The 56750-nt window shown below is 41.8% G+C and carries 64 protein-coding genes, 1 tRNA gene and 3 pseudogenes (1 of these 68 running past the window's edge); 18 read left to right on the top strand and 50 right to left on the bottom strand.

All coding sequences use genetic code 11. The features are described from left to right. Positions 1 to 847: the 5' portion of a helix-turn-helix transcriptional regulator gene (locus L3V32_RS22150; RefSeq protein ID WP_006741517.1), read on the bottom strand. The gene continues 14 nt to the left of window position 1, outside the view; the window shows 847 of its 861 coding nt (coding positions 1-847); it begins with the start codon at positions 845 to 847; its stop codon lies beyond the left edge, outside the window. 615 nt (positions 848 to 1462) lie between these two features. Next, positions 1463 to 1870: a YscW family type III secretion system pilotin gene (locus tag L3V32_RS22145; RefSeq protein ID WP_182019331.1), complete on the bottom strand. Its 408-nt coding sequence runs from the start codon at positions 1868 to 1870 to the stop codon at positions 1463 to 1465. Between the two features lie 387 nt (positions 1871 to 2257). Here L3V32_RS22145 and exsC point away from each other — a divergent pair, with 387 nt between their 5' ends. Both exsC and exsE2 read left to right on the top strand, forming a co-directional pair. After that, on the top strand, positions 2258 to 2704 hold the full coding sequence (gene exsC / locus L3V32_RS22140) for a type III secretion system regulatory chaperone ExsC (protein WP_005397386.1): 447 nt from the start codon (positions 2258 to 2260) through the stop codon (positions 2702 to 2704). Between the two features lie 8 nt (positions 2705 to 2712). After that, positions 2713 to 3018, top strand: coding sequence for a T3SS regulon translocated regulator ExsE2 (gene exsE2 / locus L3V32_RS22135; RefSeq protein WP_005397379.1), 306 nt, complete (start codon positions 2713 to 2715; stop codon positions 3016 to 3018). A gap of 133 nt (positions 3019 to 3151) precedes the next feature. On the opposite strand, the gene L3V32_RS22130 is transcribed toward exsE2, so the two are convergent. Then, the gene (locus L3V32_RS22130; protein WP_005397377.1) at positions 3152 to 4672 is read right to left on the bottom strand and encodes an aldehyde dehydrogenase family protein; all 1521 of its coding nucleotides are present in this window, start codon (positions 4670 to 4672) and stop codon (positions 3152 to 3154) included. A 239-nt stretch (positions 4673 to 4911) separates the two neighbouring features. Here L3V32_RS22130 and L3V32_RS22125 point away from each other — a divergent pair, with 239 nt between their 5' ends. Then, positions 4912 to 6672 carry a sigma-54-dependent Fis family transcriptional regulator gene (locus tag L3V32_RS22125; protein WP_114322280.1) on the top strand — a complete coding sequence of 587 codons (1761 nt, stop codon included), beginning with the start codon at positions 4912 to 4914 and terminating at the stop codon, positions 6670 to 6672. A gap of 60 nt (positions 6673 to 6732) precedes the next feature. Here L3V32_RS22125 and L3V32_RS22120 read toward each other — a convergent pair whose 3' ends face one another. After that, positions 6733 to 6870, bottom strand: a complete 138-nt coding sequence (locus L3V32_RS22120; RefSeq protein ID WP_005464410.1) for a hypothetical protein — start codon at positions 6868 to 6870, stop codon at positions 6733 to 6735. Between the two features lie 575 nt (positions 6871 to 7445). Here L3V32_RS22120 and L3V32_RS22115 point away from each other — a divergent pair. Further along, positions 7446 to 7649: a hypothetical protein gene (locus L3V32_RS22115; RefSeq protein WP_005464314.1), complete on the top strand. Its 204-nt coding sequence runs from the start codon at positions 7446 to 7448 to the stop codon at positions 7647 to 7649. Between the two features lie 82 nt (positions 7650 to 7731). Here the strand turns inward: L3V32_RS22115 and gnd are convergent, their stop codons facing one another. From gnd to zwf, 3 genes are read right to left on the bottom strand one after another with little or no spacing between them, the layout of a single operon-like run. Next, complete coding sequence (gene gnd / locus L3V32_RS22110) at positions 7732 to 9180, bottom strand: decarboxylating NADP(+)-dependent phosphogluconate dehydrogenase (protein WP_237285237.1); 1449 nt, start codon at positions 9178 to 9180, stop codon at positions 7732 to 7734. A gap of 37 nt (positions 9181 to 9217) precedes the next feature. Next, entirely contained in the window at positions 9218 to 9934 is a 717-nt protein-coding gene (gene pgl / locus L3V32_RS22105) for a 6-phosphogluconolactonase (protein ID WP_237285235.1), read from the bottom strand. Beyond that, a complete protein-coding gene (gene zwf / locus L3V32_RS22100) occupies positions 9931 to 11433 on the bottom strand; it encodes a glucose-6-phosphate dehydrogenase (RefSeq protein ID WP_005397367.1) in 1503 nt (500 codons plus the stop codon). The genes pgl and zwf overlap by 4 nt, the downstream gene beginning before the upstream one ends. Before the next feature lie 539 nt (positions 11434 to 11972). Here zwf and L3V32_RS22095 point away from each other — a divergent pair. Further along, entirely contained in the window at positions 11973 to 12905 is a 933-nt protein-coding gene (locus tag L3V32_RS22095) for an AraC family transcriptional regulator (RefSeq protein ID WP_203347176.1), read from the top strand. A 117-nt stretch (positions 12906 to 13022) separates the two neighbouring features. Then, on the top strand, positions 13023 to 15158 hold the full coding sequence (locus L3V32_RS22090; protein WP_237285234.1) for a TonB-dependent siderophore receptor: 2136 nt from the start codon (positions 13023 to 13025) through the stop codon (positions 15156 to 15158). A gap of 91 nt (positions 15159 to 15249) precedes the next feature. On the opposite strand, the gene L3V32_RS22085 is transcribed toward L3V32_RS22090, so the two are convergent. Together L3V32_RS22085 and L3V32_RS22080 are read right to left on the bottom strand one after the other, a co-directional pair. Next, positions 15250 to 15936: a response regulator gene (locus L3V32_RS22085; RefSeq protein ID WP_237285232.1), complete on the bottom strand. Its 687-nt coding sequence runs from the start codon at positions 15934 to 15936 to the stop codon at positions 15250 to 15252. Next, a complete protein-coding gene (locus tag L3V32_RS22080) occupies positions 15933 to 17552 on the bottom strand; it encodes a sensor histidine kinase (protein WP_237285230.1) in 1620 nt (539 codons plus the stop codon). The genes L3V32_RS22085 and L3V32_RS22080 overlap by 4 nt, the downstream gene beginning before the upstream one ends. 476 nt (positions 17553 to 18028) lie before the next feature. Between L3V32_RS22080 and L3V32_RS22075 the strand changes: the two genes are divergently transcribed. The 7 genes from L3V32_RS22075 to L3V32_RS22045 all read left to right on the top strand — a co-directional run bounded on the left by L3V32_RS22075 (position 18029) and on the right by L3V32_RS22045 (position 25428). Further along, a complete protein-coding gene (locus tag L3V32_RS22075; RefSeq protein ID WP_005377125.1) occupies positions 18029 to 18256 on the top strand; it encodes a hypothetical protein in 228 nt (75 codons plus the stop codon). Positions 18257 to 18386: 130 nt separating this feature from the next. After that, positions 18387 to 19802 (top strand): TolC family protein, encoded by a 1416-nt coding sequence (locus L3V32_RS22070; RefSeq protein ID WP_046874906.1) that lies wholly within the window; start codon positions 18387 to 18389, stop codon positions 19800 to 19802. Between the two features lie 3 nt (positions 19803 to 19805). Further along, a complete protein-coding gene (locus tag L3V32_RS22065) occupies positions 19806 to 20786 on the top strand; it encodes an HlyD family secretion protein (RefSeq protein WP_237285228.1) in 981 nt (326 codons plus the stop codon). A gap of 22 nt (positions 20787 to 20808) precedes the next feature. Beyond that, on the top strand, positions 20809 to 21975 hold the full coding sequence (locus L3V32_RS22060; RefSeq protein WP_237285226.1) for an ABC transporter permease: 1167 nt from the start codon (positions 20809 to 20811) through the stop codon (positions 21973 to 21975). After that, positions 21972 to 23123, top strand: coding sequence for an ABC transporter permease (locus tag L3V32_RS22055; RefSeq protein WP_237285224.1), 1152 nt, complete (start codon positions 21972 to 21974; stop codon positions 23121 to 23123). Before L3V32_RS22060 ends, L3V32_RS22055 begins: the two co-directional genes overlap by 4 nt. 258 nt (positions 23124 to 23381) lie before the next feature. After that, a complete protein-coding gene (locus L3V32_RS22050) occupies positions 23382 to 24446 on the top strand; it encodes an HlyD family secretion protein (protein ID WP_237285222.1) in 1065 nt (354 codons plus the stop codon). Then, on the top strand, positions 24436 to 25428 hold the full coding sequence (locus tag L3V32_RS22045) for a DUF2955 domain-containing protein (protein ID WP_237285221.1): 993 nt from the start codon (positions 24436 to 24438) through the stop codon (positions 25426 to 25428). Before L3V32_RS22050 ends, L3V32_RS22045 begins: the two co-directional genes overlap by 11 nt. Before the next feature lie 221 nt (positions 25429 to 25649). Here the strand turns inward: L3V32_RS22045 and L3V32_RS22040 are convergent, their stop codons facing one another. Then, a complete protein-coding gene (locus L3V32_RS22040; RefSeq protein ID WP_237285219.1) occupies positions 25650 to 26567 on the bottom strand; it encodes a LysR family transcriptional regulator in 918 nt (305 codons plus the stop codon). A gap of 301 nt (positions 26568 to 26868) precedes the next feature. Between L3V32_RS22040 and L3V32_RS22035 the strand changes: the two genes are divergently transcribed. From L3V32_RS22035 to L3V32_RS22025, 3 genes are read left to right on the top strand one after another with little or no spacing between them, the layout of a single operon-like run. Beyond that, positions 26869 to 27081 (top strand): DUF1656 domain-containing protein, encoded by a 213-nt coding sequence (locus L3V32_RS22035; protein WP_005397347.1) that lies wholly within the window; start codon positions 26869 to 26871, stop codon positions 27079 to 27081. A gap of 10 nt (positions 27082 to 27091) precedes the next feature. Next, the gene (locus L3V32_RS22030) at positions 27092 to 27955 is read left to right on the top strand and encodes an HlyD family secretion protein (RefSeq protein ID WP_046875199.1); all 864 of its coding nucleotides are present in this window, start codon (positions 27092 to 27094) and stop codon (positions 27953 to 27955) included. A gap of 14 nt (positions 27956 to 27969) precedes the next feature. Next, on the top strand, positions 27970 to 29325 hold the full coding sequence (locus L3V32_RS22025; protein WP_237285217.1) for an FUSC family protein: 1356 nt from the start codon (positions 27970 to 27972) through the stop codon (positions 29323 to 29325). Positions 29326 to 29371: 46 nt separating this feature from the next. Here the strand turns inward: L3V32_RS22025 and L3V32_RS22020 are convergent, their stop codons facing one another. The 33 genes and pseudogenes from L3V32_RS22020 to L3V32_RS21805 form a co-directional block, all read right to left on the bottom strand. Then, the gene (locus tag L3V32_RS22020) at positions 29372 to 29713 is read right to left on the bottom strand and encodes a hypothetical protein (RefSeq protein WP_237285216.1); all 342 of its coding nucleotides are present in this window, start codon (positions 29711 to 29713) and stop codon (positions 29372 to 29374) included. Between the two features lie 157 nt (positions 29714 to 29870). After that, positions 29871 to 30335 (bottom strand): DUF2846 domain-containing protein, encoded by a 465-nt coding sequence (locus tag L3V32_RS22015; protein WP_005397344.1) that lies wholly within the window; start codon positions 30333 to 30335, stop codon positions 29871 to 29873. Between the two features lie 169 nt (positions 30336 to 30504). Further along, entirely contained in the window at positions 30505 to 31131 is a 627-nt protein-coding gene (locus tag L3V32_RS22010) for a LysE family translocator (protein ID WP_237285214.1), read from the bottom strand. A gap of 316 nt (positions 31132 to 31447) precedes the next feature. After that, complete coding sequence (locus L3V32_RS22005) at positions 31448 to 31801, bottom strand: DUF1428 domain-containing protein (protein WP_237285212.1); 354 nt, start codon at positions 31799 to 31801, stop codon at positions 31448 to 31450. 228 nt (positions 31802 to 32029) lie between these two features. After that, the gene (locus L3V32_RS22000; protein ID WP_237285211.1) at positions 32030 to 32503 is read right to left on the bottom strand and encodes a hypothetical protein; all 474 of its coding nucleotides are present in this window, start codon (positions 32501 to 32503) and stop codon (positions 32030 to 32032) included. A gap of 81 nt (positions 32504 to 32584) precedes the next feature. Next, positions 32585 to 32881, bottom strand: a complete 297-nt coding sequence (locus L3V32_RS21995) for an antibiotic biosynthesis monooxygenase (protein ID WP_237285210.1) — start codon at positions 32879 to 32881, stop codon at positions 32585 to 32587. Between the two features lie 136 nt (positions 32882 to 33017). Next, positions 33018 to 33305: a putative quinol monooxygenase gene (locus L3V32_RS21990; protein ID WP_237285209.1), complete on the bottom strand. Its 288-nt coding sequence runs from the start codon at positions 33303 to 33305 to the stop codon at positions 33018 to 33020. A 143-nt stretch (positions 33306 to 33448) separates the two neighbouring features. Then, positions 33449 to 34090, bottom strand: a complete 642-nt coding sequence (locus L3V32_RS21985) for an alanyl-tRNA editing protein (RefSeq protein ID WP_237285208.1) — start codon at positions 34088 to 34090, stop codon at positions 33449 to 33451. 443 nt (positions 34091 to 34533) lie between these two features. After that, the gene (locus tag L3V32_RS21980; RefSeq protein ID WP_257890109.1) at positions 34534 to 34956 is read right to left on the bottom strand and encodes an RDD family protein; all 423 of its coding nucleotides are present in this window, start codon (positions 34954 to 34956) and stop codon (positions 34534 to 34536) included. A 151-nt stretch (positions 34957 to 35107) separates the two neighbouring features. Beyond that, positions 35108 to 35716, bottom strand: a complete 609-nt coding sequence (locus tag L3V32_RS21975) for a pyridoxamine 5'-phosphate oxidase family protein (protein WP_085344804.1) — start codon at positions 35714 to 35716, stop codon at positions 35108 to 35110. Between the two features lie 144 nt (positions 35717 to 35860). Next, positions 35861 to 36262: a DUF2007 domain-containing protein gene (locus L3V32_RS21970; RefSeq protein WP_085344803.1), complete on the bottom strand. Its 402-nt coding sequence runs from the start codon at positions 36260 to 36262 to the stop codon at positions 35861 to 35863. Between the two features lie 104 nt (positions 36263 to 36366). Further along, positions 36367 to 36888, bottom strand: coding sequence for a GNAT family N-acetyltransferase (locus tag L3V32_RS21965; RefSeq protein ID WP_053809024.1), 522 nt, complete (start codon positions 36886 to 36888; stop codon positions 36367 to 36369). A 146-nt stretch (positions 36889 to 37034) separates the two neighbouring features. Next, positions 37035 to 37631, bottom strand: coding sequence for a glutathione S-transferase family protein (locus L3V32_RS21955; RefSeq protein WP_170903679.1), 597 nt, complete (start codon positions 37629 to 37631; stop codon positions 37035 to 37037). Positions 37632 to 37790: 159 nt separating this feature from the next. After that, positions 37791 to 38258: an Sbal_3080 family lipoprotein gene (locus tag L3V32_RS21950; RefSeq protein ID WP_237285207.1), complete on the bottom strand. Its 468-nt coding sequence runs from the start codon at positions 38256 to 38258 to the stop codon at positions 37791 to 37793. Positions 38259 to 38971: 713 nt separating this feature from the next. After that, the gene (locus L3V32_RS21940; protein WP_237285205.1) at positions 38972 to 39454 is read right to left on the bottom strand and encodes a hypothetical protein; all 483 of its coding nucleotides are present in this window, start codon (positions 39452 to 39454) and stop codon (positions 38972 to 38974) included. An 11-nt stretch (positions 39455 to 39465) separates the two neighbouring features. Next, positions 39466 to 39903, bottom strand: coding sequence for a DUF5675 family protein (locus L3V32_RS21935; RefSeq protein WP_041852942.1), 438 nt, complete (start codon positions 39901 to 39903; stop codon positions 39466 to 39468). A 388-nt stretch (positions 39904 to 40291) separates the two neighbouring features. Continuing rightward, positions 40292 to 40519, bottom strand: a pseudogene (locus L3V32_RS26345) (DUF4241 domain-containing protein); the annotation flags it as partial. Positions 40520 to 40521: 2 nt separating this feature from the next. Beyond that, on the bottom strand, positions 40522 to 40803 hold the full coding sequence (locus tag L3V32_RS26340; protein ID WP_374270317.1) for a DUF4241 domain-containing protein: 282 nt from the start codon (positions 40801 to 40803) through the stop codon (positions 40522 to 40524). 236 nt (positions 40804 to 41039) lie between these two features. Next, positions 41040 to 41183, bottom strand: a complete 144-nt coding sequence (locus tag L3V32_RS21925) for a hypothetical protein (RefSeq protein ID WP_237285203.1) — start codon at positions 41181 to 41183, stop codon at positions 41040 to 41042. Positions 41184 to 41806: 623 nt separating this feature from the next. Further along, entirely contained in the window at positions 41807 to 42202 is a 396-nt protein-coding gene (locus L3V32_RS21920; protein ID WP_237285201.1) for a hypothetical protein, read from the bottom strand. 532 nt (positions 42203 to 42734) lie between these two features. Beyond that, positions 42735 to 43563 (bottom strand): annotated as a pseudogene (locus tag L3V32_RS21915) (IS30 family transposase); the annotation flags it as partial. A gap of 211 nt (positions 43564 to 43774) precedes the next feature. Next, positions 43775 to 44125, bottom strand: coding sequence for a DUF1643 domain-containing protein (locus L3V32_RS21910; RefSeq protein ID WP_237285199.1), 351 nt, complete (start codon positions 44123 to 44125; stop codon positions 43775 to 43777). Positions 44126 to 44324: 199 nt separating this feature from the next. Next, complete coding sequence (locus L3V32_RS21900; RefSeq protein WP_237285197.1) at positions 44325 to 44603, bottom strand: hypothetical protein; 279 nt, start codon at positions 44601 to 44603, stop codon at positions 44325 to 44327. Positions 44604 to 44765: 162 nt separating this feature from the next. Further along, positions 44766 to 45167, bottom strand: coding sequence for a hypothetical protein (locus L3V32_RS21890; protein WP_237285195.1), 402 nt, complete (start codon positions 45165 to 45167; stop codon positions 44766 to 44768). A gap of 737 nt (positions 45168 to 45904) precedes the next feature. Next, positions 45905 to 46585, bottom strand: a complete 681-nt coding sequence (locus tag L3V32_RS21875) for a hypothetical protein (RefSeq protein WP_237285194.1) — start codon at positions 46583 to 46585, stop codon at positions 45905 to 45907. Between the two features lie 545 nt (positions 46586 to 47130). After that, the gene (locus L3V32_RS21860) at positions 47131 to 47445 is read right to left on the bottom strand and encodes a hypothetical protein (RefSeq protein WP_237285279.1); all 315 of its coding nucleotides are present in this window, start codon (positions 47443 to 47445) and stop codon (positions 47131 to 47133) included. A 134-nt stretch (positions 47446 to 47579) separates the two neighbouring features. Then, complete coding sequence (locus L3V32_RS21855) at positions 47580 to 48098, bottom strand: hypothetical protein (protein WP_237285193.1); 519 nt, start codon at positions 48096 to 48098, stop codon at positions 47580 to 47582. After that, positions 48070 to 48381, bottom strand: coding sequence for a hypothetical protein (locus L3V32_RS21850; RefSeq protein ID WP_237285192.1), 312 nt, complete (start codon positions 48379 to 48381; stop codon positions 48070 to 48072). Before L3V32_RS21850 ends, L3V32_RS21855 begins: the two co-directional genes overlap by 29 nt. A gap of 16 nt (positions 48382 to 48397) precedes the next feature. Next, a tRNA-OTHER gene (locus L3V32_RS21845) sits at positions 48398 to 48486 on the bottom strand. Positions 48487 to 48626: 140 nt separating this feature from the next. Beyond that, positions 48627 to 48983 (bottom strand): cell envelope integrity protein TolA, encoded by a 357-nt coding sequence (locus L3V32_RS21835; protein WP_237285189.1) that lies wholly within the window; start codon positions 48981 to 48983, stop codon positions 48627 to 48629. Between the two features lie 781 nt (positions 48984 to 49764). After that, positions 49765 to 49965, bottom strand: coding sequence for a hypothetical protein (locus tag L3V32_RS21820; RefSeq protein WP_237285187.1), 201 nt, complete (start codon positions 49963 to 49965; stop codon positions 49765 to 49767). Next, positions 49958 to 50158: a hypothetical protein gene (locus L3V32_RS21815; RefSeq protein WP_237285185.1), complete on the bottom strand. Its 201-nt coding sequence runs from the start codon at positions 50156 to 50158 to the stop codon at positions 49958 to 49960. Before L3V32_RS21815 ends, L3V32_RS21820 begins: the two co-directional genes overlap by 8 nt. Positions 50159 to 50800: 642 nt before the next feature. Beyond that, positions 50801 to 51148, bottom strand: coding sequence for a hypothetical protein (locus L3V32_RS21805; RefSeq protein WP_145531947.1), 348 nt, complete (start codon positions 51146 to 51148; stop codon positions 50801 to 50803). Between the two features lie 206 nt (positions 51149 to 51354). On the opposite strand from L3V32_RS21805, the gene L3V32_RS21795 reads away from it, so the two are divergent. Both L3V32_RS21795 and L3V32_RS21790 read left to right on the top strand, forming a co-directional pair. Beyond that, a complete protein-coding gene (locus L3V32_RS21795; protein ID WP_005377003.1) occupies positions 51355 to 51603 on the top strand; it encodes a type II toxin-antitoxin system Phd/YefM family antitoxin in 249 nt (82 codons plus the stop codon). Beyond that, positions 51593 to 51883, top strand: coding sequence for a type II toxin-antitoxin system RelE/ParE family toxin (locus L3V32_RS21790; RefSeq protein WP_237285181.1), 291 nt, complete (start codon positions 51593 to 51595; stop codon positions 51881 to 51883). Before L3V32_RS21795 ends, L3V32_RS21790 begins: the two co-directional genes overlap by 11 nt. Positions 51884 to 52257: 374 nt before the next feature. On the opposite strand, the gene L3V32_RS21780 is transcribed toward L3V32_RS21790, so the two are convergent. The 7 genes and pseudogenes from L3V32_RS21780 to L3V32_RS21735 all read right to left on the bottom strand — a co-directional run bounded on the left by L3V32_RS21780 (position 52258) and on the right by L3V32_RS21735 (position 56447). After that, on the bottom strand, positions 52258 to 52710 hold the full coding sequence (locus L3V32_RS21780) for a hypothetical protein (RefSeq protein WP_237285179.1): 453 nt from the start codon (positions 52708 to 52710) through the stop codon (positions 52258 to 52260). A 146-nt stretch (positions 52711 to 52856) separates the two neighbouring features. Further along, positions 52857 to 53249 (bottom strand): nuclear transport factor 2 family protein, encoded by a 393-nt coding sequence (locus tag L3V32_RS21775; protein WP_237285178.1) that lies wholly within the window; start codon positions 53247 to 53249, stop codon positions 52857 to 52859. 143 nt (positions 53250 to 53392) lie between these two features. Beyond that, a pseudogene (locus tag L3V32_RS26255) lies at positions 53393 to 53860 on the bottom strand (NUDIX domain-containing protein). Positions 53861 to 53964: 104 nt separating this feature from the next. After that, a complete protein-coding gene (locus tag L3V32_RS21760) occupies positions 53965 to 54363 on the bottom strand; it encodes an SMI1/KNR4 family protein (protein WP_046875492.1) in 399 nt (132 codons plus the stop codon). Between the two features lie 142 nt (positions 54364 to 54505). Beyond that, positions 54506 to 54850: a hypothetical protein gene (locus L3V32_RS21755; RefSeq protein ID WP_225474323.1), complete on the bottom strand. Its 345-nt coding sequence runs from the start codon at positions 54848 to 54850 to the stop codon at positions 54506 to 54508. A 149-nt stretch (positions 54851 to 54999) separates the two neighbouring features. After that, complete coding sequence (locus tag L3V32_RS21745) at positions 55000 to 55821, bottom strand: DUF2002 family protein (RefSeq protein WP_237285176.1); 822 nt, start codon at positions 55819 to 55821, stop codon at positions 55000 to 55002. A 152-nt stretch (positions 55822 to 55973) separates the two neighbouring features. Continuing rightward, positions 55974 to 56447, bottom strand: coding sequence for a hypothetical protein (locus tag L3V32_RS21735; protein ID WP_237285175.1), 474 nt, complete (start codon positions 56445 to 56447; stop codon positions 55974 to 55976). Positions 56448 to 56750 lie beyond the last annotated feature (303 nt).

Here is a 56750-nt window from a genome sequence, read left to right as displayed (position 1 = left end):
CTACTTGATCGTCTCCCGAACGTACACGGCTTGGCGTCGTTCCAAAACGACGGCGGTAACTCTGCGTAAAGTAAGACTGACTAGAAAACCCAGCCTCCATCGCCACATCCACGATGCTCATCTTGCTCGTCAACAGGAGTTTATGAGCGTGCAACAATCGGCGCTCACTGATCCAAGCTCTTGGAGAAATGCCATAGTGCTCATTAAATAGCTCTTTAAAAGTCGTTAAGCTAGCACCAAACTCTTGCGCATAGTCCGTCAACTTCCACTCTTTGAGATAGTGTTGTTCCATAAATCGACGTAACCGTTCCGATGTTCGGTTAGTTTGTTGTGACAGCAACGCATAGAGTGATTCTCCCCCTTTGCCGTGCAGCAAAAGAATGAGTAACTCTTCATATTTTAGGCACATGATCGCATCTGGATACGCCTGTTGCTCAAGCGTCTGCATGCTGGAAAGCACTTGCTCTACGAGTATGTTCAAACCAAAAGTAAACAAGCCAGAACAAACTTTATCTACCTTGGGCAGCATCATCAAAAGATCACTGTGCTTCTGTAATAGCTGACTAACGAGTTCGTTGTCGTAGGTTATAATCGACGCTTTGTACGCCCCGTCTAAGGGCGAGTACTCGAATAAGTAATCCCCTTGGGATAGAAACACCCCGTTTTCTGCCGCAACATCGATTGTGCAATCACCTGTTTGAACTCGAAGCTGACCATTGTGAACGACAACAATGTGAGATTGGTCTGAGTGAAATACTTCGTCAGATTTTTCATAGCGGGAAAAACTACGAATTTTTCGCGAGCTCGAGCCGACCTTTTCTGTGTTTAGTTGGCCTGACACATCCATTTTCTACCCTTCATTATTTTGAGTTTCTCAGTACGAGTGTTGAGAAACTTTCAAAGCAATACTTTGGTTGTTGTTATTTCTAAGTACTGCTATATCAATTAAAGAAGCAAAGAAAAGAGCATAGAAGTTCATATCACTTACCATACCCCCCGAATAATTAGCGAATATTCTAAGCATTACCCTTACCTAAAGGTAAAAGTTTATCTTAGTAAACTCTGCTGTCCGTCTTTATTATTTTTATCAGATAGCGTTTATTATTAGCCAAAACTTAAATATCATTTCGTTATTAAAGTTTAGGATTTTTGTTATACATTAGAATAAAATTAAATAGATTATGGTATCGTTTATCGAACAAACTGAAATTTCCAAAATCTTAAAATTGTATGTTTTATAGCCTAAAACGCCAAGCCAACGTGTTCAAGGAGCGAGATATAATCATAAAGAATGCTATTTTTGCAACAAGTATAAGTCTAAAAAACAACTGACCCGATGACTTAAACCATGTGATTAATGTTTGTAAAAAACAACAAAACTTTCACAACAGGAAAGAGCAAATCTTTATTTTTAATAATTTAGTAAGGTCTAATAAAATGTAACCGATTACTTTTCATCTGGTTATTTTTTTGGCACGAGCATCAAATTTTCCTGCTTTCCCTCCACTGAAAATAAATAGTTCTTTTCTTTTTCCGCTACAAGTTCCCCATTCGAGTATAGCTTTCCAATTATCTTCATGTTTCCGTCACCAGCTTGAATCGGTGCAATTAAAAATGAATACTGTACGGGTAATTGAACGCCTTGGTAGTGCTGAAATGCAGACTTAAAGCACTGATTTTCAATTACTTTACATATCTCCACATCAAGAGACGTAATCGAAGGTGGAAAGTATCCATCGACAGAAACCCAACCATAGAGTGCCGCCTGACTCTTTGTGTCAAAGCTACCTTCCCTTACAATCGGCACAGACTGACTACACCCACTTAGTAGGAATAGTCCGACAAAACCAGCCCACATAGAATTGTTCATTATGACACCATAAACTTATTTTATAGACTTAGTTCATTTTAATTTCACACAATTCTTTATGTAAAAATATAAAAGATCAACTTATATTTATACTACAAGCGGACAATAAATCGCATTCTTCAACAACACATATTTAACATTAGATTTAATTTAACTCATCGTGACTGCACCTTAATACACTTTCAATTAGACGGGTATATTAGAGAACAAAGATATTTAAATATCTAAGAAGCACCACAATATGCATCAGAGCACATTTGTTATCGCTGTTCTATTTAGCTCACCGAAATTAAAAACCAAAATATAATAACAACCGACCAATATTGATAAACACGAAGAGATACATCTAATATTTTCCTTGATAAAATTTCAAAAGGGACTATTCCTATGTCAGCACGCCAAACTATCGATGAGATTTTGCTAAAGTTTGCTCATCAAATAGGCTTGCCTGCACTGCATCTAACGGAAAATGAAGTAAGCTTAGCGTTTGATGATAATCTAAGAGTGCATATCATCTTTCATCCTGAATCGACAACCCTCCAGCTCGAAGCTGAGATTGTTGGTCTTCAAATCGTTAATTCCGATCTCTATCGTTCTTTCCTAGCCTTTAATTATCACTGGCCTGAGCATCAATTATTCTTTAGTTTAGATAATCATCGACATGTACTCTGTTTAAACCGACTCATTAACATTAAGCGACTGGATTATGAGTATTTTGAAACTGCTTTGGCGGAATTGTTGACGCAAAGTGAGTCGTGGGAGTCGTTATTGTCTGCTCATGTCGCCACTGCTGAGGTAGCTCCGATGCCACAAACTTTAGACTTAAGAGTTTAGGTGTCTCTATGTCCAACGACATCCAATCTAAATACACTAACTTACCGGTTCATGAAGTAAAGCAAGCACAGCAAAGTGATGCTCTGCCACAAGGAACATTTCATGGCCGCAAAGTGACCCTACTCTCTTCATCAGAAAGCAGTTTGGCTCGAATGAGCTCTAAAAGAGAACTTAGCGAATGTTTAAACCAGTTTGCGAGTCTTGAGTCTTGTAATCGCGTCTTGGATTTTGATCAGCAGTTTAGTCTTGAAAAGCAAAACACCGCGGTCGAAAAACTACTTGAACGAAAAGTGACCGTAATTCAACGTTCCTGAGCACGCAATATAGATGGGTTCAAAATATAAATTTCACGTATATACACCCTCCCACCCGCAAGCCCATGCAATAAAAAACCCCGAAGGCTCGGGGTTTTGTTTAGTACTGCTTTTTCTTTGTTAACTACTTCATTTAGAAGAAGCCTAGTGGATCAACACTGTAGCTAATCAATAGGTTTTTCGTATTTTGGTAGTGATCCAGCATCATCTTATGTGTTTCGCGGCCGATACCCGACTTTTTATAGCCACCGAACGCAGCGTGTGCAGGGTAAGCGTGGTAACAGTTAATCCAGATTCGACCAGCTTCGATATTACGGCCCATACGATATGCGACGTTCGCATCACGCGTCCAAACGCCTGCGCCTAAGCCATATTCGGTGTCGTTCGCGATTTCCAGAGCTTCCGCTTCATCTTTGAACTTAGTGATAGCAATCACTGGGCCAAAGATTTCTTCTTGGAAAATACGCATCTTATTGTGGCCTTCCAACATCGTTGGCTGAATGTAGTAACCCTGATTGATTGACTCTGGCTGTTCAGATACGCCACCACCAAAGACCACTTTTGCGCCTTCTTCACGGCCAATTTCGAGGTAACTTAAAATCTTATCAAACTGTTCTTGAGAAGCCTGAGCACCAACTTGAGTATCGGTATCGAGCGGGTTACCTTGCTTGATTAACTGCGCACGTTCCGTCAATTTCTCTACGAACTTATCGTAAATCGCTTCATGAACTAATACGCGAGATGGACAGGTACAAACTTCGCCTTGGTTGAAGAACCCAAGTAACGTACCTTCAATACACTTGTCGAGATACTCATCTTCATAGTCGAAAATATCTGAGAAGTAGATGTTTGGAGATTTACCACCTAGCTCAACTGTCGATGGGATTAAGTTGTCTGCTGCACATTTTAGAATGTGATTGCCAACTTGTGTTGAGCCCGTAAACGCGAGTTTTGCAATGCGGTTGCTGGTTGCTAATGCTTGGCCTGCTTCTGAACCAAAGCCGTTTACAACGTTGATGACGCCCGGAGGAAGCAGATCACCGATCTTTTCCATAAGAACCAGAATCGACGTTGGCGTTTGCTCTGCTGGCTTCAATACCACACAGCAACCCGCCGCTAGTGCCGGTGCTAGTTTCCAAGCCGCCATCAGCATTGGGAAGTTCCACGGAATAATTTGACCAACCACGCCAATCGGCTCCGGGAAGTGGTAGCTTGCGGTGTGCTCATCCAGCTCCGCCGCACTGCCTTCTTGTGCGCGAATACAGCCAGCAAAGTAACGGAAATGATCTACCACTAAAGGTAAATCTGCCGCCAAGGTTTCGCGAACTGGTTTGCCGTTTTCCCATGTTTCTGCAACCGCAAGTTCTTCTAAATGCTGTTCGATACGATCAGCGATTTTCAGCAAGATGTTCGAGCGTTCAGTCACACTGGTTTTTGCCCATTTAGTTCTGATGTTGTGTGCCGCATCCAATGCTAAGTTGATATCTGCCTCGCCAGAACGAGCAACTTTACAATACGCTTGTCCGTTGATTGGTGAGATATTGTCAAAATACTCACCACCCGTTGGTTTTACCCATTCCCCACCGATAAAGTTATCGTAATGCGATTTAAAGTTAACAATGGCATTTTCACTACCTGGCTGTGCATAGATCATAACTCTTCCTTTTGTTTCTCGTTCAATGTGTTATTGCAGTGTCGTATCGCACTGTTCACAAAGAGCATTACGCAAGTCACACGCCAACTACACCACACTTGTTGTTAATTAAATGTAAAACTATGATTACCAAGCGATAACAAACCAAGTGAGCGATGTTTGAGCGGATGTATGGTGTGAACACCAATGTTCAAGTGTTCCAAAATGGCACACCCTCACTGTGACAAAATGGTACAGTCATGGAACTTCAACACATTAGCGATAACAATTGGCTTTCAACTTCATGGATCCGAAGTGAACAGGCGGGTTTAAAACAGCGTCGACGCCCTGACGATATTCGAGTGACACCAGCGACACTTCAAGATAGGCGTCACCAACTCAACTTCTTATTGGAAACCGTCACCCAGTTTGCTCTCCCGCTGTTTAATCAGCTTTTTGCTCATAGTGACAGCCGCTTAATTCTGACGGATGCCGACGGCGTCATCATCGGCAGTTGGGGACAACCTAAGTTCCGCGAGAAGTTGACCGAAATTGCGCTAAGCTCTGGTGCGTGCTGGCAAGAAAAGGTCAAAGGCACCAACGCGATTGGGACTGCGATAGTTGAAGCAAAACCGGTCTCAGTCATCGGCGATCAACACTTCATCCAACATCATCGTTTTATTAGCTGCTCGGCCAATCCTATTTTCGATCATCTTGGTCATTTGATTGGCGTGCTAGATATCACCAGCGAACAAAAGAAACATGATTTCTCAACTCAGGTGCTGGTGCAAAACATGGTCCAGCAAGTTGAAAATCAATTGCTTAACTTGATTCCACAAGGGCATATTCGTGTGGATTTGGCATGTGAGAAAGGCTTACTGAACAGTGGGTGGCAAGGGATTATCATCGCCAATGAAGATGGACAGATTCTTGCGCACAATCAAGTTGCTTCTCAGCTCCTCGCGCAACAAAACGTCATCGGGCAATCGCTCGACGACATTCTTTCTATCCAAAGTGACGAGCACCCTTTCGTGTTCAAAACAAAGCCGCTGACCGAAAAAAAAGTGAAGTCTCGTTCTGTTACCGCTTCCAATGATCTGCATTATGGTGATTCCACTGTCGAGCATTGCTGGCAACAAGCCAATCGCGTTATCGATAAAGACATCAGTTTACTGATTCTCGGAGAGACTGGTGTTGGTAAAAATGAGTTTGTGAAAGCGCTACATAAAAACAGCCAGAGAAAAAAGGGGCCGTTGGTTTCCGTAAACTGCGGCGCACTACCAAAAGATTTGGTTGAGTCCGAATTGTTTGGCTACGTGGCTGGTGCATTTACTGGCGCAAACAGCAAAGGCTATCAGGGAAAAATTCGCCAAGCACACAAAGGGATTTTATTTCTGGATGAAATCGCAGATTTACCCTTGGAAGCTCAAAGCCGCTTGCTGCATGTATTGCAAGATAAAACCGTGCTTCCTGTGGGTTCAAACCAAAGTGTTCAAGTCGATACGCAAATCATTGCGGCCACACATAAAGATATCGAGAACTTGGTTAGCGAAGGATTGTTCCGTCAAGATTTATACTATCGCCTCAATGGTTTGATCATCGAATTGCCTCGCTTCGAAGAGCGAGATGATAAGCAACAACTGATCGAGAATATTCATCGACGTCACGCTGAATCTGAACAACAACTCTGTCCTCACCTACTTTCTCTACTGCTTTCTTACTCTTGGCCAGGAAACCTGCGAGAACTCGATAGTTTAATCAAAGTATCCGCGTTAATGGCGCAAGGTGAAGAAACGTTGGAGCTCGCTCACGTACCGACTCACCTGAGTAAGAAGCTCAGCCAAGCTCAAGACGTAACAACCGCTACAGAGCCGACATTAAAACTGCGTGCAACCGTCGAAGACAAACTGCTCAAAACATATCAAGCCAATCAGGGGAACATCAGCAAAACATCTCGTATGCTTGGCGTCAGTCGAAATACGATTTATAGAAAGCTGAAAAACCTCGGCATATTGGGTTAATCCATAATCTCAGATACAAAAAGAGCACCTTTGCGGTGCTCTTTCTATTTGAAACCTAGCTTACAGGCCGCCTTGTTGTTGAGCCTGTTTTACTAATGCCTGACGTTGAGTTTCCTTCTCAGAGATCACTTGGTTGTCCTTGTGTATTTCCTGATCCAATTCTGCCGGAATGAAAACAAAGTACTTGTTAAGAGTCATCTTAGAACCTCAATTTGTTGTGTTAATCACCTTCTTGGTCAACGTAAACAACACCAGAAAAACACGTTTTACTGGATCCTTGTTGCTGGTTTCAAAAAATAGAGGATGTTCATTTATTAAACATCCTCCATGTGGGCGCCAATTATAGGCGTAGTTCAAAGGCTTACCTAGCACTCTTTTTCGCCTTTCTTGCAACCTTAGTTTCATTCTCAAATCTGATGCAATCACACATATTCAATAAAGTATTGTTAAGCAAAGAAAAGTGATTTTCATCGTGACTGATCATGAGGATGAGCTTCCCGAAATTATTGACTTGAAATTACGCCTAGTAAACTCGAAGGCTGCAATAATAGCGTTAAAAGGCCTTAATCCACACAGCAAAAACTTTGAAGTGATAGACAAATGCATTCATATATTTGTAAATCCGTTTATGGATTTGTCTACCAGTTCAATATTTCACCTTTTTTGAGAAATCTTTAGCCGCTTTTTTGTGTGAAACGCAAAAAAAGAACAGACAATCAAAGCGTGGTATATGACCACACTTGTCTATCCCCACTCAGCTTTGGGAGGCGTTTATGAAAAGTAACAAACTTGGCCATGTGATGTCTTTCAGCAGAATGTTTTCCTTCATTGCGTTTTTGACGGCTACATTCGCATGGATTCTTAGCATGTATGCCCTATTTACTGTTTCTGTAGTGGCTCTTGTGGTCAGCGCAATTCTCTACCTCAAAGACAGGTTTTATCAAAACAAGAAAACGACCACAGAAAAGAGCGCCTAGGCGCTCTTTGAGTTTCATAAAGCCAGACACAAAAAAGGATGCTTAGGCATCCTTTTATACTTAGTCGATTTACTTAAAACGATTAAACGTCGTAAGTTGTAGACGCTGTGTCGCCGCCTGTACCAGTCCAGTTCGTGTGGAAGAATTCACCACGCTCACGGTCGATACGCTCGTATGTGTGAGCACCGAAGTAGTCACGTTGAGCTTGCAGTAGGTTCGCAGGTAGACGAGCTGTTGTGTAACCGTCTAGGAATGTTAGTGCAGAAGTCGTACATGGCATTGGGATGCCTGCTTCTAGAGACTTAGCTGCCACTTTACGCCATGCTACTAGGCTGTTTTGTAGGATGCCTTTGAAGTAATCATCAGAGCCTAGGAATGCTAGTTCTGGGTTTGCTTCGTATGCATCACGGATGTTGCCTAGGAACGCGCTGCGGATGATACAACCACCACGCCACATAAGAGCAACGTTACCGTAGTTTAGATCCCAGCCATTTTCATTCGACGCTTCGCGCATTAGCATGAAGCCTTGAGCGTAAGAGATGATCTTAGACGCTAGAAGCGCTTGACGTAGTGCGTCAACCCACTCTTGCTTATCACCTTCAACTGGTGTGATTGTCTTACCGAACAGTTTCTCAGCTTCAACACGTTGATCTTTCAATGCAGATAGACAGCGAGAGAATACAGACTCAGAGATTAGCGTTAGAGGAATACCTAGGTCTAGAGCGTTGATACCCGTCCATTTACCTGTACCTTTTTGGCCAGCAGTGTCTAGGATTTTCTCAACTAGAGGCTCACCGTCTTCATCTTTGTAGCCAAGGATGTCAGCCGTAATTTCAACAAGGTAGCTGTTTAGCTCAGTGTTGTTCCACTCAGCGAATACCGCTTGCATCTCGTCTGCAGACATAGCAAGACCGTCTTTCATGAACTGGTAAGCTTCTGTGATCAGCTGCATGTCGCCGTATTCGATGCCGTTGTGAACCATCTTAACGAAGTGGCCCGCACCGTCGTTACCAACCCAATCACAACAAGGCTCGCCTGCATCAGTTTTCGCAGAAATACCTTGGAAGATAGGCTTAACCGCTTCCCAAGCTTCTGGAGCGCCGCCAGGCATGATAGATGGACCGAAGCGCGCACCTTCTTCACCACCAGATACACCAGTACCGATGAAGTGGATACCTTTTTCACGTAGTGCAGCAACGCGACGGTTTGTATCTGGGTAGTTCGTGTTACCACCGTCGATGATGATGTCGCCTTTGTCTAGTAGAGGGACTAGAGCGTCGATGAACTTGTCTACCACGTCACCCGCGCGAACCATTAGCATCACTTTACGTGGCGTTTCTAGCTTCTCTACTAGTTCTTCTAGAGAGTATGCACCGATGATGTTCGTGCCTTTTGCTGGACCTTCCAGGAACTCGTCTACTTTAGCAGCAGTACGGTTGTGAGCGACCACTTTGAAGCCGTGATCGTTCATGTTTAGGATAAGGTTTTGACCCATTACCGCTAGGCCAATTACACCGATATCACCTTTCATTGTTTCTCTCCAATTTTGTTTCATTGACGAGCAGCGTTTAAGCAATTTTTGCTGCTGCGTCCAAATCTAAATACCATTCCGTCAGACCAGATTTCGCTTGAATCTTAGCCGCTGGGTATGGCAGTGCGTGTGCAGGTGAACTGTTGATCTCTTCAACGATGTCCGCTTTTCCTGCACCAAGCACTAAGTAACTGATGCGTTTTGCTGCTTCTAAAACGCGTGCCGTTTTTGACACACGAAGCTGGCCCGACTCAGGATGAGACGCCACAAGAGATAGGTTCACATCATCATAATTCGTTTGGCCAGGGAACAGAGAAGCTGTGTGACCATCTGCACCAACACCTAATAAGATCCAGTCAAACACAGGGGTTCCGTTTTCAGTCGGAATCACCTCTGACATCTCTTTCGCAAAGCGTTCCGCTTCCACTTTAGGGTCATCTTCACCGCGTATACGGTGGATGTTTTCTGTTGGAATGTTTACTTGGCTAAACAGTAGCGCGTTCGCTTCTCCGTAGTTGCTTTCCGCATCGTCAGGTGCGACACAACGTTCGTCACCCCACCAAAAGTGGAGATTTTGCCACTGAATAGAGGTTGCGTAAGCCTCTGAAGCCAACAGTTTGAACAGCATTTTAGGAGTGCTGCCGCCAGAAAGAGAGATGTGAACAGGTCGGCCCATTTCGCTGAACGCTTTCATGTCGTTAGCTAGGCTTTCAACTACCTGCTCTGCTGTTTGGTAGATCTTATGGTTGATCATAGTTCACAGTAATCCGTATCTGTTAAGTTTTTACATGGGAAGCGCCAAGCGCGACCATCACGCTGTAGCAGGTCGTCTGACTCTTTAGGACCCCATGTGCCGCATGCGTACCCGAAGAGGGATTGTGGATCTTGTTTAAAATCTAAAATTGGCTGTACGTACTGCCAACACGCTTCCACCGCATCACTACGTGCAAATAGCGTAGCATCACCATTCAAAGCATCAAGTAGAAGACGCTCATACGCAGTTAGCATTTGCGTTTCTTGTAGGTCAGCGTAATGGAAGTTCATTTTCACTTCTTTCGCTTCAAAACCTGCGCCTGGCTCTTTCAAGCCAAAGCTCATTTGAATGCCTTCGTCTGGCTGAATGCGAATGATCAGCTTGTTTTCTGGTGCGTTTTGACCAAACACTGGGTGCGGTGTTTGTTTAAAGTGGATAACCACTTCAGTCACGCGTGTTGGAAGACGCTTACCAGTACGCACGTAGAATGGCACGCCATTCCAACGCCAGTTGTTAATGTATGCTTTCAAACCGATGTACGTTTCGGTACGAGAATCATCTGCAACCCCCGGCTCTTCACGGTAGCCACGTAGACTTTGTCCACGAACTTCAGAAGCGGTGTATTGACCTAATACTAGATCGTTACGCAGAGCGTTTTCGTCCAAAGGTTTTAAACACTGGAGTACTTTAACGACTTCATCACGCATCGAATCTGCATTGATCTGTGCAGGTGGCTCCATACCCACCATCGCCAATACTTGTAGCAGGTGGTTTTGGAACATATCGCGCACGGCACCCGAGTTGTCGTAGTAACCACCACGCTCCTCTACGCCGAGGAATTCTGCTCCCGTGATTTCAACATAATCAATGAAGTTACGGTTCCAAAGCGGCTCAAACATCGCGTTTGAAAAACGAAGTACAAGAAGGTTTTGTACCGTCTCTTTACCTAAGTAATGGTCAATTCGGTAAATTTGATGCTCTTGGAAGTGCTCGTGAATTTCTTTATCCAGAATACGCGCTGATTCAAGGTCATAACCGAATGGTTTCTCAATAATCAGGCGTTTCCAACCATCTTCTTCTTTGTTTAGGCCGTGTGCTGCAAGACTTGCAGGAATCACACTGTATAAACTTGGTGGGGTTGCTAAGTAGAAAAGCGTATTGCGCTGATCGAAACGATATTCGTCAGCAAGTTGGTCTAAACGAGAAGATAGCTTACTGTAATCTTGTGTGTCAGAAGTATTGATAGCTTGGTAGTGCAGATGATTAATAAATGCATCAAGCGTTTCTGGCTCAGTCTTTTCCATTTCCTGAAGCGATTTTTTCAGCTTCGCACGGTAAGACTCATCACTGTATTCAGTGCGACTTACACCCAGAATGGCAAAATTTTCTGGAAGCTGCTTGTTCGCATAGAGGTGGTATAAAGCAGGAATGAGCTTACGGTATGTAAGGTCACCTGAAGCACCAAAAATAACGATGCTGCTGTTTTCTGGTATTACCATCATCTTTCCCTTAAAAACGAGGTACTTATTGTGTGCCCGGATACGGCTAAAGGATGAGCCAACCCTATCAATGGCACCTCAAAATAGAAAATTGGTCTTACCTATTACGTTGATAGGTAAAGTCTATAGGCCCAAAGAACCTCAAGAAGTAGCACTCCCAAATCTGTTGGAAACACGACGTATTAAGGTCATTTAGGTCACTTATGTCTCAAAAGTACACACTGTACTCGCTGGAGGAGAGTCCGACACGGTGCAGTATTGTCTACGACTATTTGATTTACATCAACACTTGCCAGTGCAAACGTTTAAATAAGTTGCACAAAACATCATAAACATTTGTATTTTATGGATAAAAAAAGTTGCACTAACGTAAGACAAAAATTAAGCAAAAACTCTAATATGGACAATCCTTATCCATCCTTGCAATCCATTACAATTTTATTGTGATCTATGTGGCCTGAATTTTATCCTCTCACTCTATTGATAATGATACTCAATTAAAGATAATGAGGATACTATTAATGCGAAAGTAGAATGTCATGAAACCAAGCACAAAGAATCTGCACCCGATAAACCGAATACACTCTGTGCTTGATTACATTCACAACAATCTAGATATCGCACTTAGCGTGGATGAAATCTCGAAAGCAAGCTGCTGGTCACGTTGGCAACTGCAACGCGTTTTCCAGCAACACACTGGCGTGTCCGTCGCTCACTATATTAGAGAGCTTAAACTAAGCCTTGCGGCTGAACGCTTAATCCATACATCAGATCGCTCGTTAGATATTGCGATAGAAATGGGGTTTGCTTCTGAACATGCATTCAGTCGAGCGTTCAAAAATATGTTTTCAAAGAGCCCTCGAGATTATCGTAAAGCTCAGCAACTAACGGGCTTGAGGCAACCTTTAACATTGCGCGATACACCAGAAGACGAAAATAGACATAAGTGCTTTATCGAAGTTCGAATAGAAACAAAACCTGCTTTTGTGCTTGCTGGTTATCATGAACCTATTTATGGATTGTTTTCCGCAACGCCCAACTTCCAATCCAAAGTGCCCTCATTATGGTCACAGCTCTATTCATCTGAAAACCATACTCACCTGGAAAGAAACTATCTTGGTGTGATTGACGTAACAAAAGCGTATTCAAACAACCAGCAACTCGAGTATTGGGCTGGTTATGAGTACAACTCAGCGTCAAGAACTTCAATATCCAAAGGCTCTACGCAAGAACCAGATCTTCTGGTTGTTCCTAAGCAAACCTACGCAGTGATTACGCACATAGGTAAAGCATCAAATCTAGCGGCGACGCTTGAGTGGTTCATTTTGCACTGGCTCCCCTATTCCAATTATCACGGTATTGATGGATACGAGTTAGAAGTTTATCCAGAAGACTATGAGGTTGAGAGCGAGAATGCCCAAATGCATTACTGGATACCTGTCAAACCGAACGAAGCCACGCCTATTAGATAGAAGCCTAAGCACTTAGGTTCTGGCTTTGCACCAAATTGTTAACTTTTCCTATTTCTTTCGCTATAGAATGCAAACAACAATCATTATCAACAAATAAAAGTAGTGGAATTAATAAATATGGAAAGTCCGAATCGATTTCATCGTTCTGCGGTTGCAGTCGTGGTATCCGCGCTTATTGCTGGTCACGCCAGTGCCACTGAGAGCACTTCTCAGCACGAAACTATCACAGTACTTGGCGAAACATACCGAAACACCGCAACTAAAACCGTTTTAGAACCGGAGGAAACACCGCAAGCGATCACGGTAATCACTAAAGATGACATGGACCTGCGCGGCGTAAACTCGGTGAGCGAAGCATTGCGTTACGCGCCTGGCGTAAATACAGAATTGCGTGGCGGTGCCGTTTCCCGACTCGACCTATTCAATATTCGTGGTTTTATTAACTACACCAACTTTTATGATGGTCTTCCTTTGCTGTACAACGGTTGGAACCTTCAACCTCAGGTCGATTCCGTTGCTCTTGAGCAAATCGAGGTTTTTAAAGGGCCAACATCTGTTCTTTACGGCAATATTCCACCAGGAGGTATGGTCAATATTATCGCCAAGGCGCCTCAGTCAACACCCTCACACTCTGTCTCGATTAGTACAGGGACTAACAGCCTAAAAGAACTGACGTTCGACACCACAGGACAAGTTGATGATTCTAATGTTGATTACCGTATCGTCGGCCTGGCAAAACAGCGAGATGGTCAAGCCGATACGTCTGAAGATGAACGTTACGTACTCGCCCCATCTTTCAATTGGCAAGCGACAGAAAGCACATTAGTGAACGTGAATGTTTACTATCAAAATGATCCATCAGCAGGTATCTACACGACTGTGCCTGCGTCTGGCTCAGTGATTAAAAACCCACTTGGCTCGATGTCACCAAGCACTTATTTAGGGGATGAGGACTGGAACACTTACGAACGCGAAGTTCTGATGATGGGCTACAAAGTCCAACACGACTTTAACAACAATTGGCAATTTCTACAGAATGCCCGCTACATGACCGCCGATGCCTATCAGGAAAACACATATAACGGTGCACTTGAAGCGGATAACCGTACCGTTGGTCGAAATGCCTATTTAACCGATGAAAAGTCCAAATCCTTTGTGATTGACAACCAACTATCTGGCTACGTTAAAACAGGAAATTTTGAACATAACTTATTGTTCGGGCTTGATTATCAGTATCTAGATTCAGATGTAAAATACAAAGACACGCTTGGGTATTCGCTAACTCAGGACATTTTTAATCCTGACCACAACAGCATTGATCGTAATGCACTGAATTTCCAATACAAACAAAACTTAGATATCAAAACGAAGCAGATTGGCGTTTATTTCCAAGATCAAGTTCGTTACGACCAACTTGTAATGATTGCAGGTCTTCGTTGGGATAAATACGATTCAAATACAGACGCCGTTAGCGATTATCTAGGAACAGTATCCAACAGCAAGGAAGAGTTAGACGATACCAACGTATCTTTCCGAGTCGGTGGTTTGTATGAGCTAGACTTTGGTCTCTCGCCATACCTTACTTACTCGGAAAGTTTTGAGCCAATTGCGGGTGCCGACTCTTCTGGTAAAGCATTTGAGCCATCAACCGGTCATCAATGGGAGTTAGGCTTTAAATACGCACCATTATCTGGTGATATCTCAGGTAACTTAGCACTCTTCCATATTACGAAGAAAAACGCGATCTTGACCGATCCGAATAATCCATATGCACCGAACTATCAAGCGGGCGAAGTGGTATCACAAGGTATTGAACTTGAGGCAAAATGGCAAGCTACAGCACAAGCTGATTTCACTCTAGGCTATACATATACCGATATGGAGATTACCGAGGACAGTTATTACAACCAAGAAGGTAAAACGCCGGTTTGGGTACCTGAGCAAACGGCCTCTCTATGGGCAAATTACTTCTTTGAAGGAAATCTTTCAGGCCTTCGTACCAGTGCTGGCGTTCGCTATGTCGGAGAAGCACAAATTGATGCACAGAATAGTCAAAAAGTACCGGACTACACCTTGTTTGATTTAGCAGCAAGTTACGATTTCTCAACGGTATCTGAATCAATGAAAGGGGCTAGCGTCACGCTTTCTGCAAGCAATCTATTCGATAAAGAATACTATTCTTGTTACGACAAAAATAACTGTTGGTTTGGCGCTGAGCGCTCTATCGAAGCGAAGTTAGAATACAACTTCTAACCTCTTAGAACGGAACAGCCGTAATTTGTAAAGCGATGGTTTCTACAATAAGCCATCGCTTTTTATTTTGCATAGAGCATCAATATAAACGCTACCGCGTCACTTTTTTATAGCACCTTTCTGGCCTACCTACCGACCCATAGTTTAAATCAGCCTCTAGTTCACCAGTACTGATAAGAAACTCAAGATAACGTCTAGCGGTTGTTCGGCTCACTCCGATTTTTTCACCTGCCTCATCAGCGGTCAGCGCACTGCCATTTGGGAACAACTCTCTGATCTTGTCTAGGGTTACACCATCAATCCCTTTTGGTAATCGGTTCGGCAAGTTGTCTTGATTGGCGTGAGACTGCAGCATTTTATCAACGAGGTTCTGATCCAAACTCTCTGCGATGTCTAGTTGTTGGCGTTGGGACACATACTTTTTCAGTGCGGCATCTAAGCGTGGAAACATCACTGGTTTGAGTAGGTAATCAACGACTCCCCCTCTCATTGCCTGTTGTAGCGTATCGACATCCCTTGCCGCGGTAATCAAAATGACATCACACGTTTGGTTGTTCGCACGTAATGTATTGAGTATCTCAAGCCCTGTTCCATCAGGAAGGTATACATCCATCAACAAGAGGTCTGGCTTAAGAATATCGAGTTGCATTTCCGCTTCCATTCTCGTGGTCGCAATGCCGACCACTTCCAAACCTGCCAATTGGCTCAAGTATTTGTGGTGCAGTTCAGCAATAGCCAGATCATCTTCAATGATCATTACGCGAGTCGCCATACTCATAATTGTTCTTCCTTGGGTAAATACACCGTTATTCTTGTTCCATAATTTGTGTTGGGCATCATCTCAACATGGCCGTGATATCGAGTAGCCAACTGGTTGACAAGATGCAATCCTACCCCCCGATTTTGACGAGATTTCGTCGACACCCCTTTTTTAAATAGCGCCTGCGGCTCTATATCGCTTGGTAAACCACAGCCTTGATCTATCACCTCAAGTATCACTTCATTTCCGTAATCGCTCACTGACACATCGATATTTCTGCGCTCCGATGCGACATTCGATTCATCACGAATCGAGGTTAACGTTGCATCAAAAGCGTTATCAATTAAGTTGCCCAGAATGGTGACAAGGTCTTCCGAATTTAGCCACTCAGGCAGAGGCTCCAAACGGCTGCCTTCTTCAACCACCAGCTGTAAGCCTAACTCGCGAGCACGTTCAGTTTTTCCAAGCAACATACCTGCAATTAACGGGTCTTTAACGGTGTCTCTTAAAAATTCGATCATCGCTTGATAGTGTGCGGTTTCTTGCCCAATTAACTTTTGTACGGCATCCAGCTCACCCATCTGGACTAACCCGCTAATGGTGTTGAGCTTATTTCGATGCTCATGGGTTTGCGAACGTAATAAATCTGCATATTCTTTGGTTTGTGATAACTGCTCGGTTAGGTCATTGATTTCATCCCTTAAACGGAAACTCGATACTGCCCCCACTATTTTTCCATCCACATAAATTGGCGAACGGTTTGCGATCAGACGTTTATGATTAAGGAATATCTCAATATCATGATCTTCCTGTCCGGTTTCTAGCACCGTATATAAGTCACTATCGCGTAACGTCTCAGTCAACGGTTTATTAAGAGCTGCCTCTCTATCAATACCGAGAATCTGACAGGCGCTACGATTGATCGAACGAAGTATCCCTTGGGCATCAATACTTAACACGCCTTCTTTAATGGTACTCATCGTCACTTCTAATTCGCCGTACAACCGCCCTATCTCTTCAGGCTCGAACCCCAAAATGGCGCGCTGAAACTTTCTCGACGCATAATTGGATACAATGGCATTAGCGACGACAACTACGATGACCATTAAAATCAAAAAGGCCAAAAATGGTTCGATGCGGTCTTGCAGCCGGTCGAGCAAATAGCCAACCGAAACCACACCAATGATGTTCCCTTGCTCGTCAAAAATCGCAGCTTTACCACGAACTGAATAACCTAACGAGCCCTGTGCCGTCGAAATATAAGACAATCCCTGCTCTAGCGCTCGACGATTGTCACCACCTCTCATTGGTTTACCCAACCGCTCATCAACGGGGTGAATTAAGCGCACTCCCTCATGGTCGCCAATAACGATGAATGCAGCACCGATGGCTTCGGTTAATTCTCGGAAACGAAGTTGGTATGGCTTAGGATTTTGGGTTGCGACCATTTCGCGAACAACGGCGGAGTCTGCTAAAAAACGGGCAACACCCAGTGCTTTTTCTCCCATTTCTTGCTCTTGATTGATTTTGAGATAAGTGAATCCTGCAGCGACAAGCAATAGAAGCTCTATCAACCCCGACAGCGTCATAATAATGAGCATTCGCTTACGAAAGCTGATCGTTTTCCAACTCATTGATACATCCTTATGATTCACTCCCAATCGATTACGTTAACACTCAGTTAACAGCATGGCTTTGTTGCGGTGATAAATCTGTGAGGAAGGCAAGCAAACCGCAGAGTTTACGGTTAATTAATCGACGAGCTGAAACATAAAATTACAACCATTCACCAAATTCAGCATTCCTCTCTGATACTCAATTCCATACATAAATTGCCCTTTAAAACATGATCGTGATCACATCGATTTTAGCGGTTTTTGAGGCGTTTTTAGACTTTCCAACGTATAATTTTTAATCAACGAAACCATTGAGAGTTTCGGTTAGAAAGCAGTGAAGCTGGAAGTCTATTAAAAGCTCAACATTGATGTCAGTGATTTGGAAAAAATAAAACAAAACACAAATACTGACTATATGACAAACACTTAGACACCATCTGAAAACTGGAAAACTATAAACAGAGGTGCATTTATAGTTAGAAGGAACACCAAACATGGAACGCGATACCTTTGGAATATGCCTGAATAAGGCCATGCTGTCAGAGAATATGTATTCAACGTTTACACACGTCAGGGCTTATGAAAAAAACGGAGGCGGTACTTCTGATCTCAAGGTCCTGTTATCGTTCCCTCAAATGAGTGGAAAAGACCTATTGAATACGATGCGAGGTTCTCGTCAGCTTGAGTGGAGAGCAGAGTTTCACTGTCCATATACGAAGTAAACTTGTAACATCTCCCGCGCCCAGCACAAACATAACTGGGCGCACATTACTGTCCAATTTTCCCTCCTACTTAACACCAAGTTACGAATCCTTTATATTAGAGCTTATACTCTACGACAAAGCAGCCATTATGAAAAAAACAGGAAAGTTTTGGATACTGGGCTTACTTAGCAGCTCGATTTCCCTTGCCTGTCATGCGGCACCGATCACTTTTGATACCGCATGGCAGTTATTGCTAGAAAACAACTATTCTCTTAAAGCTCAACGCTCAAACGTCGAGAATTACCAATACCAAGAGAGTGCCACCAGCAATCTCAACTTACCTCAGGTTACCATTGGCGCGAATTACACGCGTTTAGATACCGATATCACGCTGTCGGGAAAACAGATCCTAGACAGCACAGGAACACACATTAACGTACCTCCTGCTTTTCAACCTATTTTTGGTGCCTTAGCTAATACCACTTCGACCATAACCGAGCGCGATATTTTCTCTTCGTCTATTCGTGCCATTTGGCCTATTTTTACTGGTGGTCGTATTTCTGCTGCTCAATCAGCAGCAGAAGGCAAAACAGATGAGGCGAAAAGTCAGCTTCTAATGGAACAACAAGCGCGCTTTGAAGATTTGTCGAAGTACTACTTTTCTGTCGTGCTGGCAAAGGAAGTACTCGCAACGCGACAAGCGGTTGAAGCTGGACTAAAAAAGCATAGAGATTTTGCTATTAAGCTTGAAGAGCAAGGACAAATCGCACACGTTGAGCGCCTGCAAGCCGAGGCTTCTCTAGATAAAGCATCAGTAGAAACACGTAAAGCCGCCAGCGATTTGAGTATCGCTCAAGCAGCATTAGGTAAATTACTTGCACAAGATGACGCCGTAGAACCCGCTGAATCTTTGTTTATCAACGACAGTCTTCCCCCTCTAACCGCTTTTGTCGATCAAACGTTGCTTACCTATCCGGGGTTAGACCTTCTGAGCGCTAAACACAAACAAGCCTCTAGCTTAATCAAAGCAGAAAAAGGGAAATACTATCCTGAAGTTTACCTTTACGGCGACTACAGCTTGTATGAAGACGATTCTCTCGCAAGCCAAATGAAGCCTGACTGGTTAGTTGGTGTCGGTGTGAGCATTCCACTGATTGAATCAACAGGGCGAAGCGAAAAAGTCAAAGCAGCTCAAAGTGTCGTCTCACAGGTCGACTCATTAAAATCCCAAGCCAAACAAGATTTATCGCTGCTAGTACAAAAGACATACTTGGAGGCTCAGCAAGCCATTGATGAAGTACAAGGGCTCGAATCTAGCATTGAACTTGCTAACGAAAACCTGCGCTTGCGTGAAAAAGCATTTACTCAGGGTCTGTCTTCTTCTCTGGATGTTGTGGATGCGCAGCTTTATGTCGCGAGTATAGAAACACAACGTTCAGCGGCACGTTTCCGCTATTTAATATCTTTAACCAAGCTACTCGCATTGAGCAGTGAAATGAATAGCTTCGAACAATATCAAAATACCGCTTATATCCCTGCTTCAACATCCAAAGAGGTGAAATAAATCATGGCAGCTAAATCACTAAAAACCGTTTTACTCTCACTTTGTGCTTTGGGTGTTGTCTCTTGGGTTGGATATCAATTTTACCAAGCCTATCAACCTGAACCGATCCGCTTACAGGGATTAATTGAAGCCCAGCAATACAGCATTTCCTCAAAAGTTCCAGGGCGTATTGATGAGGTCATGGTCCGTAAAGGCGATGATGTAGAGAAAGGCCAGCTTATTTTTACCCTTCATAGTCCTGAAATTGAAGCGAAGTTAGAACAAGCAAAAGCAGGTGAAAAAGCGGCGGACGCCTTAGCTCAAGAAGCTGAGAAAGGCGCACGTGAGCAACAAATCCAAGCAGCAAAAGATCAGTGGATGAAAGCTAAAACCGCTGCGAATTTAATGGAAAAAACCTACAATCGTGTAAATAACCTCTATAACGATGGCGTGGTTGCAGAACAAAAGCGCGATGAAGCTTTAACTCAGTGGCAAGCAGCGAAATACACCGAAAGTGCCGCATTTCAAATGTACGAAATGGCAAAAGAAGGCGCGAGAAGTGAAACCAAAGTAGCTGCGGCGGAAAAAGCGCGCATGGCATCGGGTGCCGTAGCCGAAGTAGAAGCGTATGCGAAAGATACTCAGATCTACAGCTGGTTTGACGGCGAAGTCTCTCAAGTTCTACTTCAAAGTGGTGAATTAGCACCTCAGGGCTTCCCGGTTGTTACTGTGATAGATACAGAAGATGCCTGGGCGACACTGAATGTGCGTGAAGATTACCTTCAACACTTTAAAAAAGGAGCAACCTTTGATGCCTATTTGCCTGCCTTAAATAAAAATGTTGAGTTCAAAGTAACGCATGTTGCCGTTATGGGTGACTTTGCAACGTGGAGAGCAACCGATGCTTCTCAAGGTTTTGATCTTCGTACCTTTGAAGTAGAAGCTCGTCCAGCTCAACCCGAACCTGAACTGCGTATGGGAATGAGTGTTGTCGTTGAACTTTAATCACAACCACTAGGTTAATGCTATGACGATTAAGATTTCACAGCGGCATATCTTACGACGAGACAAGTGGTTACTTTCGTGCCTTACTTGGATACCGATTTTGCTCGCGATGATGATTTGGGGAGTGTTCTCTGCGGGCATTGCCCGGGATCTGCCAATCGGTGTGGTTGATCTACAACATTCCCAACTTTCTCGAAAGCTCATTCAATCTTTGGATGCGTCGTCGAGTCTGGCTGTTAACTATCACTACACCAGTGCAAGCGAAGCAAAAAATGCGATGATTGAAGGCGATATCTACGCTTACGCGGTCATCCCATCTAAGTTCGACCAAGATATTCTCCAACACCGCCAACCTCAACTTTCTGTCTTTTACAACAGTCAGTACATTTTGGTTGCGAAACTGATCAACTCTGCCGTTGCGCAAGCACAAGGCTATTTCGATGCTCAGGTTGAAGTAATGAGCAACTTGGCTAAGGGTAACACCACAACGTTAGCAGCGGCTGCACAGGCTGTACCCGTGTCGACACAAATAACCGCATTATTTAACCGTAACAATAACTACGCACAATTTTTGGTAACGGCTATCGTGCCAGCTATTTGGCAAATATGTATTGTAGTAAGCACTATTTTGATTCTTACCGCGCACTTTCGCATTTATGGTGGAAAGAATGGCTTTGCGTTTTTGGGCGAAAAGCCATACGCCAAGCTCACTTCCCTATTAAGTCAGTACATTCCGGTCTTTATGGCGCAAGGTGCGTTGTTCTTATACTGGTTTTATTCCGTGCTTGATTGGCCAATGGAAGGCAGTTTTTTGGTTATGCTACTAGCACAATTGGCGACGGTTATCGCCTGTATCATTATGGGAGCGTTGTTCTTCTTCTTGTCGATGGATCCTGCACGTGCGATGAGTTTTGCTGGCGCGTTTACGGCTCCAAGTTTCGCGTTCATGGGAATTACATTCCCAGTTTCTGACATGAACACACTCGCTTATGCATGGCGTTCATTATTGCCGATTACCCATTACATTGAAGTACAAGTGAGTCAAGCAAGCTATGGAGCATCGGCCGCACAATCTTTAAGCTCGCTATGGCCTATGATTGGCTACGTTGTGCCCCTGTTCATTACCGCAGCCTTGATGGGTAAACATCGAACAGCTTCATCAACACGCCAAGCGAAGGAGGCGGTATGACATTGTGGCAACTGATTAAAGCGGAACTTAAGGCCGTTCTAACCAATCCAGTCGTTACGTTGACCGTGTTTGGTGGTGTCGTATTTTACTCGTTTTTATACCCTTTGCCTTATGCACAACAAACGCCTCGTGAACAACCAATCGCGATTGTTAATCTAGATGGTAGTCAGACGAGTTTAAAGCTGGAACGTATGGTTGATGCCACCCCACAAGTCAACGTAGTCACTCGACTTCATACGATTGCCGATGCAAAGCAAGCATTTTTACAACGAGAGATCACCGGTTTTTTAGTCATACCGGAACACTTTTACAAAGACCTAATGCTAGGTAAAAGCCCGACTCTAGCCTACGCTGCGGACGCCTCGTATTTTCTCGTGTACGGAACCGTGGTAGAAGGATTGGCCCAAGCTGGAGGCACATTAGGGGCCCAAGTAAAAGTCAGTAAAATGGTGATAGATGGTGTGCCCATGAGTATGGCTAGCCATAATTACTCTGCTATTAAGCTTAATATGAAACCAACGTTCAACCCAACCATGGGTTACATCGAATACGTAGTGCCGGCAGTATTTGTTCTGATTTTACAACAAACGTTGATCATGGCGGTTGGATTACAAACGGGAACACAGCGTCATGGTCGTGGCTATTGGTCACAAGTATCAACGGGATCGCTGCTGCTTGTGAGAACGTTAGTATTTGTGGCAATTTATTATTTACTCGGCGCCTATTATTTTGGTTTTAGCTTCGAACGCTTAAACGTAAACCATATCGCCAACGCGGGCGAATTGCTGGCTATGTTGTTACCGTTCTTTTTAGGTTGTTGCGGACTAGGCTTCTGGCTAGGTTACTTATTACCTCGGCGTGAACTTGTCACCTTAGTCGTCCTAGTGAGCTCTATGCCGCTCATTTTCTTGGCTGGTTTTATTTGGCCAGTTGAAGCTATTCCTGCTCCCCTACTATGGATTGCTGATTTAAGCCCAAGTACTTGGGCGATCAAAGCTTTCTTAGCGCTAAACCAAATGGGGGCAACCTGGCAACAAGTCGCACAACATTGGACAGTACTTTGGGCACTCACCGTGCTTTGGGGTAGCGTTGCGTACTGGATTGCTAAGCGCAATAACAAGCCAGTTGTAACAGAAAGTCTAAGTTGATTTCTCTCTACAGCTCAAAGAGATAATCACAAATCAAAAACCTGATGGACGATCTGAGGGGCGAAGTATCGCCCCTTTTTATTGGCGATGTTAGCCAACGTGATTGGAAAGTTCGTTTAGCATGCTTCAGCCTCTCTAAATGGCACCTTCGGAACAATCCTATAACCTTATCGACAAATAGTTGATTTTTTGGAAGCATTGTTTATGTCACATGTTGTAACATTGCTTACCTAACGTATTGTAACAAGAGAGAATTGGATGTCTAAAGCGGAATCATCTTCCAGAAAGTTAAGCTTTATTATTATTGGCCTCGTTTTTGTGGTTTGGCTATATAGCTTGTGGGCTGATCGAGTAACACCAATCACTGGCACCGCTCGGATTCATTCTTATCTTGTCCGCATTACTCCAGAGGTTTCGGGGAACCTAACTGAAATCCATGTTCGTAATAATCAAGTCGTCAATGCTGGTGATGTGCTTTTCGAAATTGATCCAAGAGATTATCAAATTAATCTGCGTTCAGCCGAAGCAAACTTAGCCATTGCTGGCCAAAACATTGGAGCCAACACCGCGGCTGTTGAAGTGGCACAAGCTAAGGTCATTGAATCACTCGCAGCTCGTGACAACGCAAGAGAACAAGCAGCTCGCGTAACCGAGCTCGCCGCAAAAGGGGTATTGAGTAAATCTGAGCTAGACAACGCCATCGAAGCCAAAGCACGAGCTCAAGCCACATTAGAGGCAGCAGAAGCGTCCTTAGCTCAAGCCAAGCATAATCTTGGCCCCGAAGGGCAAGATAATCCCCAGATTCTCGCAGCTATAGCAAATCTTGAAAAAGCGCAACTCGACTTACAACGAACGAAAGTGATTGCTCCATCAAAGGGGATCGTTTCTAACTTACAACTCACTGTTGGGCAAAAAGCGACGACTGGCTCACCTCTTGTCACTTTCATTGGTCCGAGAGGCGTGTGGGTATCAGCGCTTGTTCGCGAAAACTCACTCGAGCATGTTCGTGCGGGACAAAAAACAAAGATTGTGTTGGATGCTTTACCTGGCAGAGTGTTTGAAGGGCGAGTAGAAAGCATTGGTTGGGGTACTGGTGGCAGTAACGACGTCGATCCGACAACTGGCTTTTTGGTTGCAGACAATAATTCCTTAAATGCACAGCGCTATCCTGTAAATATTGTTTTTGAAGGCGGAGATATTCCCGAAAACGTACGTTATGGTTCGAAAGCAACGGTCGCTTTTTTAACTGAGCAAAGCACCTTTGGAGAGTGGCTGGCCTCTTTCTGGATGAGAGTGTTGAGTATCTGGACTTATGTTTCATAGTTCAGCAAATCCAATCATTAGATTGGTTTTCACTCCGATTCTTTTACTGTTTTACTTACAGTATTCAGGTGCGCCTACTCCCTTTATCGCGCCAATATTCGTTGTGATTTTTCTAACTCTGATGCCATCTAAGCCCCCGTTCAACATGATGGTGAAATTGCTGGTAATACTCTCACTTCTCAGCTTTGGCATCGTAACTTTAGCAGGAGCGCTCATGAGCTCCCCTAGTGGCTTCTTACTGTTTACTTGGTCACTTCTCTGTTGGAGTTATTACCGAGGTCATCGCGATCCCAAAGACATCGTTTCGACACTCACTTTGATTGTTGTATTGATTATCGTGGTCACAAGCCAACAAATGGGGTTGTCGCTTGAGGGGTTGCCATGGGTCTTATTTACTAGCTTCATTGTTGCGTTGGTTGCCACATATATTAGCTTTTGGTTATTCCCTGGGGACGAAAAAGATATACAACCAGACCAAACCACTCTTGATGGTGCAGACGAACATATCGGGCTTATCGTCTTTAAAGCAACCGCATTGTGTGTTGTTTTGTACGCGCTAATATCATCTGGAAGCTCTCAAACGCTATTGATCGCAATAACATTTGGCAGCATGATTAAGCACCCAATTAATCAAGACAGTCATTCCTTTGGGCGGTATCGAATTATCACTACAAGCCTAGGGATCTTGTTTACTATTCCATGCATGCTTGCAGTAGCCACAGGTGCACCTACTTACGTTGTACTTGGCGTTACCATCTTTTGTGGCCTGCAACTAGCGTGTTTTGCAATACGTCGACAGACACACTTAACCATCTATCAATTGCTTTTTACTAACTTCACTGTGCTGACTTACCAGATTATTAACAATACGGGCATCGAATCATTTTCTGCTCAAATGACTCGATTCGTCTCTATTTCTATCGCTATAGTTCTAGGGGTACTGGTTCTCAATTTATTTAGATCAGAGCAAGAGGTGAAATAACTGCAGCCTCTCTTTCTTAAACTAACAGCGGCTGAGCGATATGAGCTTTCTCATTGAACGAAGCTTGAATAAATAAAAAAAGCATCGATCTTATACTCACATACAGAGGATTACTCCCTCCCAATAACCATTAACGTCCAATCAGAAGAAAAGAATTTTTCAAGTAAAAAAACAAGACTCGAATTGAGTCTTGTTTATAAATGTGGTCTGGATGAATACGGTTATGGCGTCGCTTTAAAATCGCGGATTAGCTTCTCCCGATACGCCGTAACAACCCTCATGATAGAGTCTTTTACATCCCCAATTTGCTTAGAGGGTTGACACCAAAGGCCAAAACCAAACTTAAAGCCTTCTAGTAATTCACAGACTTCAACGGGCTCTATATCATTATTAGAAAATTCCGAATGAGCCAGCGTTCTAGGAAGAACCGCCCACCCTAGCCCTGCTTCAACCATTTTTACAACAAGAGCCAACTGATCGACTTCTTCATGATTCGAACTGACGATAACTTTTTCACCCATTCCTTCTTCAATGAAAGATCGCAACACAAATTGCTTGCTATTCCTCAACGCAGTTAACACTCGGTCGGGTGCCATAGAAGCCAGTTCACCACCTTTCTGGACAAAGGGAACAAATTCAAAGTGACCTAAAAACGTCGAGTCTAGACTGTGTATTGCACGGCTATCATGTACATTGACAATACCGAACTGGTACTCACCAGTCGCTAAACCTTCTTTGATCTCGTTACGGTTACGAACAAAAAAGTTAACTCGCATCATCGGAAAATCTGCCGCTAATTGAACACGAAGTAACACCAGCAAACGATGTGGGATAGCACTAGAATAGGCAATACTGACACTCTCTAAGCCACCATGAGCAAGGCTCAATGCGACTTTGTCGAACGTACGGGCTTGTTCAATTGTTTGCTTTGCATAGTGGTAAAGAAGGCGAGCATCTTCAGTGGGTTCTACGGAACGGCCAACCCGAGTAAACAAGCTCACAGCAAGTAAATCTTCTAAGTTCGTAACAACCTGCCCGATGGTTGTTCTGTGCTTATTCAATTTTACAGCGGCTTTGCTAAACGAAAGCTCCTCGTAAACAGCAACGAATGCCAATAGTTGTTCAAAACTAAAATTCATAGGTTTTCTTATATCTTAGGGCTACATGGCTAAACTATCACAAGTTATTGAGAATGCTAGCTCGAAAGAGCGACGGTTAACCCGAGGCTTTTATCTTCATCATTAGATACGTAGTTATTCCGCACGTAAATGCGAAAACTTATCGCACTCACACTCCCCTTAAAGCACGTTCGACATTAGACGTAACTCATTACGAACTCTCTAAAAAATACATTGATGGATTTGATCCTACAAAAGCGATTATTACATTTGTAGGATTTCTCTTATCTTTGCATTCATCAAATAAATAGAGAAAAGCACTATGAACTCAATACCACATGAGCTTGTGTGGGGTGAAGTTTACTTCCCCCCCTTGTTGCTGGTTATTGCATTGGCTTACATTCTCACCATTTTGGTTGGAACCGTTGCAACAAAATTAGGGGTACACAAATACGTTGCGTTTCCAGCACTTGCTGAGCTGAGCCTAATTGTGATTTTTACTGGCGTTATTGGTCGATTCATAACCATCTTTTGAGGCAAATTCCGTGATAAAACGTTATCTAATCACATTTTTATTACTGTGTTCCGCTGGCACTGTGATTTTCAGTTACTACCAATCATACTCAAACAATCCTTGGACTAGAGATGGTCATGTCAGCGCGTACATTGTGTCTATAACGCCCCGTGTAACCGGGCAAGTCATCAAGGTATATGTTGAAGACAACTCCCAAGTTAATGCGGGCGACTTACTGTTTGAGATTGACCCAAGCATTTATAAAGCGGCGTACCACAAAGCGCTAGCAGCTCAAAAGCAAGCCATTGCATTACTAGCAAAGGCCAAAAATGAAGAGCAGCGAGCACTTAAGTTAGAAAAGCGCACACCTGGTGCTGTACCTGTACTGACATTGAATAACCTAGACAATGCGGTGGAGACAGCCGTTGCCAACGTAGAACTCGCGAAAGCCAATGTTGAAGAAGCCAAGCTAAACCTTGATTACACCAAGGTGTACGCTCCAACAAATGGTTACATCACTAATTTTAATCTGCGCACCGGCTCCCAAGTTGTCGCAAACTCACCAGTTGTAGCATTAATTGATGAAGACAGCTTTTGGATCGAAGGCTATTTCAAAGAAACGGATTTAGTTGGTGTTGATCCACGAGATAAAGCATACGTGACCTTAATGATGCACGACGAAATGGTGCTGGAAGGTAAAATCAAGAGCATTGGTTATGGCATCGCGAAGCAAGACGGTAGTACAGGTAACGACCTTCTGCCTAATGTGAACCCTAACTTTCAGTGGATACGCTTAGCTCAACGCATTCCAATTAAAGTGAAATTAGACAACTTACCAAAAGATTTTCAACTACGCGTAGGTATGACGGCATCCATCAAAATCATCAAACAATAAATGCGGTGAAATGTATGTTCAATGCCTCAACCAAAGAAGCAATTAAAGCTGCACTGTCTATCGTTATCGCAATCTGCCTCGCCTTATTGTTTCAATGGGAGAAACCTTATTGGGCAGCGATCGCCGTCGCGGTAATGGCATTAAATGAAAGCTTCGCTCACTCGATAAACAAAGGTCATAATCGCCTAGTAGGAACCCTACTGGGCATTGGCTATGCCTTTTTCCTCATCACAGCATTTTCTCAAGATCGCTTTTTGTTCCTGACTTTTTTTACCCTATTTTTAGGTGTATGCATTTTCATGTCGAGCGACGAAAAGTCCGGTTATGTGTTCTCCATAGGCTTTGCTGTGTGCTCTATCATCGCTTGTATGGGAGAGTTTGATAGTCAAGTGACGTTCCATTTCGCAGTACTTCGAATGCAGGAAACTATCCTTGGCATCATTACCTTCTCCGTTGTTTATCGTTTGGTTTGGCCAGTGAATACTGAAGAAAATTTCATTCAACGCTTTGAGAGCAGCCGTGAAGTGTTGCTTAAAGCTATAGACAAACCAAATGACATTGATATTGATGCGCTTGAAACCAACACAGCAAACATTGAGAAGATGTGCCAACTACTGGGATTACCGCTCACGGGCAGTTACCACCTCAAAGAACATCGAAAACTGTGGCATCAGCGCCTCGAAGAGATGAAACGTATTCAAGAACGATTACTTGAACAAGTGGAAAAGCCTCACTGTGATGATATTGACTGGAAACCTGTGGCTCAAAACCTGACGCTATTTAATATCGCTCAGCCAACCACGCATCTAATTGGCCGTACCTTATTGACTGAACAAGTGAACCAGAAAACATCTTGGCATCGTGAACACCGGACTTTCATACAGCACTTGAAAGAAGACCGCAGAAAGGTTTTACAAGGCCTATCGATGTTTATCACCTCGTTATTGGTTTGGATTTATCTCCCTGTACCAGGTGGGTTTATCTTCCCTATGTTGGCCGGTGTCTTTTCATCAATAGTACCTACAATGCCTCCTAGCGTTGTTAAAGATGCCTTCTTTGGCGTTTTGGGAACAGGTTCAGTGATACTGCTGCAATACATCTTCTTGATGCCCATGATGACTGAACTATGGCAACTAGGGTTATTTTATTTCATCAATATTATTTTGATTTGGGAGGTATTTTCTACACCACAGCTGATGATCCATAGAGTCTTAGGCGTCAATTTATTGGTGGTATTAACCTCAGGCGCACTTAACTTGACCCCGGAGTATCGTATCGAAACACCTTTACTCATGCTGGTAAACATCATGCTCATTTTGATGATCGCCAAGTTATTTAATGACCTGTTTCATCCCCGCGTAACCGCTTAAACAAGCAATTAAACTTAATAAGGAATGCTTTGAACAATGGGTTAGATCAAATTACGTAATGGCAAATAACACTGCCCGAAAAGGTAAAAATTAAAGACCAAACCAACCCACTTTGAACAGGAAACATATGAAATATCAGCAGTGGGAATACTTTAATATCACGAAGTGAGAATAATATTTGAGGTTGAAGATCCCAACATGTAGCTAAAGATGCGCCTCTTTTGAGCCGAGGATGCTTGATCAAATACTCAGCATAGGATGAATAAACCGTCCACAACCCTAACAGCCCAAATAACTCGATGAGAGAAATAACTTCCAGACTAAATGGCAATAGTGAAGGCCCACCAATGAGTAAAATAATTGCGAAGTTCCACATCTTATTTTTCATTACACATCCTTGCTGCTGATTTACGCTTATGTATTACCAATAACAACACCAAGTAAAAGCTGTTGGCCATAAAAACGCAACCCAACGTTGAACTTTTCATGTCAAGCGCTGGGTTGTGTTTTTTAAGTACTTTTAAATGTAAAATCAGTCAGTTAAACTAGATCGAAGGACAGTTTCCTTTTTCTGCCATGTCTACTTTTAGTACTTCTGCTTTACCTTTGCTTTCGTCCACGAGTTCTACGCCCGCACCACCAACAAATACACCCATTTTAATGTATTGATTAACGAAATAATTACGGCCCTCTTCCGTTAAGATAGTTAAGTGATTTTCAGAAAACTCAGACTCTGTACTTACTTGATGTTCTTTATTGCCTTCGACCTCATGGTAGAAGAATACACCAGGAGCTGTTTCACCAATACATTCCCCATCGACGTAAACATACTTTTTAAGCGCTGCTCCGACAAAAGCATCTTCTCGATAAATGTAAATCCCTGCGTTCCCCTTTTGAGGTGCTTCAAATGATTTCATTTGATTTGATACTGTCGAATCAACAGTAGGAACAGAAGCACAACCTGACAAACCCAAAAGGAATGCGGAACACAGAATTACTTTATTTTTCATGTTATTAACCTAGCTACGATAAAATCGCGCCAACCATACTATAAATAAATACGTTCACTTATTGGTATTTTTTAAATTTGTGATTCAACCTATGCAATAGCACTCATTTAACGTATGGATTGAGCAAACATTAGCCATATAATAATCACGAGAATAAAATGCCCTGTATCTAACGATCACTAAATGCCACTTTACTCGCTAGACTGATAAGTAGAATACCTGAAACACCTTCAAGAGTTCTTGAATAACGCTGAGAGTGTGGACGACTAAATACCCAATTACCCACAGAGGCGTACAAAACGTTACATGTCGTCGCAAGTACGCTGAACAGCAAGCCAAGTACTAATAATTGCATTGATGTTGAGCTTGCAGACGTATCAATAAATTGAGGCAGAAACGAGAGAAAGAATAGCGCTACTTTTGGATTCAAGACGCTGACGATAACCCCCTGAACAAACACATTTTTATTATTATCAACATTTTTGTTTTCAACGATTTTATTTTCTCCACGCCACATGGACAGTAATGACTGAACACCTAAATAAACTAGGTAAGCGGCCCCTAACCATTTAACAACGCTAAAAGCCAAAGATGAACTCAGAATTATTGCTGACAAACCCAAACATGCCGCTAGTGTATGAAAAAAGTAACCAACACCAAGCCCCAAAGCCGCTTTCAGCCCAGCAGAGAACTTACCTTTCATTGTATTAGAAACAATATAAATTACATCAGGTCCAGGAATCATGTTGATAGCGAGACAAGCGACAACAAATAGTAATAGTGAATTTGAATCCATTCTTTTCTCCAAATTAACGTCTTGCGGGATAACATTTCATCGAACTACAAGTAATGCAACGTCTATGTTTACGTTGGTTATCAAGGCGTTGACCGTAGTTCGTTAACGTGCCTGCCATCGCAGGCCCGGGGCTAGCGATGGCAGCGATAGCTGATACGATAATCAGTGAATAATTTATCTCTTCCATTTTTACTCTAAGCCTCCACACGGAGTTTTATCAACGCTTATCGAGGAATACCCTATTTAATCTACATCAGAAGCATAATCCTGATTAAAGCACCAATTGTCACGAATCAAGCTGGGATTCTCTGGTATTTTAATGCTCCAAAATAACATCAAATCCACCATAAATGAGACGCTTTCCATCAAAGGGCATTGGATTATTCTCAGGACTCATTCGAGGATCACTCATGATCCGCTGCCACCCTGAGTCTCGAACTTCTTTTGAAGGCCAGACTACCCACGAAAACACAACGGTTTCGTTGCTTTCAGCTTTAACTGCCATGGGAAATGATGTGATCTCACCATCTGGTACTTCACTCCCCCACGTCTCAACAACCTTTAAGGCCCCAAACTCCCTGAACATTTCTGCTGCTATTTTTGCGTGTGCGATATACTTTTCTTTATTCGCTGTCGGTACTGCAGCGACAAACCCATCAATGTATGACATAAGTAAACTCCTTTCATTGGAGTTATAACCATAGCTCAATAAAAAGAATGCACATGATGCCAAATCATAGAAGCAGGTACGTAATACAGCTTGAGAGCTACATTCCTAGCTTGGACTTTATATGCATATTTGAAAGGTATGTGTTTGGATCTAGCTTAGTTAGCGTATTTATAATTTCCAAAACGCTCGAATACTCAATACGTTCCTCTTCTGCATGCCCGATCCCACCTATTGTAAAGTGAGTAAAGCGGTAATCACGATAAACGTTTTGAGCTGGCTAGAAATATCTTTGAGTAATCTTTTACTGAGGCTGAATGCAGGGTACTCACTATTTTCTGAAAGCTCTGCTGTAGATCCAATAGATACAATATTGCATTTATCGTTAAGTGAACCTAAAGCGTTAAGTTCATTGACTAAATTAAGATACCCAATCGGGCCAACATTCATAAACTCAATCAGTTCGTTTGTTGTCAATTTTGAAGACTCTCCCCACATCGACGCCAAATAAACTATGATGTCAAACTTTACACCTTTGAAGCACGTGTAATCTGGTTTTTTCTCCGGACTAACATCAATACGAACAGAAGCTACTCCATCCTCAACTAGCTTTGATCTAGAAATAGTATAAGTTTCTATACCCTGTAAGTTCGTAGCCAAGAACCTTCCTAGACCCTTACTAACTCCAACAATTAAAATCTGCATAACCCTGTTCCTTGGTTAAGATTGTCTTTCATATTATCCGCCAAACTGTGCATTAGGCATCACTTTAACGTTTCTATTGCCCTACTTAGTTCTATCTTCAATTTCATCGAATGGTTCGACTGAAATACGCTCTGCAATTTCACTCATCTTCTTCATTTTTTCTGGGTTACTAGTTCCCCAAAACCGCTCCCAGTCTTCACGTGTTCGCCACTTGGCAATAGCTAAAACCTTTTCCGGTACATCGTAAGAACGAAGCATAAAGCTACCAAACGCCCCATCTACTGACTGATGAATTGAATCTGTCGTCGAACGCCATATATTTTGAAACTCATCCATTTTTTCACTTGGCACACGCCATTCATACACAACTCTAAACATAACACTTCCAGTAAAGTTTCTAGATTTAATACGGCAAAATATCAAGAACATTAAACCAGCTTAATAGATGAATAAAGCAACATAGAAGAATCACCTAAAAAACAAAGCGTAAACGCTCTAAATCACTCCGATTCGATTAGTCATGCACACATTCAAAGATTTGGTATTGACGTTTAACATTGGCTGTTACTTTTCCCCAATGTGAGGCTTGAACTCTTTCCTGATGTTGTTTAAAAGAGGCTTTGTCGACGAACTCCTCATAGACATCAAAACGAAAAGGATTAGTCGGGCTTTGAGTCACAAGAAAAGTAAGGCAGCCCGGCTCTTCTAGCGTGAGCCTTTTGTGAGTTATTAACTCATGTTTTACTAACTCTAAATCCTTTTCCGGAACTAAAATAAAGCCTTTCAATGCTACCCTCGACATATCATCCTCCCGCTCCTATCGTGTAGCGTTTCGTTAAGAAGTAGCCAACGCGCCCTCAATCTCAATCATCATATCGCAAATGTGAATCTCACCATGAACTAAAATGCCACGTGTTAGGAATCTATTTCGAATGCCCTATCGACTTACGAGCATAAGGTTATCTCAACCCTTTCTTTGCCTTTACCGATGTTCTTGCGTTTTAGTTGAATTTGGCCGACTTCTGATGTGCGCTTTAAATGAGTGCCACCGCAAGGTACTTGCGCAAACCCATCCACTCTCCAATACCTCCTTTCACTCTCTTGATCGGAAAAGTCACTAATAATAACTGAATCAGAGTTAATCAAATCTTGCACATCAGTTTCAATTGCTTTCAATAACGGACCAATACTTTCAGACCACTCGAAATCTATGCGGCTCTTATTTTCAGAAATATGCGCGCCTATCTTAACAATGCCTTCTCGACGCTGATAAAACATCTCGAGCACCACTTCGGCAGCAAAGCGTAGCTTCATTAAGGCGTATCTACGCTTCCAATCAATACACGTAGTTACAGTGTCACCAAGAGTAAAATTTGGAGAGGATTCCAATGTGTAAATAAGTCGAACACCTAACTTTTGAGCAATCAAAACCGGAATACCATTAATCGTTCCTTTATCACTCTCTTGGCCTCCAGACTCCGCAAAAAAGATAGTCTGGTCCAATTCAACTTTATTTCCGTCTACATTGGTCACTCTTGAGTTAAGTTCTGTTTGGTAGGGATTAACCCAAAATAATTTCTCGCTCATGCTGCTATCCTTGCAGTAAGTCCTATCCTTGATAGTACATTCAGTGACCACTAAGTCAATTCAAGAAACCTCACCGTCAAGTGTAAGGCTGTGTTGTATAGAGCACGAGCAGGCTAGACCTATTAGATACTTTTAAGGCCGGATACTAAACGCTGTCTAGGGGTTTAGCTAACAACCCATAAATTGCGGAATCTGATACAACTCCATTCACTTCCCAGCGCTCCCATACTCGTCTAGATTTGATAAACTTGAAACCGCTCGGGGCTAAAACCTTATCAATCTCCAAAATGAAAGCTTCGGAATGCTCTTTATTCATAATTACGTACTGATTCTGATTGCGTAACACCGAATTGAGGTGTGAGCAAGGCCACCACCTAAGCGAAGCTGTTCCACCCTGAAAACAAAGCCCGACTTGAACCCAAGCCCCCCAGCGCTGTCAATTTTTAAACAAGCTGGTGAACTACCACCACTGTTCTCACTAACATATCACCGAGCCGTTGCCTCTTTTTACCAAGAATGAAAATTGAGTCAATAAAACCGAAGAATGGAGTAATAATATTTCTAAAAAGTGACTGAAAAATATTGCACCTTTTACCCGTTCTTGCACTTATAACTGCAATGCCCAAAAGTTTTTTGCCCACACTTTGACCATTTGGGAAACTATCAGAAAAAAGGTAATACGATACAGCCGCTGTTACTGCTGTAGCGCGAACAAGTTCCTTTTCAATACCGATTTCTAAGCCGCCCCACAAAACGAGTGTAAAAATGCTAAAACTGACAAAAAAGTCAATCATTTGTCCAACACACCTAATTCCCGGACTAGCCAAAACGTAATTTTCTAGAGTAAAGTTTTCTACATTTTTCATTTTAAAATTTGGACTAACAATTGTTTATTTGTGGACTAACGTTATGGGTTGAATAACATCCCCACCAAACCTAATCCATAGTGCCGTAAAGCAGGTCAAACCTAAAGAGCCAAGCATTTTTCTCCCTTTTAAATACTTTACTACACTCGCTCTAAAGGCTGGATTGGTAATATTTCAACATCTCTTCTTGATTAAGCGCTTTATTTTCTAACTTTTGTTGATCTTTAAAGATTTGAGCTAATGAAGGTAGAATTGAGCGATTGACTTTATAGTCATCAGACCAAAGTTTCCCTCTCATCAAAGCTTTCGCACAATGGAAGTACATACTCTCGATGACTATTTTGATAACAACCTTAGGATCTTTACTTCCATCGGGGCAAGCAGATATCAATTTGGAGTCTGTGTGAATACTTGCAATTCCTTTAATACGGAGTACTTCATCAATACCATTTACCATCAATAACAACCCAACTTTGGGGTTACTAATGATATTTTTTAGACTATCTATACGATTATTCCCCGAGCTATCTGGGAGCAACAATGTTGATTCATCTAAAACTTTTACGAAGCCAGGCTCCCCTCCTTTCGGAGAGAGATCGATATAGCCTTGAGTATCGGCGGTACTTAGAACTGCAAAATGGCAATTATTAATTAATGTAATCGCATGAACATCCAGGGCAGGCAACGCTTTATTTTTAGCTCTCGCACTTGGCTCTGCGTAAATTTCTTTTAACTGCTCTATTGTTTTAATTTCACTCATTCAATGTTGTTCCTTCACTATCGTATAATGCTTTGCTTGGAAGCAAACGAACTCTGACTTCTGCGTAGCCACTCACCTAACGCATAGTAAAAATGCTACGCGTGTAAATTATCTCTTCAACGCTTTGTTATCTAACGACTTAAATTAAAGCCTTTCACTGAATTCCCCACACTGCTTACACTTGTAACCATGCTTGTAAAAGAACAATGGAAAACCCAGTAAAATAAAGACTAAGAAAGCTGGACGCTTACCTTTTGTAAATGCAAATAGCTCTTTACTACCACAGTTAGGGCAAACATCTTTTCCTTCATCAACGGCAAGTTCATTTTCTAATGATTCTGAGAAATCACTGCTAAGTATTTGTTTCGCGTCTTCTGCATCACTTTCGGCCACCATCAGACGAACGCCGCCCATTGCATTTGAATAAAGCCACTGAGTATTCACCGTGTGCTCGTCAGCAATGTGGCTTTCTATTCCGACACTATCTAGGCTTGCTCTCGCAATATGAGCTTCATGAGGAAAAGAAAACCTTGCTACTACAATCACATATTACTCCTTGTGGAAAAACGCTCTCGTAAGGTATAAGCTACGCGAATTGAAAGCGCCACGTGTAGCGTTTCTTTTCAAACAGTTTATTAACCCACTACAGACTAGTACATATACCCTAACCAATCTATATGACCAACAGCCCAAATTTTTCCGCTGATAGGTTTAACATATAAATCATCGACTTGCTCTACAGCAACACCGTAATTTTTATGTTCATGAACTCGCAACCAAGAACTTAGAGAGTTAAGGCGCACATAACCATTAGCCACATAAAAACGATCCAAATCGGAGACTAAAATGATGAAGTCGACATCTTTAGTTGACGCATACTCGCTGAGTTGAGACAACATTGTTGTGCCAATACCTTGCCTTTGAAGTTTGCTCTCGACACAAAAATCACTCACACCTAATACTTTATAAATTTCATCACCGACGCGAACAACTCTGTAGTCTAATCCCATGTAACCAACTAAGTGATCACCTTCGTACTTCAAAACTCTCATATGTGGGAGTTGCTTATAGTAAGAACGAGCAACCTGATGTTCAGGAAACGACTTGTTTCTCAGAGCTTCAATTGCATTATGCTGCGCTTTAGATAACTCTATTTCTGGGTAAATATCCATATTTGACCTTTGAGGGCTAATGACCTGTTAAAGGGTGATCAACACAATACCGAAACTCCCGCATGCTGCCTTAATCACTGAGCTCAACGCATAGTTAAAATGCCACGCGTTGCGAATCGTTCTTAAACGCTATGTTATGCGCGTGGTTAATACATACCTACATAACCGTCCAACTTGCGAATTACCCCAATCCAACGCTCGATATTTGGGTAAGTTTCTAGGTTAAAACCACCCTCATCTGCGACATGGGTATAAGCATACAGTGCGATATCAGCAATAGAAATATTATCACCAACTAAGAACTTAGTTTTTGACAGCTGTAGCTCCATGATTTGTAATGCTTTATGGCCGCCTGATTGTAGTGATTTATATTCTTCTAGACGGTGCTCCGGCATACCTTGATACTTCTGAATAAAACGCGCTACTGCAATATAAGGCTCATGTGAGTATTGCTCAAAGAAAAGCCATTCGTACATTTTTGCTTTTTGATAACTGTCCTTAGGTAGATAAGGTGTATTTTCTGCAAAGTACCCCAATATTGCATTGGACTCACAGAGTACTCGACCGTCATCTAAAACGACTGTCGGGATTTTACCATTTGGATTGAGGGCTAAAAATTCTGTTGTTTTAGTCTCGTTATCTAAGATATTAACGTGTTTCCATTGGTGCTCAATGCCAAGGAATGACAATAGTAATTTTACTTTTAAGCAGTTACCTGACTGCAAATCTCCATATACAACCATTACACTCTCCATGTTTCAATTCGTAAAGCGCATAACGCGCAGTTAAGGCATGAACTACGCTACCACCCAAACTAAACGATTGTGCCTAAAACACGAAACCCAACCTTGAACTGAAAATGCCAAGCGTTGGGAATCACTCTTGAACAATTTGTTACGTCGCTACATTTCGCCCGATTTAATTTTGTACTGAGCTTCATTAACCGACTGTTTCCCAAACAGTAAATCCATCATCGCGATGATTCTTTTATTGTCATTTCCCCACTTATCTGAATTGGCACTATTTGGCGCCTTGAACTCTACTTCGCCAACTTTTTCACTGTTTTTATATGCCTTAACTTGGGCATCTGCAATAAACGTTCTAAAGTCCCAACTCCAGCGCGATACATAAGTCAACGTAAGTTCAGAGCTCTTAGGAAGAGTTCCATCACTTACAACCGTACATTTATGTGCCGTATCCAAACACCATTCTTGTACCGATTCCAAGAAAACATCTCGTGTGGCGTCATCTTTTACAATAGTAATTTCCTTGCTCTGGTTCTCTTCCGAAATAGCTTCAACTGTATATTTTGGCGCTGCGCATGCCGCCAGTAGAATAGGCAAGCTAAGAATGATTAGTTTCTTGTACATTTTACATCTCTTTTAATAAATCTATAATTGTAAATGAATTTCAAGTGGCTGCATAACGCCGCGTTAAGGGGTGAACAACGCAAGCCACCAAACCTAACTTATTGTGCCATAAACACAAAAGCTAAACTTAGAACCCAAATAGCCAAGCGTTGAGAACCCCTCTTGAGCAGTTTGTTAGTCGCGAGGCACCGAGCGACAATTTGAAGCTGAGCTAAACTTTGCAAACAACAAAATTTATGTGTTTTGATGCACTTAAGTCAGGCATAGTCTCAAAGCGGCTACTCAATGAAACCACGTGGAACTTACCACACCAGAGAAAACGTTCTTTCAGCAAACAAATTAGCTTTTGTACCAAGAAACTTACCGAGCGGAGTTTCAACCAAAAATAGGCTCTCGATTACCCTACTCTGCCAGCACCAAAGAATAAAACAACCGCTAGGACAATTGTAAACTTTGGACTAAAAGCAGCAGAAACTGAGTTTTGACCATCGACGATGAACCTGTGTACCAAACAAGCAGCTGCCAAATTTTGAGCTTAGAAACATGATTTTGATTGCTAGCTTTCTCTGGCGACTGACGCCTTGCTAAGGTGTGAGAGGCTCAATACTGAAACCGCCGCACACCACCTTAAACACTAAACGCAACGCATAGTAAAAATGCCACGCGTTGCGGATCACTCTAAAATGCTTTGTTAGCTGGCTGCTAGCACTGGCTTAATCTATCACGCTCACCTTGATAACCTCCAACCTTTCAACAAGTGCGTCAGCCATTAACTTTAACTTATCCGGCTGTTTTATAGAGTAGGATTTCATTGTTGCTAATACATCAACTCTTAACTTTTCTAACCGATTCGCCTCATTGCCTGTATGGTCTGTGAACACCATCCCTTCTAGCTCACGTAACCATTTGTCAAAAGACTCCGGGTTTTCAGATAGTAAAAGTAAAGTATTCTGAGGCTCAACTTTTAGTGCAACCAACAATAAGGGAGAAACTTCTCCCGAAATAGCTCCGTCTCTACGTTTCCAAATTTCTACCAAAGAAAAAAGCGTAGGAACTATTTTCGAACCGCCTTTTTTTTCAAGGTTTGATTCAATAGATTTGTAGTTTTCTATCATCCAGTTATGTAAGAGACTTACTTCTGGCGTCTTAGCATACAGTAGTCCTGAACAAAAAACAGACACAATTAAGATTGCCATATTCCTTATCATCATTGCTGCTCCAACTGATTAGATATATTTATGGTAATTTTTTTGTAGCTCGCGATTTCAGCAAAAATTTCTTTCAGAGCCGATTTACTATTACCTACATAGTAATGAGATTTAGCCACACTCCCCCACGTTTTACCAGGCATCAAACACCCAAGAGTGTCTTTGTGATAATTTCCGGCATGGATTAGAATAAACGTTCTCCCTGGAACATTTTGTAATTCATATACATTAGGATACTTCGGTGAGCTATAAGGCAATAATTTGTAAGCCCCTGCCTTGATCCTTTTATCGGATCCTTCAGTTATCGAGTCTGGTCCTGCGGGCTCCAATACAAACCAACTTTTACTTACTCCCTCAATCGTCAACTTACCTAAAGTTGTCTCTCCCATTTGATTTGTTCGCTTTAGATTTAGTTTAACTTCATCTAGTTTTTTCATTGCTCTTATCCTAGCTATCAAATCAATGAAATTAACAGAAGAGTATTGTTACAACAGATCCGTTTCATCATTAATAGAGACATCGCTAACTTAAATGAAATTGAGCATTAAGTTTTTTACACCAACTTTAGTGTAGACAGCTAACGCCGCGTTAAGGGACGCTGGCACACGATACAGAAGTGACCACATAACACCCTAACCACTAAACCCAACGCAAATTGAAAATGCCACGTGTGCCAAGTCCCTCTTAAACGCTTTGTTAGGTAATACTTTTACCAAAATCTCAACAAAGTTATGGACGCTGATTCAACTTTATTTTCAGATATGTCGACAACAAAGAAATCTGTATGAACTGCGACTAAATTATTATTCGAGTCGTAGCCGCCAATTACCGGATAGAAACCATCTCTCCCCCCCCTGAATGGAAAAGAATAAGGTTCTTATCGCTATTAGGCAGTTGTATGTTTGCAAGCCCTTCACGTATTAGTATTTTTCTGTTCGTTTGATTGAACCAGCAGTCATCTCTACCATTGTCAAAAAGTCCTTCATACCAACTATCTTCCTCGGGCTTTATTGCTTCGATTACATCTGCATCAGCAAAGCAAACTGTACCTGCATCTACACCATACTCCCAAACTCATCAGCTTGTAAAATCTGATTGGTTGGTTCACCATTCTTAGTTAGCTCTAAAAATTTACGAGAACTCTCTATTTTCGTCTTATCTATAATTAAGCTAGTATACGCCTCTCTTATATGCGTCCCATCGAGATTAGAACTAACATCAGCCAATGTGACTATAACTTTATACTCTCCAGGCGGAACTTGAACAAAGGCGTTTCCAGATTTAGTCATACCAGCGAAAGGATCACACGTGACAAACTTCCCTGAAGGGAGGTTCAACTTTCCACACCGAGATAGTACTTAACTCAATTTGATCGCCCTGATTGGAAATCACTATTGATTTTAATGCAGACCATTCAGCCCCATTTGGATAACTCATTATTTTCCTTGTATTACCTAACCCCGCATTAAGGGGTGAGCAACGCTACCACCAAATTAAACCATTGCACAGTAAACACGAAACCCAACCTTGAACTGAAAATGCCAAGCGTTGGGAATCCGCCTTAAATGCTTTGTTAGTTTTTGCTATTTCTACTGAGCTCAGCAATAACTTCTTCTGGCGAGAGCACATGTGTTAGCAAGTGAGTGGTGTCTGTGTCTTCAATAGGTTCAAGAGCATGAACTGGTTTGCCAAGACCTAAAGCATAACCAATATCCATTGATACACTTTTACCAACGTAATCACCAAAATTTAGAATGTAGATAATGTCAGCCTCACTAATCCGCTGTTAGCAACCATCAATGCCACTAGCTTGAAGAGACTCAGAGATAGTTGTTTCAATACCAACACTAATCAAAGATTCTCGTATAGCCTGTATCTTTTCTAGATTCTTGAAGCTACCTGCAACATAGGTTGTCAACAGCTTATGGCTGAATAGTTACCAAGTAATAACTAAAGATCTGTACGAGAAATTCAATATGAGAACTATGTAGGGGAGACACCAATGCGTGTTTAGGTCTGTAAGCGAGGCTCAGTTCCAGCGATCGCGCCGAGCGATTCACTCAGCCACGGTACGATTGAACCGATCGGTCATCGCGAGGATCTGTTCATTGGAGGTCGTCCAGCTATCATGATTCCTCGCCAGCAGGTGGCCAGGGTATCGTCATATAGGCCCTCGAGGCGCAGGCTTAAAATTTCAACCTCTTGTGCTTCGTCTGTAAATGTCGGCAACCAAAGGAATTTTTATTCAGGTTGTACTAGGCAATGCTACGACCTTTTGCTTGTAGATAGCTCAAGCGTTGAACAAAACGCGCCGGATTGGCGGTTGTCCATGTCTCACTGTTAAAGACGAGTACTTCTTCCACGCTGACTGAAGTAATGGCTATCGAGCTTTATCGCTAGTGTGGTATCCAAAAGCTCCGGTGAAGGTTGCCAATATTTGTGGTAACGCGCCACAACTTCAAGCGTATTGTTGTAGTAAGGCAAGTTAGAATAAACCGAGCTTTTCAGAAACGGCATATCACTCAGCGTGGGTTGCCAGTGTTTTCCTTTAAACTCGGATAGCCAACGTATTTCATTGGAGAAATAATTACCTTCACTACCACTTCGTGTGAGCTGACGGATCTTTGGCGTCCAAGCAGGATGAAACCGAGTCAATAGGTAAAAGAAGTCGATGTCCGAATAGGTGATATTGGAGGCACTGTCATCATACCCATTGATATAGCGCTTGTATAACACATCTCTGCGCACTTGTCGTGTATGTGGCTGCGATGATCAAAGAACCGTTGGCCAAACCTAGGGCCAACCAAACGGAAGAAGTTAACTGTGAAATGGTTCTCTTTGTAGTACGACAGTAGGGTGCGGTCTTGCAGATTAACTACATTGGTGAGTTCGTTGATCTGGATTGGCCTTAGGCTGTCTATGTAGATTTTAAAACCATCAATCCAAGCAGTAAAATGGGGGCCCCACGGTTAACAACACCTCTTGTATTAAACATCTTTTATTCTTAACTTCAACGCGAGTTTCATTAAACTAGATTGATTAGCGCACTATAACACAGTACCCAGCTACCACAAACCCAAAGGGTGAAGTACTCAAATTGATACAAATGCGGCGATTTTTCAAAGTTTAAGAGCCTTTAAGCCCCCCATCGCCGTTGGAGATAGCTCTTAAACTATATTCTTACAGCCAACACCTAGAGTTTATCCTAATTACCACTAACTTTCAGTTATGTGGAGTCCTTAGGATCAAGTTTGAAGTGCGACACTTTCTACAGATGCGTATGAATATACTCCGTTGGTGTTCTATACCCAAGTCTATTGCGTGAGCACGTATTTACTTTGTGTGCAATTTCATTGCTGAGCTTCTGTGTCACATGTGACATGGAAGTTCGTTTTGGTAAGTAATTGTCCTATCAAGCCATTGGTATTTTCATTAGCAACTCGTTCCCAGGAGTGTATGGACTTGCAAAGTAAAACAAACCATTATGGAACCCTTCTAACAGTGCGTATTGATAAAATTCAGTCCCGTTATCTGCTGTGATTGTTTTAAATGGTAAATCGGAACTACTCATTATTTTGCTCACTCTCACGTTCAGTGACTCAGTTGTACGATCGTCCATTTAACTAATAAAAGTGTAGTCAGTCATTCTGTCGACCAAAGTGACGATACAATGCTTAGTCCCATGGTCCACGACGGTATCAATTTCTTAATGTGCAGGCTCTTTTCTTAGCTCTGCCTCAGCGGGTCAATCGGTGATATGTCGCTTATTTGCGAGTCGTCTTCGACAGTCTTTTGAGTTGTAGCGCTTTTGTCATTCCAGATATACAGGTAAATGAGTTCATGATTCATCGTTGGATAGCCTCTTAACTTTAAATAGCCAACAATTCGTTTTGGGCGCCAGTCCAGTCTTAACAAGGCTTCAACTAACCTAAAGTCGGTTTTAGAATAACGTTTGTTCCGCCTTGAACGACTCAGTCTATTCCGCGACTTTTGTTGTGCGCAAGCAGGTTGGTAAGACGCGCTTGGTCGGTATGCGTTGTATCGCGAATTCCGTTGGAATTCCGATAGATAGTACATCTGTGATGGCCTAGCTGTCGTTGGGAATCCCTCTTAAACGCCTTGTTATGTAATTGAATCAAAGACAAACTCATAGTCTTTATTTACCCAGTTTTTGCCTAGAATGCGTAAATGCTTGGGATAGTTACTATTTTCACCGTACCAACAAGAAATACGCTTCCCATCAGCACTTTCTTTAAGAACAGACTCAAACCTCTTTTTCGCTTGGCTATATTTCTTATGTTCAGTTCCTCAGGCAATGAACACTTCATTGGCAAGTCCAAGTTCACGCTCAAACACCTTTAAATTCTCTGAAAGCCCTAAATCATAGTTCCCAACTAAATTCATGGGTTCTGTCGTTCTATAGGGAAATAGATTAACGACTGTTACAGCAGCAAAGTTTGCATCCACGCAATAGTTAACTACATAGGCGAAAGTATTATCCATTAGGAGGACATCTGCTTTACTTGGGTTGAGTAATATAAACAAAGCTTTCTTCTCGCCGCTTCCCCAAGCTTTGGTTAGAGAAAAACGTAAGCTTGACTCAGTGTCGTTTGAGAATTCAGCAGACACCTCTATTGTTCTGTTAACTTGTATTGTCAATGTTACAATTCCATTTGTTACATAACGCCTTGTTAAGGTGTGAGGCACGCAATGCCGAAGCCTCCGCATACCACCTTAACCACTAAGCTTAACACATAGTAAAAATGCCACGCGTGTCGAATCACTCTTGAACAATTTGTTATGTGCGTCTTCAAGAGGAGCGAAAATGGTCCAGTCTTGTGTATTTAACTAGAGATATTCAGCGATATATCCTAAGTTGCTCTTGTTTGAACAGACGGAACATTTTTACCCACGAAATAACCAAAAAAACTAGTGCTGCCTTATCATATTTTCGAGCAATTTTATTTACAAAAACATCATTTAGATATTCATCTTGAATCTGTGCAGAACCACTTTCAAGCATGTACCAACCAACAACATAAGTCATGAAAAATGCAATAATCCCAAGCCAAAAAGCCAATTGCATTTTCCCTGATTTTGCAAAGACTGTTAAAAACTCTTCCATCCAATCTTTCACATTGAAGCTCCCTCTGATTATACGTCACGAAGCACATAACGCCCTGTTAAGGTGTGAGCAACGCAATACCGAAGTCGCCGCATACCACCTTAAACACTAAAACCAACGCATGTTGAAAATACCACGCGTGCCGAATCACTCTTGAACAATTTGTTAGGAGTTTTATTCATAGCGTTCACAATCTTTCGGTATGTCTATATATGTTTCATTTGCCCTCCAGTCCTGAGTCCGAGGGTCAAAGTAAAGCTCATACGTTGAGACGCTGTTATATGTACCCGATGTTATCTGATTTCCAATAGTAACTATATTTGGCTCTGAAATAGTGAAAATCCAAACATTGTCACCTGAAACTAACTCAAGGCGACTATCAGAAACAAACGAAGCCTCTTCTGTAGAAAAGAACTCTCTAGGATAACTTTCACAATACCACTTTAAATTCTGACCATAAGAGCTATAAACAGTTCTCATGTTGAATTTCTCGTACAAATCTTTTGTGGTTACTTGCTCTGCTCCGTTAGAGCTGAATGCAAGAAATGTTAAGGCGAAACTAAAAATCAATTTCATGTTCAAACTCCTAACGCCCTGCTAAGGGGTGAGCAACGCAATACAAAAGCCGCCGCAAACCACCTTAATCACTAAATTCAACGCATAGTAAAAATGCCACGCGTTGCGAATCCCTTTTGATCAGTTTGTTAGTTTGCAAATCCAAAGCGTTGATTTTATCTTATTTTAAACTTTGCAAACAATAAGCTTTAAGTGTTTTGATGCACTTAAGCTAGGCTTAGTCTCAAAGCGGCTACTCAATGAAACCACGTGGAACAAACAACGCCGCAGAAAACGAACTCACAACACCAAAAAGCGCTTTTGGAAAATTAATCTCACAATGCGGACTTTCAACAAAGTCACTGAAACCACGTGAATTTTCCACACCAGAGAAAACGTCATTTCAGCGAGTAAATCGGCTTTTGTACAAACAAGCTCAACGAGCAGATTTTCAGCAAAAAAGTACAACTTGGTTAACCCATAAGTCACAGCACCAAAGAACAAATCAACCATTGAAACGAAGACAATTTTGGATTTAACCACGCTAGTTAACACTCAAATTGAACGCCGATATAACAATTTAGACTTTGAGCTTTTACCACTAGATCTTGCGATATAACTGAGTTTTTCCTCTTGCAAACTAACGCCCTGCCAAGGGGAGAGCAACGCAATACCAAAGCCGCCGCATACCACCTTAAACGCTAAAACCAACGCATAGTGAAAATGCCACGCGTTGCGAATCACTCTTAAACAGATTGTCAGGTGTCCCTGTTTACGTGCACATCGCTTAGAGCTCTGACAAAAGTAGTTAACGGTATTAAAAAGAAATGAATAATTGAGTCAACTGCCTCATCATCAAAATGTAGGAAACCATCAACATCCCAATAATCCAAAATTTGATCACCGGGTTTTAATTTTCCTTGTTGATGCACCAATCTATTACGAATAAGCGTGTATTTATAATATGTAGTCATTTCCCTTTCACGGAATGCATTACTTTCGATATCTAGATGTTGATGGATGGCAGTAAATTTCTTTAAGACCGAGGAGTTATCAATTTCCCCATATAGAGTAGGTACCTTCGCATTTCGAACAGCTGCGCCGGGCACAGAAAAAATGGAAATGCATTCATCCACAAAATTTTCGAAGTTTGCAAGAATTGCAATAATAGCCTGAGTACAATTTATCTGATGCAAAGATCCAGACATGCTTGAGCGCTCGATATCACCTTTAGTTTTAATCGTAGTGAAGCCGTCGCTAAAATAATCACTTAACCGGATTTTTTCATTATCATTAATGAACTCACCACCCTGTTTAAGCTTCGCATCTGTGTATAACACAACTGAATACACCGTGGATATTGCCTCTAAACGTTCTAAATAGCGTTCATAAGCACTTCTAACAACTTCAGATTTTAACTCTTGTTTCCACTTTTCCACTTACTATCTCCAACTATTACACCTAACGCCCAGTTAAGGGGTGAACAACGCAATACCGCAGCCGCTGCATACCGCCTTAAACACTAAAAACAACGCATAGTTAAAATGCCACGCGTTGCGAGTCCCTCTTGAACTGTTTGTTATGTTTAAGATTCAATACCTTACGTTTAACTATACGGAAGTTTAACCCGACTTACATTTGTAAACAAAACCAAAACTTAAAAACCTGATTTAATCATAAAGTTGACTAAATTAAACTTTGAAAACAGAAAACACAAAAACTGAAGTTCTATAAAGATTGGGGAAAACGTTCGGAAAACAGCGTCAAACGATGCCAATTTGCTAAAAGACCAAAACAGAATGACTTTGGGATAAAAGAAAAGACACAAGCCACTGATTTTAAGTGATTAAACATAACGCCCTGCTAAGGGGTGAGCAACGCAATACATAAGCCGCCGCATACAACCTTAAACACTTAAACCAACGCATAGTAAAAATGCCACGCGTTGCGAATCCCTTTTAAACAGTTTGTTAGCTGTTTCGTATTAGGAGACTGAACTATTAACGTAAAAATAACCAACAAGACCAACCGTGCCGTATAAAAGTGCCTTCAGAGAAGCTAGCCAGTTACTTTTAATATTAAGTAAAGTCACCACAATTGAGGATACCATCGCACAACACCACATCAAGACAACTAAACAAGCAAACAATAAATCTATAACGTCACCTAACCCATAAGGTTCTCCGGGTGAGACCGCTATATGCCCATAAATTTGAGATTTATATAGTAGACCAGAGAAAGCAAAAAAATGGACTAAAACAATACTGAACGCTAATAACTTATTAAATATTGCTTCCATTTAGTTACACTCTCCAATACAACATTGCACAAACTGCTAACGCCGCATTAAGGGGTGAGCAGCGCTTGGCTATACTTGAGCGAAGCGAAAGCACCAAGCGTTACGAATCACTCTTAAATGCTTTGTTATGTATATCAGAGGGTTGAGATGATCTCTTTGATTCGGCTTTCTCCCAAAAATGCAAAGTGCATCTCCAGCCAAGTTTCTATTTTTCTTGCCTTTTTATGTTCATCAGCAAGCTTCATAAATTGAATGAATTGTTCATCCTTAGACAAATAAGCAATTAACTCGTTAGCTGGTAGAGATGAAGCCTGTTCAACATAAACTTTATCAACAGTACGGATGCTCTTGATTACCATAGTGATCAACGTAGATACATCCTTTAAAGTAAACTTTCCCGTGCCGTAATTGGATAAAGCTTCATTAACATCAAAGTGATGGTAACTATCGAATATTGCTTGAGCATTCTCTTTTAAGTGTTGTATCGATGCTTTCGACAATTTCGCATTAGATGCTTTAGCATGAACAACTTTGTTTCCCCAGTGGCATAGAAGCTCAACTAAAATGATCCATTCAGGCTCCACTTCTGGTGTAGCTTCAAGAAATCGAACGACCCTGTCCGCTTTAGAGTCGGTAGGATTTTTTTTTAACATTAAAGTTCATGTCTTCGTTTAGCCACAATTCGGAGTTGCTAACCTTAGACAAGTATTCAAACAAACTTTCAACAGAATAGACAATTGTAGACTTTACAGCAAAACGCCTAGAGTTCATTGATGACTGTTTTGCATTTCCGGGTTTCCAAGAAATATTTAAAGTTGAAGGTGCTGTCGTTTCTTCTGTTATTGTCGACAACGCAACTGCGATAGTATTCATACAATGAACACTATGACCTACATCGTCTAAGAACTCTTTTAAATGATTGCTTTCAATTGACATGGGGTATCTTGAGGTATGGTGGCACCAGCAGGAATCGAACCTACGTCGTCGGGTTTAACTAGAAATTTTAGTAACCGCCGTCTTTCCGCATTAGACCATAGTGCCGAAGTGAATAATATGCAATTTTACACTGTTGTCAATGATTTACGCAAACGATATACATACCACCTTAACCACTAAAACTAACGCATAGTAAAAAGGCCACGCGTGCCGAATCACTCTTGAACAATTTGTTATGTTCACTGCTACTCGAAATCAACGGTAAGGTTAATATCTTTAAACTGCTCGAACTCTTGCGGACTTAGACTCAATAAAAATTCGAATGGGGAGCTGTTCTTTACTGCTTTTTCGACTGCGCTATCAAACGAGCGAAGCCCACTAGTTTTTAGCACCGAGAATTCGGTAACCTCAGCTTTATCATTAAGTTTGAAGTTTACACGGACATCGAACCCTAGATACTCATCTTGCTGGTTCAATTCATTTTGTATTCGCACTTTCATCAAGGATGCATTGTGAACTAGTCTAGCCTCGGGCGAATCATTTAAACCAACACACCCAGCAACAAACATTGATATTAATGCAATAAAAATTGCGTTTTTCATTATTAACGTTCCTTGAACATAACGCCCGGTTAAGGTTTGAGCAACGCAATACCGAAGCTCCCGCATACCACCTTAAACACTAAAACCAACGCATAGTAAAAATGCCACGCGTTGCGAATCCCTCTTGAGCAGTTTGTTAGTTTACAAACCCAAAGCGTTGATTTTAAGTCATTTTAATCTTTGCAAACAATAAACTTTATGTGTTTTGATGCATTCAAGTCAGGCGTAGTCTAAAAGCGGCTACTCAATGAAACCACGTGGAACAAACAACGCCGCAGAAAACGAACTCACAACACCAAAAAGCGCCTTTGGAAAACCAATCTCACAATGCGGACTTTCAACAAAGCCACTAAAACCACATGAACTTACCACACCAGAGAAAACGCCATTTCAGCGAGTAAATCGGCTTTTGTACCAACAAACTAACCGAGCAGAGTTTCAGCAAAAAAGTTCGACTCTGTTAACCCCAAAGTCACCGCACAAAAGAACAAATCAACCGTTGAAACAATGCCAATTTTGGATTTTCACCACGCTAGTTGACACTAAAATTGAAAGCCAATACGACAACTTAAACTTTGAGCTTTTACCACTAGATCTTGCGATATAGCTGCGTTTTTCCTCTTGCAAACTAACGCCCTGTTAAGGTGTGAGCAGCGCAATACCGATGCTTCTGCAACCACCTTAAACACTAAGCGCAACGCATAGCAAAAATGCCACGCGTTGCGAATCCCTCTTGAACAATTTGTTATATCCGTTCTTAATTTGCTTTCAGAGCCTTTTTTTAGAGAGACATTTCGCGCGCAAATTGATACGCCTCATCGTGTGAAAAACCATTCGCTAGCGCGTAACCTGTTATCACCGACCTCCAGCAATAATTATCATGAGGCTCAAATCCGCCACTTTTGCTTTCTACATTTTCAATAAACGACTTCTTTAACGCTAAAAACTTCTCTTTACTTACCAAACCTTGTTCTTTAGTCATCGAATACCAAGCCTTTGTCCATTAAATCCATAGCAAACATATAAGCTTTACCTTGCTTATAACCATGTCCCATCGCATACCCAGCAGCCATTGAAAAAGTACTTAACTCCGCATTTGGGTGCCAAGAAGCTTCCTGCTCTAACACTTCTTTTATGAACTTATCTTCCATGTCAGCAAAACTTATTAACGTCATTTGCTCTCTCTATCATCTATCTACTTTAAAATTGAATGCGTGAGGATATAACGCCGCGTTAAGTAGTGAACAACGCCGCCACCTGACCTAAACCATTGTGCCGTAAACACTAAAGCCAATTCAAACCAAAACTGCCAAGCGTTGTGAGTCCCTCTTGAATGCTTTGTTAGTTGCCAAACTTAAAGCTTTGACTTGAAGTTTATTACCGCTTTGCCAACACTGTTTTTACGTGCTTTGAAAAACTTAAATCAGGCGCAGTTTCAAAGCGTTTGTCACTGAAACCACTTGGAACACGCAACGCCGTAGAAAACGGACTAACAACACCGAAAAGCTCTTTTGGAAAGACAAAGACGCAGAGCTGACATTCAACAAACTAATCGACTTCTGAAACAGCAAACCAGCAGAAGAACGAAGCGCGATTTATTCACACCCAAAACCTTAAAAATCAGAGAACAAGACTGGGTAAAACCAAACGAACCTTAGCCTTAAACATTTAGCTTTAGCTGCGTTTTCCTCGTTGGCAACTAACGCCTTGTTAAGGTGTGAGGCACGCAATACCTAAGCTTCCGCATACCACCTTAACCACTGAAATCAACGCATAGTTAAAATGCCACGCGTGCCGAATCACTCTTGAACAATTTGTTATGCGCGTTCTCCACGATTGAACGCAGCTACGGTAGCGCGTAATCTAGTCAACTTAAACTCTGTAAGTAACACTGTAACAAAAGACAATATAGAAACGGAGATAAGTGCAATATTTATCAAGGTATTACCACTAAACTCATAAATACCTGATAGACCACTAAATAGTAAAAGACTGGCAATTATCGATAAAATCGAATCATTCGTTTTCACTTTATACTCATCAGCAGATATATCTTTTATTATCGAAACCGGATTTGAAAGTCCGTCAAGCCTAACTGCAATTTTTCCTTTTTTAATTTTGACTTTTATGCCAGAGCTTCTTAATGAATTAGCTAAATCTTCCATGATTGATTATCTCCACTTCTGCAAGCGCATAACGCCTTGCTAAGGTGTGAGCAACGCAATACCTATGCCTCCGCATAATACCTTAAACACATAAGCCAACGCATAGTAAAAATGCCACGCGTTGCGAATCACTCTTAAGCAACTTGTTATACCGCTTGATTGAGGCTAAAATGACCAATAAAAAGACCACTTAAGAGACCGATTATATGACCACTAGAATTTTAGCCGATGTTGCTGCAAGCATTACTGAGTTGAAAGCTAACCCTATGAAAGTTGCAACTAGCGCTTACGGTGAACCTGTTGCTGTATTGAACCGAAATGAGCCGGCATTTTATTGCGTACCTGCCGAAGCGTACGAAATGATGATGGACAGACTCGAAGATCTTGAACTATTAGCTATCGCTAAAGAGCGTGAATCTGAAGAGAGCATTTCGGTAAACATTGATGACCTATAAACTCGATTTTAAAAAGAGCGCACTCAAAGAGTGGAAAAAGCTTGGCTCAACACTGCAACAACAATTTAAGAAAAAGCTAATCGAGCGCTTAGACAACCCGCATGTTCCAGCTTCAAAACTATCGGGAGCTGACAACATGTATAAAATTAAGCTGCGCCAATCGGGCTACCGTCTCGTCTACGAAGTTGAAGACGATGTCATCATTGTAACCGTCTTAGCAGTCGGAAAACGCGAACGTAGCGATGTTTACCGTAAAGCTATGAAAAGGTTAGATGATTGATTGCGGTATAACGCCCTGTTAAGGGGGTGAGCAACGCAATACCGAAGTCGCCGCATACCACCTTAACCACTGAATTCAACGCATAGTAAAAATGCCACGCGTTGCGAATCCCTCTTAAACAGTTTGTTAGGGCTAATTAAAGAAATCTTCGTATATTTCATTAATAACAATCTTGGTTGCATTACTTGCGAACATACAAAAATCAGTCACTTCACGATTATTGTGCTCGAAGCGATACTCCGAGACCTTTGAGATCACAGAGCCAGGGGCTGCTACAACTTGATTCCAGCCCTGCTGCCTATCTCGTGGGATGAGTATCTTACAACTTGGATTTTCTATGAGTATTTCAGCATTATGTGTAGAAACTAATGCTATTAAACGGTCATGTTTTTTATTATATCTTTTAGCTCTTCAAACAATCCGTATTTAAAAAGCGTCTTTGGTATCGTGTTGTTATTTTTAATATCGTCAGCTAAAACTAAAAGCCTTTGATGCAACCTAGGGTTTGTACGCCTCAACTCTGCATATACCGCTTTCTTCTTTAATTGAGATTCATAAAACGGGAAATAAGCTTTGAGCTTGCCTTGTTTATGGCTATTCAAAATCGTTTCATTGTCAGTCAAAGGCAGTATATGTGTATATAAAATGTCCTGACCTAGATAATCAAAACACTCTCGGCTATTACTCAAGACATCCGCTGCTGCATGAACAAGGTTCTTAGGATCTCTTTGCTCTCGCTTCGCAGCAAACAACTCATCCATCATTGCCTGAAAACGGTCGTTTGCATAATCTAATTTAGATTGAACATCATTCTTTCTCGATATCATTACTCTTCCTCTAAGTAATTAGCCCTAACGCCGCGTTAAGGGGTGAACAACGCAAGCCACCAGATCTAAATTATTGTGCCATAAACACAAAAGCTAAACTTAGAACCAAAATTGCCATGCGTTGAGAATCCCTCTTGAACGCTTTGTTATGTGCGTGCCTGCTCTTGCACGACCCTCACCCACTTGGAACGCCACTCCTGCACTTCCATTGGGTCTGGCCAGAACTCTTTTTGTTTACGGATAAGCCCATTTTCTACCGTATGGAAAGTAATAGCACGCGCCTTTTGAGCGCTATCAGTTATAGATACATCAGTGACTACTGTTTCGCCATCGCAGACGATTGAGTGAACGATGAACTCCCAAGTACCATTTGTTGGATAGAAAGAGTTGATTGCTGTGAAGTTGTCTCGTCCAACAGTAAGCTCACCAGATTGAGGCCAAAACCCTTCAAAATCTGGGCAAAGCCATTCACTTGCTTTCGCGAAATCATTAGTATTCATTGCGTCCCAAAAAGCTAAGACGACTTCCTTTGAATTCATTATTTCCCTCCAAGCACATAACGCCTTGTTAAGGTGTGAGACACGCAATACTTAAGCTTCCGCATACCACCTTAACCACTAAAACCAACGCATAGTAAAAATGCCACGCGTACCGAATCACTCTTGAACAATTTGTTAGCTTTCTAGCCAACGAAGTACGCTGAATCATTTTCTGCAAACAAACAATCTAACGGGTAAGGAAGCTCAAGCTTTGGCATATTACCTTTTGAAAACCATTTAAGGCATACCGTTTCATCATCGATTTCGGATTGAGAACATCTTTCTACTACACATTTGAACATCATGACTGTGTATTCAACTTGATCACCATTTGGGTATTTAAAACCAAAACCCTCACCACCAAATACACCAAGTAGTCAATCTACTTTTACAGCTAAACCTGTTTCCTCGCGTACTTCCCTGAACAGTGCTTGCACTGGCGACTCTTGAGGTTCAATCATTCCGGCAGGAAGGCCCTATGTACCATCTGATTTTTGTTGAAATAGTAGCTCTTTGTTTTCATTTAAAATTACACCCGCAACGCCGGGGGTAAGAAGTGGCATCGTTCCAATCTTAGAACGAACCTCTTTGATATAATCACTTGCGCTCATTTTCCTCCTTGAAAGCTAACGCCGCATTAAGGTGTGAGCAGCGCTTGGCTATACTTGAGCGAAGCGAAAGCGCCAAGCGTTGGGAATCACTCTTAAATGCTTTGTTATGCATTTAGTCGTTCTTCGGGTGAAAAACTATCGTTCACAAACTTTAAGAATTCACAGCTTATAATTTTCGCTTGCTCCCAACCTAAATCACTAGAATCAACGACATAAAAGCCAGATATAACACCACCTGCAATTCTGGCCACGCAAATATTTCCATTACCATCTAAGCAAATTGGCATTGCGCCAAGCATATCGTGCTTTACCCCATAAATATCTTCGCCGTATATCTCCGACAAAGAGAAGAACTGTAACTCTTTGAACCCAAAATAGACTATAGGGCCATCGCTAACACGCCACCAATTCAACATACTTTCAGGAAGAGTCATTTGAAATATAGTTTCTAACTTGTGTATTTCTTCCTGATTTGCGCCTACAGGTCTATCTATAAATTCCATGAAGCCCCCTGATGCATAACGCCCAATTAAGGTGTGAACCACGCGACCACGACACTCAATTTGGACACCGTAAACACTAAACCCAAAGCATAAATGCCAAGCGTGGTGAATCACTCTTAAATTGTTTGTTATGTATAATTTTTCACGAAAAACATAACCAGCCAGCCATTAGTAAGAATGCTACCGTCGCAAGTAAAAAGGTTAGATCCCAAAGAAAGTACAGAGGGTATATAAACTTTAAAAGACTTTTTAACCAACCATTTTGTAGTTGGAGAAATGCTTTCTCTTCCATGAAACTAGACATACTAAACCACAGCCCTCGAACACAATCAACCTCTTTCAAAATCACATAGCGCCCTTTAATTAACTCATTATTTTGCGACTTCAAAACCAACCAAACCACAAAAAACAAGGCAAAAAAGACAAACGTCGGTATTGCCATCCACCCTAGAGCAGCAAGTAAGATTGAGACTACAATATTATCCAATGTGCCACCTAACCAAATTATTCATAACGCCCAATTAAGGTGTGAAGCACGCGACCACGACACTCAATTTGACCACCGTAAACACTGAACTTAACCCAAAACCAAAATGCCAAGCGTGCTGAATCACTCTTAAATTGTTTGTTAGCACTTTATCTCGCTTGGTAGATAAACTCTCGATGGTACTTTAAATACTGAGCTGTTTCTTTACTCAAGCTGCGAAGTTTTAAACTGTGCTCAACATTCAATGCAGATAGCGCTGAAGGGTCTAGTGATTCTGAAATTAAAATTTTTCCATTCTCATCAAAACTAATCATGCCACTATCGAACAAGGTATCCAGATTTGGTGTCAACAATAAGCCATTGTAAGGATCTAATCGTTCTTCATTTGAAGAGTCACGCCAAGGTTTTATATGCGAAGCTTTTAAGAGTCCAACTTGCTCGCACCCAGTTACAGAGCATCTTTTCCAAAGATCGATTAAGGTTTTTCGATACTTACCCTGTCCCCTGCGACTACTAACTAAACACTCAACTTCTGTTTCAGTAAGTTTATCAAGTTCACCACTTGCTTTAGCATCTGCTATTTCGTCTTCTGGGTTTCTTAAGTAGAGTGGCTTTACTTCTGACAAATGAATCAAAAACGAGCGCATGGATTCTTTTGTTTGAAACCCAAATGGGATTCCAAATGGTATAGGCTGCTCCCCTCGGTTGAGTCTTTTAGGGAACTTGCGCATGCTAGACTTGTGATTCAAAGAGCCTGTAGTCTCTACTCCGTCGAGCAAAGCTAGTTCATTTTTGTAGACTTCTGCACGAGGATGGATCACTAACCCCGAAGGTTTGGCTCCAGCCTGTTTATTAATGTAAACGTATTGTTTTAGCGATGGTAAAAAGAACTGAATCGCATATTTAACTTCATGCCTTTCAGTAGCTTTAAACTCACTCAATACTTCTTCTATTTCTTTTAATGTGATCATTTACCAACTCTCGAAAGTGCTAACGCCCTGTTAAGGGGTGAGCAACGCAATACCGAAGCCGCCGCATACCATCTTAAACACTAAAACCAACGCATAGTGAAAATGCCACGCGTTGCGAATCCCTCTTGAACAGTTTGTTAGAACAAAATCTATCACTGTTCGTCAAACTTACTTCGCATATACTTAGAAAGTTGCTCATTGTACTTTCGCTTAGACTTGGTGTAGTTGATCAAAGCAAACTCATCACCGCTGTCTTGTAATTTAAAAGCGTCGTTTAAAGTTGGCTCTGGATTTGTGCTCTTGTAGTCAGCCTTAGCATTTTCTACTTCTTTGAGCACTTTTTCCAAACTGGACACATTGAATTTGTACTGACGATAAGCAGGTCTCCAAAGAGCAAAAACAACCCAAATAAAAGGAATCAATAGCAAAAGAATGATTCCAAGAGCCACTCTGATATCTATCTGATAATTAGGTATTAATGAAGAAATCAATAATGTTCCAAAACTGAGTACGAAAAATACCCAACACAAAGACTTAAACCTTTCATAATTTTTATTGAGTTGTCTCGTACTCTGAAATACCCATTCTTTTTCTTCAAACTCTTCGTAGATTTCACGAATTACCAAACTATAATTTCGATTGATTTTCAGCCTATAGCGGAACGACTCTCGGAATTTTTCTGAAAATGAAGACCAGTTTTTTCAAGGCTTACCCATTCCGCAACCAAGTAAATTGCGGCTAGCAGTTGAAACACACTTTGGTAACTGCTGATATTTTGTTCCATTGTAATTTCCATTTTGTTCTAACGCCCTGTTAAGGTGTGAGCAACGCAATACGAAAGCCTCCGCACACCACCTAAATCACTAAAATCAACGCATGGTAAAAATGCCACGCGTTGCGAATCACTCTTAAACAGTTTGTTAGCATGT

Origin of the sequence: Vibrio sp. J2-4 (genome assembly GCF_021728155.1) — a bacterium.
In the GTDB taxonomy this organism is placed as follows: Bacteria; Pseudomonadota; Gammaproteobacteria; order Enterobacterales; family Vibrionaceae; genus Vibrio; species Vibrio diabolicus.
The sequence above is the reverse complement of the archived record's forward strand: the minus strand, read 5'-3'. Positions and strand labels throughout refer to the sequence as shown.

What these genes read in the sequence shown, in the direction of transcription:
- L3V32_RS22080 (WP_237285230.1), bottom strand. Translation starts at nt 17,552, where the DNA reads ATGAGTTGGAAAACGATCAGCTTTCGTAAGCGAATGCTCATTATTATG.
- L3V32_RS21805 (WP_145531947.1), bottom strand. Translation starts at nt 51,148, where the DNA reads ATGGAAGATTTAGCTAATTCATTAAGAAGCTCTGGCATAAAAGTCAAA.
- L3V32_RS22075 (WP_005377125.1), top strand. Translation starts at nt 18,029, where the DNA reads ATGGAACGCGATACCTTTGGAATATGCCTGAATAAGGCCATGCTGTCA.
- L3V32_RS22050 (WP_237285222.1), top strand. Translation starts at nt 23,382, where the DNA reads ATGTCTAAAGCGGAATCATCTTCCAGAAAGTTAAGCTTTATTATTATT.
- L3V32_RS21890 (WP_237285195.1), bottom strand. Translation starts at nt 45,167, where the DNA reads ATGAAATTGATTTTTAGTTTCGCCTTAACATTTCTTGCATTCAGCTCT.
- L3V32_RS21925 (WP_237285203.1), bottom strand. Translation starts at nt 41,183, where the DNA reads ATGGATATTGGTTATGCTTTAGGTCTTGGCAAACCAGTTCATGCTCTT.
- pgl (WP_237285235.1), bottom strand. Translation starts at nt 9,934, where the DNA reads ATGATCAACCATAAGATCTACCAAACAGCAGAGCAGGTAGTTGAAAGC.
- L3V32_RS21745 (WP_237285176.1), bottom strand. Translation starts at nt 55,821, where the DNA reads ATGATCACATTAAAAGAAATAGAAGAAGTATTGAGTGAGTTTAAAGCT.
- L3V32_RS21760 (WP_046875492.1), bottom strand. Translation starts at nt 54,363, where the DNA reads ATGGAATTTATAGATAGACCTGTAGGCGCAAATCAGGAAGAAATACAC.
- L3V32_RS22020 (WP_237285216.1), bottom strand. Translation starts at nt 29,713, where the DNA reads ATGAAAAATAAGATGTGGAACTTCGCAATTATTTTACTCATTGGTGGG.
- L3V32_RS21815 (WP_237285185.1), bottom strand. Translation starts at nt 50,158, where the DNA reads ATGACGTTAATAAGTTTTGCTGACATGGAAGATAAGTTCATAAAAGAA.
- L3V32_RS22005 (WP_237285212.1), bottom strand. Translation starts at nt 31,801, where the DNA reads ATGTCATACATTGATGGGTTTGTCGCTGCAGTACCGACAGCGAATAAA.
- L3V32_RS22045 (WP_237285221.1), top strand. Translation starts at nt 24,436, where the DNA reads ATGTTTCATAGTTCAGCAAATCCAATCATTAGATTGGTTTTCACTCCG.
- L3V32_RS22120 (WP_005464410.1), bottom strand. Translation starts at nt 6,870, where the DNA reads ATGACTCTTAACAAGTACTTTGTTTTCATTCCGGCAGAATTGGATCAG.
- L3V32_RS22035 (WP_005397347.1), top strand. Translation starts at nt 26,869, where the DNA reads ATGAACTCAATACCACATGAGCTTGTGTGGGGTGAAGTTTACTTCCCC.
- exsC (WP_005397386.1), top strand. Translation starts at nt 2,258, where the DNA reads ATGTCAGCACGCCAAACTATCGATGAGATTTTGCTAAAGTTTGCTCAT.
- L3V32_RS21780 (WP_237285179.1), bottom strand. Translation starts at nt 52,710, where the DNA reads ATGATATCGAGAAAGAATGATGTTCAATCTAAATTAGATTATGCAAAC.
- L3V32_RS22070 (WP_046874906.1), top strand. Translation starts at nt 18,387, where the DNA reads ATGAAAAAAACAGGAAAGTTTTGGATACTGGGCTTACTTAGCAGCTCG.
- L3V32_RS21950 (WP_237285207.1), bottom strand. Translation starts at nt 38,258, where the DNA reads ATGTACAAGAAACTAATCATTCTTAGCTTGCCTATTCTACTGGCGGCA.
- L3V32_RS21985 (WP_237285208.1), bottom strand. Translation starts at nt 34,090, where the DNA reads ATGAGCGAGAAATTATTTTGGGTTAATCCCTACCAAACAGAACTTAAC.
- L3V32_RS21995 (WP_237285210.1), bottom strand. Translation starts at nt 32,881, where the DNA reads ATGTTTAGAGTTGTGTATGAATGGCGTGTGCCAAGTGAAAAAATGGAT.
- L3V32_RS22015 (WP_005397344.1), bottom strand. Translation starts at nt 30,335, where the DNA reads ATGAAAAATAAAGTAATTCTGTGTTCCGCATTCCTTTTGGGTTTGTCA.
- L3V32_RS22145 (WP_182019331.1), bottom strand. Translation starts at nt 1,870, where the DNA reads ATGAACAATTCTATGTGGGCTGGTTTTGTCGGACTATTCCTACTAAGT.
- L3V32_RS22095 (WP_203347176.1), top strand. Translation starts at nt 11,973, where the DNA reads ATGAAACCAAGCACAAAGAATCTGCACCCGATAAACCGAATACACTCT.
- L3V32_RS21975 (WP_085344804.1), bottom strand. Translation starts at nt 35,716, where the DNA reads ATGAGTGAAATTAAAACAATAGAGCAGTTAAAAGAAATTTACGCAGAG.
- L3V32_RS22040 (WP_237285219.1), bottom strand. Translation starts at nt 26,567, where the DNA reads ATGAATTTTAGTTTTGAACAACTATTGGCATTCGTTGCTGTTTACGAG.
- L3V32_RS22115 (WP_005464314.1), top strand. Translation starts at nt 7,446, where the DNA reads ATGAAAAGTAACAAACTTGGCCATGTGATGTCTTTCAGCAGAATGTTT.
- L3V32_RS22065 (WP_237285228.1), top strand. Translation starts at nt 19,806, where the DNA reads ATGGCAGCTAAATCACTAAAAACCGTTTTACTCTCACTTTGTGCTTTG.
- L3V32_RS21980 (WP_257890109.1), bottom strand. Translation starts at nt 34,956, where the DNA reads ATGAAAAATGTAGAAAACTTTACTCTAGAAAATTACGTTTTGGCTAGT.
- L3V32_RS21855 (WP_237285193.1), bottom strand. Translation starts at nt 48,098, where the DNA reads ATGTTAAAAAAAAATCCTACCGACTCTAAAGCGGACAGGGTCGTTCGA.
- L3V32_RS21940 (WP_237285205.1), bottom strand. Translation starts at nt 39,454, where the DNA reads ATGGCAATCTTAATTGTGTCTGTTTTTTGTTCAGGACTACTGTATGCT.
- zwf (WP_005397367.1), bottom strand. Translation starts at nt 11,433, where the DNA reads ATGGTAATACCAGAAAACAGCAGCATCGTTATTTTTGGTGCTTCAGGT.
- L3V32_RS21820 (WP_237285187.1), bottom strand. Translation starts at nt 49,965, where the DNA reads ATGACTAAAGAACAAGGTTTGGTAAGTAAAGAGAAGTTTTTAGCGTTA.
- L3V32_RS22010 (WP_237285214.1), bottom strand. Translation starts at nt 31,131, where the DNA reads ATGGATTCAAATTCACTATTACTATTTGTTGTCGCTTGTCTCGCTATC.
- L3V32_RS21795 (WP_005377003.1), top strand. Translation starts at nt 51,355, where the DNA reads ATGACCACTAGAATTTTAGCCGATGTTGCTGCAAGCATTACTGAGTTG.
- exsE2 (WP_005397379.1), top strand. Translation starts at nt 2,713, where the DNA reads ATGTCCAACGACATCCAATCTAAATACACTAACTTACCGGTTCATGAA.
- L3V32_RS21965 (WP_053809024.1), bottom strand. Translation starts at nt 36,888, where the DNA reads ATGGATATTTACCCAGAAATAGAGTTATCTAAAGCGCAGCATAATGCA.
- L3V32_RS21935 (WP_041852942.1), bottom strand. Translation starts at nt 39,903, where the DNA reads ATGAAAAAACTAGATGAAGTTAAACTAAATCTAAAGCGAACAAATCAA.
- L3V32_RS21790 (WP_237285181.1), top strand. Translation starts at nt 51,593, where the DNA reads ATGACCTATAAACTCGATTTTAAAAAGAGCGCACTCAAAGAGTGGAAA.
- L3V32_RS22060 (WP_237285226.1), top strand. Translation starts at nt 20,809, where the DNA reads ATGACGATTAAGATTTCACAGCGGCATATCTTACGACGAGACAAGTGG.
- L3V32_RS21955 (WP_170903679.1), bottom strand. Translation starts at nt 37,631, where the DNA reads ATGGTTGTATATGGAGATTTGCAGTCAGGTAACTGCTTAAAAGTAAAA.
- L3V32_RS22055 (WP_237285224.1), top strand. Translation starts at nt 21,972, where the DNA reads ATGACATTGTGGCAACTGATTAAAGCGGAACTTAAGGCCGTTCTAACC.
- L3V32_RS22090 (WP_237285234.1), top strand. Translation starts at nt 13,023, where the DNA reads ATGGAAAGTCCGAATCGATTTCATCGTTCTGCGGTTGCAGTCGTGGTA.
- L3V32_RS21775 (WP_237285178.1), bottom strand. Translation starts at nt 53,249, where the DNA reads ATGAATTCAAAGGAAGTCGTCTTAGCTTTTTGGGACGCAATGAATACT.
- L3V32_RS22000 (WP_237285211.1), bottom strand. Translation starts at nt 32,503, where the DNA reads ATGCAGATTTTAATTGTTGGAGTTAGTAAGGGTCTAGGAAGGTTCTTG.
- L3V32_RS22130 (WP_005397377.1), bottom strand. Translation starts at nt 4,672, where the DNA reads ATGATCTATGCACAGCCAGGTAGTGAAAATGCCATTGTTAACTTTAAA.
- gnd (WP_237285237.1), bottom strand. Translation starts at nt 9,180, where the DNA reads ATGAAAGGTGATATCGGTGTAATTGGCCTAGCGGTAATGGGTCAAAAC.
- L3V32_RS21835 (WP_237285189.1), bottom strand. Translation starts at nt 48,983, where the DNA reads ATGAAAAACGCAATTTTTATTGCATTAATATCAATGTTTGTTGCTGGG.
- L3V32_RS21850 (WP_237285192.1), bottom strand. Translation starts at nt 48,381, where the DNA reads ATGTCAATTGAAAGCAATCATTTAAAAGAGTTCTTAGACGATGTAGGT.
- L3V32_RS22025 (WP_237285217.1), top strand. Translation starts at nt 27,970, where the DNA reads ATGTTCAATGCCTCAACCAAAGAAGCAATTAAAGCTGCACTGTCTATC.
- L3V32_RS22085 (WP_237285232.1), bottom strand. Translation starts at nt 15,936, where the DNA reads ATGAGTATGGCGACTCGCGTAATGATCATTGAAGATGATCTGGCTATT.
- L3V32_RS22125 (WP_114322280.1), top strand. Translation starts at nt 4,912, where the DNA reads ATGGAACTTCAACACATTAGCGATAACAATTGGCTTTCAACTTCATGG.
- L3V32_RS21990 (WP_237285209.1), bottom strand. Translation starts at nt 33,305, where the DNA reads ATGTCGAGGGTAGCATTGAAAGGCTTTATTTTAGTTCCGGAAAAGGAT.
- L3V32_RS21860 (WP_237285279.1), bottom strand. Translation starts at nt 47,445, where the DNA reads ATGGAAGCAATATTTAATAAGTTATTAGCGTTCAGTATTGTTTTAGTC.